General features: G+C 69.2%; 52 protein-coding genes (1 of these 52 running past the window's edge). 25 read left to right on the top strand and 27 right to left on the bottom strand.

Translation table 11 applies throughout. The features are described 5' to 3' along the window. The 5 genes from H6726_13780 to H6726_13760 all read right to left on the bottom strand — a co-directional run. Positions 1 to 199: the 5' end (the start) of a hypothetical protein gene (locus H6726_13780; protein ID MCB9658715.1), read on the bottom strand. It extends 998 nt beyond the left edge of the window; only the first 199 of its 1,197 coding nucleotides appear in the window; its start codon is at positions 197 to 199; its stop codon lies off the left edge, out of view. Positions 200 to 395: 196 nt separating this feature from the next. Next, positions 396 to 1,268, bottom strand: coding sequence for a peptide chain release factor N(5)-glutamine methyltransferase (prmC, locus tag H6726_13775; protein MCB9658714.1), 873 nt, complete (start codon positions 1,266 to 1,268; stop codon positions 396 to 398). 1 nt (position 1,269) lies between these two features. Next, on the bottom strand, positions 1,270 to 2,160 hold the full coding sequence (locus tag H6726_13770) for a hypothetical protein (GenBank protein ID MCB9658713.1): 891 nt from the start codon (positions 2,158 to 2,160) through the stop codon (positions 1,270 to 1,272). 79 nt (positions 2,161 to 2,239) lie between these two features. Continuing rightward, positions 2,240 to 3,586, bottom strand: coding sequence for a protein kinase (locus H6726_13765; GenBank protein MCB9658712.1), 1,347 nt, complete (start codon positions 3,584 to 3,586; stop codon positions 2,240 to 2,242). Beyond that, positions 3,583 to 4,773: an FHA domain-containing protein gene (locus H6726_13760; protein MCB9658711.1), complete on the bottom strand. Its 1,191-nt coding sequence runs from the start codon at positions 4,771 to 4,773 to the stop codon at positions 3,583 to 3,585. The genes H6726_13765 and H6726_13760 overlap by 4 nt, the downstream gene beginning before the upstream one ends. A 169-nt stretch (positions 4,774 to 4,942) precedes the next feature. Between H6726_13760 and H6726_13755 the strand changes: the two genes are divergently transcribed. From H6726_13755 to pilB, 4 genes are all read left to right on the top strand, one after another. Then, on the top strand, positions 4,943 to 5,776 hold the full coding sequence (locus tag H6726_13755; protein MCB9658710.1) for an AraC family transcriptional regulator: 834 nt from the start codon (positions 4,943 to 4,945) through the stop codon (positions 5,774 to 5,776). Positions 5,777 to 5,890: 114 nt separating this feature from the next. Next, positions 5,891 to 6,913 carry a DUF1566 domain-containing protein gene (locus H6726_13750; protein ID MCB9658709.1) on the top strand — a complete coding sequence of 341 codons (1,023 nt, stop codon included), beginning with the start codon at positions 5,891 to 5,893 and terminating at the stop codon, positions 6,911 to 6,913. A gap of 33 nt (positions 6,914 to 6,946) precedes the next feature. Next, positions 6,947 to 7,396 (top strand): DUF1566 domain-containing protein, encoded by a 450-nt coding sequence (locus H6726_13745; GenBank protein ID MCB9658708.1) that lies wholly within the window; start codon positions 6,947 to 6,949, stop codon positions 7,394 to 7,396. A gap of 178 nt (positions 7,397 to 7,574) precedes the next feature. Further along, positions 7,575 to 9,278 (top strand): type IV-A pilus assembly ATPase PilB, encoded by a 1,704-nt coding sequence (gene pilB / locus H6726_13740; GenBank protein MCB9658707.1) that lies wholly within the window; start codon positions 7,575 to 7,577, stop codon positions 9,276 to 9,278. Between the two features lie 65 nt (positions 9,279 to 9,343). Here pilB and H6726_13735 read toward each other — a convergent pair whose 3' ends face one another. The 3 genes from H6726_13735 to H6726_13725 are packed head-to-tail and all read right to left on the bottom strand — an operon-like array spanning position 9,344 to position 11,756. Then, the gene (locus H6726_13735) at positions 9,344 to 9,694 is read right to left on the bottom strand and encodes a hypothetical protein (protein ID MCB9658706.1); all 351 of its coding nucleotides are present in this window, start codon (positions 9,692 to 9,694) and stop codon (positions 9,344 to 9,346) included. Beyond that, positions 9,685 to 10,710: a phosphotransferase family protein gene (locus H6726_13730; protein ID MCB9658705.1), complete on the bottom strand. Its 1,026-nt coding sequence runs from the start codon at positions 10,708 to 10,710 to the stop codon at positions 9,685 to 9,687. Before H6726_13730 ends, H6726_13735 begins: the two co-directional genes overlap by 10 nt. Continuing rightward, positions 10,710 to 11,756, bottom strand: a complete 1,047-nt coding sequence (locus H6726_13725; protein MCB9658704.1) for a hypothetical protein — start codon at positions 11,754 to 11,756, stop codon at positions 10,710 to 10,712. Before H6726_13725 ends, H6726_13730 begins: the two co-directional genes overlap by 1 nt. Before the next feature lie 140 nt (positions 11,757 to 11,896). Between H6726_13725 and H6726_13720 the strand changes: the two genes are divergently transcribed. Next, complete coding sequence (locus H6726_13720; protein ID MCB9658703.1) at positions 11,897 to 13,459, top strand: long-chain-fatty-acid--CoA ligase; 1,563 nt, start codon at positions 11,897 to 11,899, stop codon at positions 13,457 to 13,459. A 159-nt stretch (positions 13,460 to 13,618) separates the two neighbouring features. Here H6726_13720 and H6726_13715 read toward each other — a convergent pair whose 3' ends face one another. Beyond that, positions 13,619 to 16,423, bottom strand: coding sequence for a bifunctional aconitate hydratase 2/2-methylisocitrate dehydratase (locus H6726_13715; protein MCB9658702.1), 2,805 nt, complete (start codon positions 16,421 to 16,423; stop codon positions 13,619 to 13,621). 89 nt (positions 16,424 to 16,512) lie between these two features. Here H6726_13715 and H6726_13710 point away from each other — a divergent pair, with 89 nt between their 5' ends. After that, the gene (locus tag H6726_13710; GenBank protein MCB9658701.1) at positions 16,513 to 17,385 is read left to right on the top strand and encodes a LysR family transcriptional regulator; all 873 of its coding nucleotides are present in this window, start codon (positions 16,513 to 16,515) and stop codon (positions 17,383 to 17,385) included. Between the two features lie 163 nt (positions 17,386 to 17,548). On the opposite strand, the gene H6726_13705 is transcribed toward H6726_13710, so the two are convergent. Further along, a complete protein-coding gene (locus H6726_13705) occupies positions 17,549 to 18,184 on the bottom strand; it encodes a glutathione S-transferase family protein (GenBank protein MCB9658700.1) in 636 nt (211 codons plus the stop codon). Positions 18,185 to 18,219: 35 nt separating this feature from the next. On the opposite strand from H6726_13705, the gene H6726_13700 reads away from it, so the two are divergent. Then, entirely contained in the window at positions 18,220 to 19,266 is a 1,047-nt protein-coding gene (locus tag H6726_13700; protein ID MCB9658699.1) for a helix-turn-helix domain-containing protein, read from the top strand. A 27-nt stretch (positions 19,267 to 19,293) separates the two neighbouring features. Here H6726_13700 and H6726_13695 read toward each other — a convergent pair whose 3' ends face one another. From H6726_13695 to H6726_13675, 5 genes are all read right to left on the bottom strand, one after another. Next, the gene (locus H6726_13695) at positions 19,294 to 20,394 is read right to left on the bottom strand and encodes a hypothetical protein (protein MCB9658698.1); all 1,101 of its coding nucleotides are present in this window, start codon (positions 20,392 to 20,394) and stop codon (positions 19,294 to 19,296) included. Between the two features lie 302 nt (positions 20,395 to 20,696). Then, complete coding sequence (locus H6726_13690; GenBank protein MCB9658697.1) at positions 20,697 to 21,752, bottom strand: hypothetical protein; 1,056 nt, start codon at positions 21,750 to 21,752, stop codon at positions 20,697 to 20,699. Positions 21,753 to 22,035: 283 nt separating this feature from the next. Beyond that, positions 22,036 to 23,124, bottom strand: a complete 1,089-nt coding sequence (locus H6726_13685) for a hypothetical protein (protein MCB9658696.1) — start codon at positions 23,122 to 23,124, stop codon at positions 22,036 to 22,038. A 1-nt stretch (position 23,125) separates the two neighbouring features. After that, positions 23,126 to 24,052 (bottom strand): hypothetical protein, encoded by a 927-nt coding sequence (locus tag H6726_13680; GenBank protein MCB9658695.1) that lies wholly within the window; start codon positions 24,050 to 24,052, stop codon positions 23,126 to 23,128. 92 nt (positions 24,053 to 24,144) lie between these two features. After that, a complete protein-coding gene (locus H6726_13675; protein ID MCB9658694.1) occupies positions 24,145 to 25,068 on the bottom strand; it encodes a DUF3829 domain-containing protein in 924 nt (307 codons plus the stop codon). A gap of 808 nt (positions 25,069 to 25,876) precedes the next feature. On the opposite strand from H6726_13675, the gene H6726_13670 reads away from it, so the two are divergent. After that, positions 25,877 to 26,524, top strand: a complete 648-nt coding sequence (locus H6726_13670) for a hypothetical protein (GenBank protein ID MCB9658693.1) — start codon at positions 25,877 to 25,879, stop codon at positions 26,522 to 26,524. Positions 26,525 to 26,530: 6 nt separating this feature from the next. On the opposite strand, the gene H6726_13665 is transcribed toward H6726_13670, so the two are convergent. Continuing rightward, positions 26,531 to 27,322 (bottom strand): ferritin-like domain-containing protein, encoded by a 792-nt coding sequence (locus tag H6726_13665; GenBank protein ID MCB9658692.1) that lies wholly within the window; start codon positions 27,320 to 27,322, stop codon positions 26,531 to 26,533. After that, positions 27,313 to 27,774 (bottom strand): hypothetical protein, encoded by a 462-nt coding sequence (locus tag H6726_13660; GenBank protein ID MCB9658691.1) that lies wholly within the window; start codon positions 27,772 to 27,774, stop codon positions 27,313 to 27,315. The genes H6726_13665 and H6726_13660 overlap by 10 nt, the downstream gene beginning before the upstream one ends. 208 nt (positions 27,775 to 27,982) lie before the next feature. Between H6726_13660 and H6726_13655 the strand changes: the two genes are divergently transcribed. From H6726_13655 to H6726_13645, 3 genes are all read left to right on the top strand, one after another. Continuing rightward, the gene (locus H6726_13655; protein MCB9658690.1) at positions 27,983 to 28,852 is read left to right on the top strand and encodes a fructosamine kinase family protein; all 870 of its coding nucleotides are present in this window, start codon (positions 27,983 to 27,985) and stop codon (positions 28,850 to 28,852) included. A gap of 258 nt (positions 28,853 to 29,110) precedes the next feature. Then, a complete protein-coding gene (locus tag H6726_13650) occupies positions 29,111 to 29,584 on the top strand; it encodes a hypothetical protein (protein MCB9658689.1) in 474 nt (157 codons plus the stop codon). Positions 29,585 to 29,729: 145 nt separating this feature from the next. After that, a complete protein-coding gene (locus H6726_13645) occupies positions 29,730 to 30,848 on the top strand; it encodes a UDP-N-acetylglucosamine--N-acetylmuramyl-(pentapeptide) pyrophosphoryl-undecaprenol N-acetylglucosamine transferase (GenBank protein ID MCB9658688.1) in 1,119 nt (372 codons plus the stop codon). Positions 30,849 to 30,875: 27 nt separating this feature from the next. Here H6726_13645 and H6726_13640 read toward each other — a convergent pair whose 3' ends face one another. After that, positions 30,876 to 31,289 (bottom strand): hypothetical protein, encoded by a 414-nt coding sequence (locus tag H6726_13640; protein MCB9658687.1) that lies wholly within the window; start codon positions 31,287 to 31,289, stop codon positions 30,876 to 30,878. 439 nt (positions 31,290 to 31,728) lie between these two features. Then, the gene (locus H6726_13635) at positions 31,729 to 32,256 is read right to left on the bottom strand and encodes an adenylate kinase (GenBank protein MCB9658686.1); all 528 of its coding nucleotides are present in this window, start codon (positions 32,254 to 32,256) and stop codon (positions 31,729 to 31,731) included. 77 nt (positions 32,257 to 32,333) lie between these two features. Between H6726_13635 and H6726_13630 the strand changes: the two genes are divergently transcribed. Further along, complete coding sequence (locus H6726_13630; GenBank protein MCB9658685.1) at positions 32,334 to 33,017, top strand: GNAT family N-acetyltransferase; 684 nt, start codon at positions 32,334 to 32,336, stop codon at positions 33,015 to 33,017. Between the two features lie 122 nt (positions 33,018 to 33,139). On the opposite strand, the gene H6726_13625 is transcribed toward H6726_13630, so the two are convergent. Together H6726_13625 and H6726_13620 are read right to left on the bottom strand one after the other, a co-directional pair. Beyond that, complete coding sequence (locus tag H6726_13625) at positions 33,140 to 35,746, bottom strand: hypothetical protein (protein MCB9658684.1); 2,607 nt, start codon at positions 35,744 to 35,746, stop codon at positions 33,140 to 33,142. 255 nt (positions 35,747 to 36,001) lie between these two features. Continuing rightward, positions 36,002 to 36,223, bottom strand: a complete 222-nt coding sequence (locus tag H6726_13620) for a DUF3095 family protein (GenBank protein MCB9658683.1) — start codon at positions 36,221 to 36,223, stop codon at positions 36,002 to 36,004. A 179-nt stretch (positions 36,224 to 36,402) separates the two neighbouring features. On the opposite strand from H6726_13620, the gene H6726_13615 reads away from it, so the two are divergent. From H6726_13615 to H6726_13595, 5 genes are all read left to right on the top strand, one after another. Then, positions 36,403 to 36,627: a hypothetical protein gene (locus H6726_13615; GenBank protein MCB9658682.1), complete on the top strand. Its 225-nt coding sequence runs from the start codon at positions 36,403 to 36,405 to the stop codon at positions 36,625 to 36,627. Positions 36,628 to 36,913: 286 nt separating this feature from the next. Continuing rightward, positions 36,914 to 37,498, top strand: coding sequence for a hypothetical protein (locus H6726_13610; GenBank protein ID MCB9658681.1), 585 nt, complete (start codon positions 36,914 to 36,916; stop codon positions 37,496 to 37,498). A gap of 226 nt (positions 37,499 to 37,724) precedes the next feature. After that, positions 37,725 to 39,743 (top strand): putative metal-binding motif-containing protein, encoded by a 2,019-nt coding sequence (locus tag H6726_13605; GenBank protein MCB9658680.1) that lies wholly within the window; start codon positions 37,725 to 37,727, stop codon positions 39,741 to 39,743. A gap of 99 nt (positions 39,744 to 39,842) precedes the next feature. Beyond that, positions 39,843 to 40,454 carry a class I SAM-dependent methyltransferase gene (locus H6726_13600; protein ID MCB9658679.1) on the top strand — a complete coding sequence of 204 codons (612 nt, stop codon included), beginning with the start codon at positions 39,843 to 39,845 and terminating at the stop codon, positions 40,452 to 40,454. Positions 40,455 to 40,585: 131 nt separating this feature from the next. Next, a complete protein-coding gene (locus tag H6726_13595; GenBank protein MCB9658678.1) occupies positions 40,586 to 42,847 on the top strand; it encodes a hypothetical protein in 2,262 nt (753 codons plus the stop codon). 79 nt (positions 42,848 to 42,926) lie between these two features. On the opposite strand, the gene H6726_13590 is transcribed toward H6726_13595, so the two are convergent. Next, positions 42,927 to 44,876, bottom strand: coding sequence for a hypothetical protein (locus H6726_13590; protein MCB9658677.1), 1,950 nt, complete (start codon positions 44,874 to 44,876; stop codon positions 42,927 to 42,929). A 452-nt stretch (positions 44,877 to 45,328) separates the two neighbouring features. On the opposite strand from H6726_13590, the gene H6726_13585 reads away from it, so the two are divergent. Next, positions 45,329 to 46,720, top strand: coding sequence for a hypothetical protein (locus H6726_13585; protein ID MCB9658676.1), 1,392 nt, complete (start codon positions 45,329 to 45,331; stop codon positions 46,718 to 46,720). After that, the gene (locus H6726_13580) at positions 46,693 to 47,052 is read left to right on the top strand and encodes a hypothetical protein (protein ID MCB9658675.1); all 360 of its coding nucleotides are present in this window, start codon (positions 46,693 to 46,695) and stop codon (positions 47,050 to 47,052) included. Before H6726_13585 ends, H6726_13580 begins: the two co-directional genes overlap by 28 nt. A 48-nt stretch (positions 47,053 to 47,100) precedes the next feature. Here H6726_13580 and H6726_13575 read toward each other — a convergent pair whose 3' ends face one another. Then, positions 47,101 to 48,258, bottom strand: a complete 1,158-nt coding sequence (locus H6726_13575) for a hypothetical protein (GenBank protein ID MCB9658674.1) — start codon at positions 48,256 to 48,258, stop codon at positions 47,101 to 47,103. A gap of 138 nt (positions 48,259 to 48,396) precedes the next feature. Between H6726_13575 and H6726_13570 the strand changes: the two genes are divergently transcribed. From H6726_13570 to H6726_13555, 4 genes are all read left to right on the top strand, one after another. After that, positions 48,397 to 48,888 carry a histidine phosphatase family protein gene (locus H6726_13570; protein MCB9658673.1) on the top strand — a complete coding sequence of 164 codons (492 nt, stop codon included), beginning with the start codon at positions 48,397 to 48,399 and terminating at the stop codon, positions 48,886 to 48,888. A gap of 76 nt (positions 48,889 to 48,964) precedes the next feature. Beyond that, on the top strand, positions 48,965 to 49,327 hold the full coding sequence (locus H6726_13565; protein ID MCB9658672.1) for a DUF503 family protein: 363 nt from the start codon (positions 48,965 to 48,967) through the stop codon (positions 49,325 to 49,327). A 240-nt stretch (positions 49,328 to 49,567) separates the two neighbouring features. Further along, entirely contained in the window at positions 49,568 to 50,905 is a 1,338-nt protein-coding gene (locus H6726_13560; GenBank protein ID MCB9658671.1) for a hypothetical protein, read from the top strand. 113 nt (positions 50,906 to 51,018) lie between these two features. Then, complete coding sequence (locus H6726_13555; GenBank protein ID MCB9658670.1) at positions 51,019 to 51,891, top strand: hypothetical protein; 873 nt, start codon at positions 51,019 to 51,021, stop codon at positions 51,889 to 51,891. A 78-nt stretch (positions 51,892 to 51,969) separates the two neighbouring features. On the opposite strand, the gene H6726_13550 is transcribed toward H6726_13555, so the two are convergent. From H6726_13550 to H6726_13535, 4 genes are all read right to left on the bottom strand, one after another. Beyond that, the gene (locus tag H6726_13550) at positions 51,970 to 52,401 is read right to left on the bottom strand and encodes a hypothetical protein (GenBank protein ID MCB9658669.1); all 432 of its coding nucleotides are present in this window, start codon (positions 52,399 to 52,401) and stop codon (positions 51,970 to 51,972) included. Positions 52,402 to 52,457: 56 nt separating this feature from the next. Next, positions 52,458 to 54,065, bottom strand: coding sequence for a hypothetical protein (locus tag H6726_13545; protein MCB9658668.1), 1,608 nt, complete (start codon positions 54,063 to 54,065; stop codon positions 52,458 to 52,460). Between the two features lie 379 nt (positions 54,066 to 54,444). Further along, positions 54,445 to 54,981 (bottom strand): hypothetical protein, encoded by a 537-nt coding sequence (locus H6726_13540; GenBank protein MCB9658667.1) that lies wholly within the window; start codon positions 54,979 to 54,981, stop codon positions 54,445 to 54,447. Between the two features lie 24 nt (positions 54,982 to 55,005). Then, positions 55,006 to 55,869, bottom strand: a complete 864-nt coding sequence (locus H6726_13535; GenBank protein MCB9658666.1) for an FRG domain-containing protein — start codon at positions 55,867 to 55,869, stop codon at positions 55,006 to 55,008. Positions 55,870 to 56,252: 383 nt separating this feature from the next. Between H6726_13535 and H6726_13530 the strand changes: the two genes are divergently transcribed. Further along, positions 56,253 to 56,777 (top strand): hypothetical protein, encoded by a 525-nt coding sequence (locus H6726_13530; GenBank protein MCB9658665.1) that lies wholly within the window; start codon positions 56,253 to 56,255, stop codon positions 56,775 to 56,777. A gap of 89 nt (positions 56,778 to 56,866) precedes the next feature. After that, positions 56,867 to 57,515, top strand: a 649-nt coding sequence (locus tag H6726_13525; GenBank protein MCB9658664.1) for an IS630 family transposase, incomplete at its 3' end; no start/stop codon positions are given.

Genomic DNA, 57,515 nt, shown 5'->3' with positions numbered 1-57,515 from the left:
TGCCCCGCGCCGCGCGGCCCTGGGCGCTGAGCTCGCCGCGGGGACGATGCGCGACCGCGCTGTCCCCGGTGGTGTCGGTCGCAGAGGCAGCCTGAGCAGCGTCAGCCCCCTGCGCGGCGCTGCTGCGGTCTTCGCCGCCGGACGCACGCGCAGCTGCCGCCCACGCGCACAGCAACGCGCACAGCAACGCGCACAGCACGGGCAGGCGCGCGACACGAGTCTTGGCTCGTGCAGCGTGCTCCGATGCCCGGGGCCGACCGAGACGGCCCGGCGACACCGACGAAGAGCCTTCGGATGTGCGCGACGGAAGGGTCATGACGAGGCCCGACGTACGGGACTCTAGGATGGTGGGCCCCGCTGGCCGCGTGAATCAACTTTGCTGCCAGTGGCAGCCGTCACGCTGCGGCGCGACGCCCCTCGATGACGCGTGGAATCCGCCCGAGGTCGCGGTGCGTGACCACCCCGACGAAGCCCGCCTCGCGCAGCAGCGCCATCCCGTCCTCTGCCTGACCCACGCCGATCTCGATCAGCAGCGCGCCTTCTGGCTGCAGACGCTCGCGTGCCCCCTGCGCCAGCCGGCGGACGAGATCGAGTCCATCGCGCCCTCCGTCCAGGGCCAGGCGCGGCTCGAACCGGAGCACGTCGGGCATCAGCGCGTCCACGTCGGCCGACGGGATGTACGGCGGGTTCGAGACGATGAGCCGGAAGCCCCCGTCCGGCACGGGCACCGACGCGAACAGGTCGGAGCGCACGAGGTTCACCCTCTCGGTCACAGCCAGCTGCTCCGCGTTGTCCCGGGTCACCTCGAGGGCGCTCGGGGAGATGTCGGCGAGCGTGACCTGCAGCGCGGGGCGCTCGGCAGCGAGGGTCAGACCGAGGCAGCCGCTGCCCGCGCCCACGTCCAGCACGTGGGTGGCTGCGTCGGCAGGCAGCAGCGCGAGCGCCCGCTCGATCAGCGTCTCCGAGTCGGGCCGGGGGATGAGCACGTCGGGGCGGACGCGGAACATCCGCCCGTAGAACGCGCGCTCCCCCAGGATGTACGCCACCGGCTCGCGTCGGCGGCGACGCTCTACGAGCTCACGCACCAGCTTGCGCTCTTCCGCGTCCAGCGGCCGCTCGAAGTCCAGGTACAGCCGCACGCGGTCGACGCCTAGCGCGTGCGCGACCAGCAGCTCGGCGTCCAGCCGCGGGCTGTCGAGGCCCCGCTTGCGGAAGTCCTCGGTGCACCACGTCAGCAGCTGCTGGATGGTCCAGGTGTCCGCGGACAAGCTAGCGCATCCTGACGCGCTGCTTGGGCACCATGCCCGCGCGCTGCAGGGTCGCGATGGCCAGCTGCTTCATCTCGGGGTGACCCTTGGTGGCCATGGCCATCACGATGTTGGGCTCGACCAGCACGAGGCGCTCCATGGCCTCTGCGGCGAGGCCGCGCTTCTTCAGCCCGAAGAAGGTGTAGACCTGCGCGCGTAGCAACAGCGGCCGCACCTCGGCCAGCTCGGGATCGGCTTCGTTCAGACCCTCGAGCGCCGTGCGGGCGTCGTCCGGGCGCCCGTTTCGCGCGAAGCTCTCGGCCCGCACGGCGGCGTAGAGCGCCTTCTGCTTGGCCTGCTGCTGGGCCTCGGGCTTGATGTCGCGGGCCAGGTCCAGCGCGTTCTTGGGCTTGCCGGTGAGCAGGTACATCAGCGCCAGCTGCGCGCGGATGTCGTTGCGCAGGATGGCGGGCGACTTCTCGATGTCGATCGACTCGAGCTTCGCGATGGCCGCCGCGGGGTCGTCCTGCGCCAACAGCTGCGCCTGAGCGAGGACGTTCATGGCGTCCTTGCCCTCGGGCGACTGCGCAGCCAGGGCGGCCAGCGCGCTGGCGCGACCCTCGGCGTCCGTGGCGCCCTTCATGATGTCCACGATGGCCGACGAGCGGCGTGTCATGTTCCAGATGTAGAGCCCGAACCCCACGGCAGCGGCCGTCAGCACGCTCACGATGCCGATGCCGACGTACCCCACCATGGGCATGGCCATGAAGGCCAGCAGCCAGAGCACGGCGAAGCCCACCAGGATCATGCCGATCACCCGCCAGTTGGCGCGCGGGGTCTCGACCTGTCGGAGCGCCTCGTTCGGATCGACGCGCTCGCTGCCTGCTTCTAGCTTCTTGCCCTTTTTTGCCACGCGCAGGAACTACCCCGAGCCCGCCCTCCGGGCAAGCTGGCCCCGCGCGAAGCGACGTGTGCCCCCCAACTGACCCAACTCACCCCCGGGGCAAGGCGTCCTCGAGTCCGGCCATCACCTGCGCCAGTGACGGTCGCGCCGCAGGGCTCTCGCGCAGCGTGGCCGCGAGGAGGGACGCGAGCGGCTTGGGCACGCTCCCTTGCGCGGGCGCGAGCAGCTCCGCCGCGGCCCGCCCCCACGCGAACACGTCCGCCGCAGGCTGCGCGGGCGCAGCCGCGAGCTGCTCGGGCGGCATGTACTGCCGAGTGCCCTCCGCGGCCGCCCCGCTGGGCGCAGCGCCGATGGGCAGCGCGATTCCGAAGTCGGTGAGGACGACGCGCCCGTCGTCCCGCAGGAGCAGGTTGCTGGGCTTCACGTCGCGGTGCACGAACCCCGCGGCGTGCACCGCAGCGAGCCCCACCGCCGCGCTGTGCAGCAGCGCGAGCGCGCGCGGCAGGTCGTAGCCGCCGCGGTCGATCAGCGTGCGGACCGAGCCCGAGGGGAGGTACTCGAGCGCGACGGCGAACAGCTGGGCGTCGAGGTCCAAGACGCGACAGACGAGCGGGTGCTCGATGCGTGCGGGGGTGCGCACCTCCACCAGGAGGCGCTCCCACTCGGCGCGCCCCTGCCGGTGATAGACCTTGAGCGCGACGCGACGGTCGAGGCGCGTGTCACGCGCGAGGAACACCGTGCCGGCGCCGCCCCGCCCGAGCTCCTGCTCGATACGGTAGCGCCCCTGCGAGAGAGCTCCCTCCGCCGCGAGCGTGGCCCCTCCCGTAGCCGCCGCCCGCTCGCGCTCGACGAGGCGCTCCAGCTTGGATGACGCGCGGGCGTGACCCACGTCACGGGCGAGGATGGCCTCGTAGAGCTGCCGCGCCTCCGCGTTCCGACCACGACGCTCGTGGATCTCGGCGGTGAGCTGCGCTGCCAGCGCGTCGAACGACGCGTCCGACACGAGGGGCGCGAGGACGTCCAGCGCCTCGGCGTCCTGTGCGCGCGCGCAGTAGACCTCCGCCATGGCGAGGCGCAGCCGGGGCGCCTGGACGCCGTGGAGCAGCAGCGCCGCGGCGAGGCTGAGCGCGCTGCCTGCGCGCCCCTCCGCCTCGAGCCGCTCGAGCGCGGTGACGGCGGCCCCCTCGTCGAACGAAGCCGGATGGTTGTTCATGCCCCGCAGGACGTCCTCGGGCCCGGCCGGGACGACCGCCCCCGCCCGTCCAGGGCGCGTGCCCGCGCCGCTGGACGCAGGTTGCGCCGCGGCGTGATGGGCAGCGTACCCGCCGCCGGCCTCGACTTCCGCCTGTGGACCGGACGGCTCCGCGCCCGCAGGCGGTTCATCCCCGACGCCTTCGCCACGCAGCGCTTGGCGCACACGCTGCCAGAAGCTCACGACACCACCTCGACGGGCACGCCGTCGATGGAGAGCCGATCGCCGACGAGCAGGTCGACGGGCGCCACGCAGCGCTGTCCGTCCAGCAGAACTTGGCCCCCCGGTGCGCCGCGCAGCACGGGATAGCCCTCCTCGAAGGTCACGCTCGCCGCCACGCCAGGGAGTTCGAGGGCGCCCACCCCTGCGAGGGCCGCAGTCCCAGCGTCCAGCCCAGACAGCACGCGCACGACGACGTGCGCTGCCCCTGGCTCGACGCGCACCCGTACGTCGTCGCCCAGCCCTGCGTCGCTCGGGCCCGAGAGCGAGAGGGGCGCGCCCAGCGGGACGCCGCTGACCAACGTGCCGTTGCGACTGCCGAGGTCCTCCAGCACCACGCCGCGCGCGTCGAGGCTGAGGCGGCAGTGCGCGCGGGACACGCCCGTGCCCCGCACCGTCACGTCCCCTTCGCGACCGATGGTCACGGGGAGCGCGCCGAGCAGGCTCACCGCCGTGTTCGCGACACGCAGCGCGCAGCGCGTGGGGGCGGTACGTCGCGCTTCCAGGCGCCGGACCAGGTCCCGGACCTCCGCGTCCGCGGCGGTGTCCGCGACGTCGCCCTGCCCTGTCCGCGCGGCCGCCACGCCGCGCTGGAGCGCGCGCATGGCCTCGCGTCGTTGTCCGACGACCATCGCCACTTCGTAGTCGCGCACCGCCGCGCGCCGCTCCCGCTCGGCCTGCCCCTCGCGCGCCGCGGTCTCCAGCAGCGCCTCCAGCCGCTCGATCTCGCCCGCCGCCTCGAGGCACCGGATGGCGTCGTCGCGGTAGCCCAGCAGCTCGAACGCGGTCGCGGCGTAGGCCGGGCGCTGGGCCTCCTCCAGGTGGGCGGCCGCCTGCTCCAGGCGCTGGCGGTCCTCGGCCGTGTGGACGCCACGCCGCTGCGCGTCTTCGAGGCGCGCCATCCCCATGTGTCCCGCGATCTCGCGCGCTCGCTCGGTGCCAGCCGGGAACCACCGCAGCGCGTCACGATACGCCGCGACGCGCGCCTCCACCTCCTGCTGGCGCGCCGCATGGAACAGCCACGCCTCCCCGGCCTCCTCGTCCGCCCCTGCCTCGGCGTAGAGCTCGGCCGCCTCCCGGTACTCGCCTCGCCCTTCCGCCCGGCGGGCGCGGCGGTAGGTCGCATCGAAGACCCTTCGCAAGAAGCTCATGGGAGCGAATCCTAGCAGAACTGCCCCGCGCGCCTGCGCCCGCCGGAGGAAACGCTCTCGACCGGCATCCTTGCGATTCGGGGCCGCGTTCTCGACACTCCCTCCGCCGTACCGGGCGTGCGCTCGCGCGTGTGACCTCCTCTGGGCGCGGGCGGCGCGGTTCTCGACGATGCAGAGCTCACAACGACCCCCTCCCCATTCGGTCGCCGCCTACGCGGATCGTATCTTCGTCCAAGCCGTCGACGTGCCGCGGGAAGCTCCTCCCATCCCCGCGTGGACCAACGGCTTCCTCATGCTTCAGGCTGGTGACGTCTTCGACATGCAGCTCGAAGGCGGCGAGCGGCTCCCAGGCTACCGCCTGATGGCGGTTGGTCCGATGACGCGGCCGACCTATTTCGCGGACGCCCCGGTGCGCGTGCGCGGCGTGGCCGTTCGGCTGCGCCCGGGCGCACTGCCCCGGCTCCTCGGCGGTGCGACGCTCGTCGACGCGACGCGCGATCTCTCGGAGCACTTGGTTGGCGACGACCGGAAGGCCCCCGAGGTGGGAGAGCAGGAGGAGGAGGAGGAGGAGGAGGAGGAGGAGGAGGCGCTCGTCCTGCGCGCGACCGCAGTGCTCGAAGCGCTGATCGCGCGCGGACCCCTGACGCCCAGAGGGACCGAGCTATTCGGGAGGGCGATGACGTTGATCGAGGAGGGGCCTCGGGACCTCGTCGTCTCCGCGCTCGCTGCGGCGCTCAGCGTCTCGACCGTGGCGCTCCGAAACGCCTTCCACGCGAACGTCGGGCTCCCTCCGAAGCGGTTCCTTCGCGTGCGTCGCATGGAGCAGGTGCTCGAGTCCTTCTTCGACACCCCCGACCTCGAGTATCTGTCGCGGATCCACGGGTTCGCGGATCAGTCGCACTTCATCCGAGAGTTCCGCGCGTTGTGCGGCGCGACCCCGACCGCGTTCCTGGAGCGCGTCGCGACGGAAGCGGTGCGTGAGGTGCACAACAACCTCGCCTGAGCCCCCGGGAGGCGTGACCGTCCTTTCGATTCGTTCAATACCGGCGCGGTGCGGCCCTCCTAGCCTCCGGGTGTGCACAGTCGTCCCCCCTCGCCACTCGTACTCCCCGACAGGGTGCTCGTCACCGCTGCCGCCAGTTGCTTCGCCCTCGCCGCGCTCCTCGGCGGCTGCGGGTCAGACCCTGGTCCCGGGATTGGAGTCGACCAAGGCCCCGACTCGACGATGGACCAGGGCCCGAGCTTCGAGCTGGGGACGTCGTGCGCCGTCGACAACGGGGGGTGCGACCCGCTCGTGGCGTGCTCCATGGGCGGAGGCACCGTCGACTGCGGCCCCTGTCCGGAGGGGTACTCCGGCTCCGGCGTCACCGGCTGCGTAGACGTCGACGAGTGCGCGAGCGACAACGGCGGGTGCGGGAGCGCCGCCTTCTACGCGTGCACCAACCGCGTCGGTGCGGCGCCCACGTGCGCCGACATCGACGAGTGCACGGACGGCACGGCGGGCTGTGATCTCCACGCGACGTGCGTCAACCAGGTAGGGGCGGCCGCGGAGTGCATCTGTGAGGCAGGCTATGTGGGGGATGGCATGACCTGCGCGCTCGACCCCTGCGACGGCGCGACCGTCTGCGCGGGGACGTGGCCGGCCACGAGCACGCCGTACTCGTTCGAATGCGTGCCGCGGGTGCCGACCTACGTGTGCCAGGGTCAGCTCCCTACGTGGGACGTGACGGATGACGCGCTCACGAGGAGCGGACGCTTCGAGGTGCGCAGCGGCAGCGATGGCGTGCTGGGGACGGCCGACGACACCGTGCTCGACCTGGTCACGAGCCTCGAGTGGGAGCGTCTGCCCCCCTCGGGCACCTACACACAGGCCGAGGCCGTGGTTCGATGCCAGGGGCTGTCCATCGCGGGAGGAGGCTTCCGGCTCCCCGAGAAGAGCGAGCTCGAGTCGCTCGTGGACCCGACCAGGGCGAATCCCGCGATCGACACGAGCGCCTTCCCGCAGCCCATCGGCACCAGCTACTGGAGCCGCACCCCCTACGTCCCGGGCTTCGACCAGGGCTTCAGCCTCACCTCGTTCAACGGCCGCACCGAGATCGCGGCCGATACTTCCGCCAAGAGCGCGCGCTGTGTGCGCTGAGGAAGCACGGACCCCATGAACACGAGACCCCAAATGCCTCGCTTGCTCCTCGCCGTCGCCTTCGTCGGGCTGGCGACCGTCGCGCTCTTCGGAACGCGCGCGGCCGCGCTCGCCCCCGATGGCCGATATGTCGTCGACACGGACACCACCACCGACACGGTCACCGCGTTGACGTGGCAGCAGACTCCACCAGAGGCGAGCTACGATCAGGCGGCCGCGAACGCGTACTGCGACGGACTCGCGCTCGGCGGCCACGAAGATTGGCGACTCCCGTCTCTCCACGAGCTGCTCTCGATCGTCGACCCCACCCGCGGCGGCCCGACGATCGACTCGCGAGGCTTTCCCTCTACGCCGAGCGCCTACTACTGGACCCGTACGCCCTACGCGCCGGTCTCGGGGCTCGGCTGGACGGTCTCGTTCTCGGCCGGCACCTCGTTTCCACAGAACGAATCGGTCGCCGCACGCGTCCGCTGCGTTCGCTGAGCCTGCTCCGAACGCCAGCGATCTGGGCGTATCCCCGAAACGCCAAGCCAGCGACGCGCGAGGCCAGCGACCCCTCCACGGAGATTGCTCCGTCTAGCTGACCGTTTAGGGTATTCTTCTCCAGTCCTGCCGTCATTGGGTGGCGGCGCCTTCCCCCCGGATTCGGAGTCAGTGGTCCATGAGCAATCGCCTCGGAGAGCTTCTCGTACGTGAAAAGCGCATCAGCCTCGAGCAGCTGCGCACAGCACAGGAGACTCAGCGGCGGGACAAGGTCAGCCTGGGCTACGCGCTCGCTCGGCAGGGCGTCATCTCGGACGACGAGATCACCGAGTTCCTCAGCGCGCAATACCGGGTGCAGTCCATCGACCTCAGCAACTACGAGATCGACCCGGACGTGATGAAGCTCATCTCCCACGACGTGTGCATGCGCCACAAGGTCGTGCCGGTGTCGCGCGCCGGGTCGGCGCTGATCGTGGCCATGGTGGACCCGTCCAACCTGCACGCCATCGACGACATCAAGTTCCTCACGGGCTACAACGTCGAGCCCGTCGTGGCGTCCGAAGCCGCCATCCTCGCGAAGCTCGAGCAAGGCAACGCCCCGCCCGAGATCTCCTACGACGACATCATGGACGGGTTCGATGAAGACGACATCGACTTCACCGGCACCGAAGAAGACGTCAACATCATGGACCTCGAGCGGGCGTCGGGGGACGCGCCGGTCGTGCGCCTGTGCAACGCCATCCTGCTCAACGCCATCAAGAAGGGCGCGTCCGACATCCACATCGAGCCCTACGAGAAGAGCCTGCGGGTGCGCTACCGCATCGACGGCGTGCTCAGCGAGGAGATGCGTCCGCCGCTGAAGATGAAGAACGCCATCTCGTCGCGTATCAAGATCATGTCCTCGCTGGACATCGCCGAGCGCCGGCTGCCGCAGGACGGCCGCATCAAGCTGAAGATGGGCAAGGGGCGCGAGATGGACTTCCGCGTGTCCGTCCTCCCGACGCTCTTCGGCGAGAAGATCGTCATGCGACTCTTGGACAAGTCCAACCTTCAGCTGGACATGACCAAGCTGGGCTTCGACGAGGGGCCCCTGTCGGACTTCAAGGAGAACATCCACCGTCCATACGGCATGGTGCTGGTCACGGGGCCGACGGGTTCCGGAAAGACCACCACGCTGTACTCCGCGCTCTCCGAGCTGAACACGATCGACACGAACATCAGCACCGCCGAGGATCCCGTCGAGTTCAACCTGGCCGGCATCAACCAGGTCAACATGCACGACGACATCGGCCTGAACTTCGCCGCGGCGCTGCGCAGCTTCCTGCGCCAGGATCCGGACATCATCATGGTCGGTGAGATTCGTGACTTCGAGACGGCCGAGATCGCCATCAAGGCCGCTCTCACGGGCCACATGGTGCTCTCCACGCTGCACACCAACGACGCGCCCAGCACCGTCACCCGCTTGCTCAACATGGGCGTCGAGCCCTTCCTCGTCACCGCCTCGGTCAACCTGGTGGTGGCGCAGCGCCTCGCGCGCCGCATCTGCGCGGACTGCAAGCAGCCCACGACGTACACCGAGCAGGCCATGCTGGACGTCGGCTTCAAGAAGGACGAGCTGAGCAACCTCAAGCTCATGAAGGGCACCGGCTGCGCGACGTGCGGCGACTCTGGCTACAAGGGCCGCGTGGCGCTCTACGAGGTCATGCCCTTCCGCGACCAGCTCAAGGAGCTGGTGTTGCAGGGCTGCTCCACGGCCGAGCTGAAGCAAGAGATGATCCGTATCGGCATCACGTCGCTGCGCATGGCCGGCCTCGCCAAGGTGCGTGGGGGCATGACCACCATCGAAGAGGTGCTGCGCACCACGGCCTCCGACTCGAACTGAGCGGAACACGGCGGGCTCGGGCGCCTGAGTCTTGGTGGTCCTAGCCCGTCCGACGGTCGTTTGGATCAGGACCCCTGGGGGTCGTCGATGGCCAGCTTGGCCGCGGTGATCGCCTCGAGCGCGTCCAGCAGCGCGGGGTCCCGCGGCTCGAGTTCACCGCGCGCGATGGCGTCCACGAGCGCCGTGTTGAGCGCACCCGCGTCGCCGCGCTGGCCCACGAGCGCCCCCAGCAGCGCCGCCTCCTCGCGCTCGAACGCGGGCCCCTCACGCAGCTCCCGACGCGCGATGGCGAGCGCGCGCAGCGCCACGCGGAGGTAGAAGCGCTCCGCCCCGTCCAGCTTCGGGAGCAGCTGGTCGCGCAGGTGCTCTTCCACGGCCTCGAGGAGCTCCTCGGCGCTGGGTCGATTCAGCGGCATGTCACCTCCTCGCGGTCTCCGCGCAGCAGGTGCAGCACGTCGCGCTCCACCTCGGCCACGCGCCGACCGATGACCGCGCGCTCCACCGAGCGCGCCGCGCCGCGCAGGTGCGCGTAGGCCTGGTACTGACAGATGATCGCCCACTTGAGGTTGCCGAACAGCTCCCAGTAGCGCAGCGCCGTGGGGTCCACCGCGCGGCCGCTCGCGCGCTCGTAGGCGGCCAGCAGCGCGCCGCGGTCTCCCACGCCTCCGACTGCGCCCGCACCGCCGAAGCGCCACGCTGCGACGCACAGCCACCCGAGGTCCTCGACGGGGTCGCCCAGATGTGTGAGCTCCCAGTCGAGCACCCCGACGAGGCCAGCGGGGCCGACCACGAGGTTGCCGACGCGAAAGTCTCCGTGGACCAAGCAAGGCCCTTCGGACGTCTCGGGACGGTCGTCGCGGAGCACACGGAACGCCGCCTCGAGCACGGGCGCGCGCTCCCCGAAGCTGCGGTGGAGCCGCATCAGCTCGTCCAGCTGCGTCTCTGCGCCACGCACCGGCAGGCTCGGCAGGTCCCCGGGGGACACGTCGTGGATACACGCGAGCGCCTGCGCGCACTGCCCCACGAGCGCCGCGCGCGCTGCGCCGAACGCGGGATCACGGACGATGCGCGGCCCGAGGGTCTCGCCCTCGAGGCAGCCCATGAGATACCCGTCGCCCAGCACCGAGTGCGCCTCGAACGCCGCCACCACCTCCGCCACGGGGCCTCCGGCGGCGAACACCGCAGCTTGAGTAGCAGCCTCGAGCGCGGGCCCGACGCGTCCCCCGAAGGGGTCGCCCGGGGCAGCACGCCGCAGGATCAAGGCGCGCTCGGTCCCACTCGCGCCCACGCGCACCCTCACGCGGTGGGTGGTCGCCGAGGCGCCTGCGGTCAGCCGCTTGACCTCGACCACCTCGGTGTCGGGCCCAAGCGCGTCGCGGCAGAGCATGGCCACCGCCGCACCCAGCGCTTCCTGTTGGACTTCGCCAACCATCAGCGCGGATACCCAGCGGGCTCCTCGCCGTTCATCTGGTCCAGGTACTCCGCCATGCCGTAGCCCACGTGCCCGTCGCACACGTAGCGGGTCATGGCCTCGGTGATGCGCGTCTCGAGCCACACGCCGTCGTCCTGCTTCCGACGGTTGCGGAGCGGAATGCACGCGAGCGCGCGGCCCTCCACCACGTAGTCGCGTCCGCTCGCGGTGCGCAGCTGCACCCGCTGCCCGAGCGCCTGCCGACCGTCGCCGTAGTCACTCTCGACCGAGCCGGAGACGACGTGGTCGTAGCGCTTCTCGCCGTCGGCACCCCGCGTGAGCACCATGCCCCACACCCGGGGCGCCCCCGTACGCAGCGTGACGACGCTCACGTTGAGCGCGAAGTCCTCGGTGAAGCTCATCGGGAGCCAGCGGTACCAGAGCAGGTTCTGCCAGTAGCGCGGGCCCCACGAGTGGTCGCGCAGCCCGAGGCCGTCCACCGTGAAGCGTTCGGTCCCGACCACGAAGTGCCCGCGCCCGCGCACGTGCTGCTCGTAGTGGCCGCGCGCGAACGCGTCCTCGGGCGCCTCTTGCACGGGTTGTCGGTCGGCGTCCACCTGCTCCCCGCCGAACATGGGGGAGACCCCTTCGAGATCCAGCTGAACCTCGGCAGCGACCACGGGATTCTCGCGGAACGCGCGCTTCGGGTCGCGCATGGCTTGTGGGTCGCCCAGCACGCACAGGGAGCCGCGGTAGGTCACGCGCATCCGCGCGAACGGCTCGAGCACCTCGAAGCGCATGCCCGCGCGGTCGAGCGCCGCGTTGTCCGAGATGGGCGGGCGCTGGTGCATGAAGCCCACACGCCCATCCGGCAGGTACACGCAGCAGGACATCTCGGCGTGCCCCTCGTTGGGCCGGTTGCCCACGCGAAACCACCCCCCGAGCTGCTGCGCGTGGTCGAACACGTTCACGTACATACTCTCGTTGAAGTTCACGGCCTCCTCGACGGGGTGCATGCCCTCGTCGGCGGGCTCCAGGCGGAGGCGCGTGCTGTCGCTCATGTCCATGGTGCTGCTCGTGGGTTGGCGTCGGACCCGGCCGAGCGCGCACGTCCACCACGTGTGGACAGCGGCGCCGACCTCGCGTATTAGACACCGGGTGAATAAGCGCCGCAACCCCAACCTGCGCGGCCCCGAGGAGCACACGAATGACGCACGACGCCCCCATCATCCCGAAGGCCGAGCGACGCAACCACTGGATGAACCACGTGGCAGGCCACGCGAGCATGCGCCCGGAGCAGGTCGCCTTCCGCTACCGCGACGTGCCTACCACGTGGAAGCAGACCCACGAGCGCTCGCGGGCGTTCGCGGCGGGGCTCGGGCGGCGGGGCGTGGGCTTCGGTGACCGGGTGCTGATGCTGGTGCTCAACCGCACGGAGGTGATCGAAGCCGTGCTGGGGATCAACACGTTGGGCGCCATGGCGGTGCCCGTGAACATCCGCCTCGCGCCGCCTGAGATTGCGTACATCGTCGACGACGCGGACGGTGACGTGCTCATCGTGGACGAGCCGCTGATCCCGCTCGTGGGCGCGGTGAAGCAGCTGACCACGCGCATCAAGCGGGTGATCGTGCTCGGCAAGGCGCCCGACGGTATGGAGGCGTTCGACGACGTGGTGGCCGAGGGGAGCGCTGGGTTCGAGGCCCCCGACGTGCCCGAGGACACCCCTGCCCTGATCATGTACACGTCCGGCACCACGGGCCGCCCCAAGGGGGCCATGCTGGACCACGGGAACATGGTGGCGCAGTCCATCACGTGCATCCGCGCCATGAACGTGTTCCGCGAAGACGACGTGGCGTTCATGACCGCGCCCCTGTTCCACATCGCGGGCTGGGGCTCGCTGGCGCCGAACCTCATGCTGGGGATTCGCACAGTGATTCACCCGCTGGGCGGGTTCGACCCCGGTGCGCTCTTGGACGCCTACGAGAAGGAGGGCGCGACGACCGCGTTCAACGTGCCCGAGCAGTGGAAGGCGCTGTGCGCGCATCCGGACGCCACGAGCAAGGGGCGCAAGCTGCGCATCATCAGCTGGGGTGCCGCGCCCGCGTCGCTCACGCTCCTGCAGAAGATGGGCGAGACCTTCCCCAACGCGCTGAACGTGGCGGTCTTCGGGCAGACCGAGATGTCCCCCATCACCTGCGTGCTGCGCGGGGACGACTCCGCCCGCAAGATCGGTTCGGTGGGGCTACCGGTGCCCACCATCCAGTACCGCGTGGTGGACGACGCCATGAACGACGTGTCGCGCGGCGAGGTGGGCGAGATCATCTACCGCGGTCCGACGCTGATGCAGGGCTACTGGCGCAAGCCCGCGGAGACCGCCGACGCGTTCGAGGGCGGCTGGTTCCACTCCGGCGACCTCGTGCGTCAGGACGACGAGGGTTACGTGTGGGTGGTCGACCGCAAGAAGGACATGATCATCTCGGGCGGCGAGAACATCTACTGCGCCGAGGTGGAGAACGCGCTCGCGACCCACCCGGACATCCTCGACGCCGCCGTGTACGGGCGCGCGGACGCCAAGTGGGGCGAGATCCCAGTGGCCGCCGTGGTGCTGCGTCCTGGGGCGTCGTTGGACGTCGAGACGCTGCAGACGTACCTGAACGCGCACCTCGCGCGCTTCAAGCAGCCCAAGGCGCTGGTGGTGTTGAGCGAGCTGCCGCGCAACGCGGGCGGCAAGGTGGTCAAGGGCACCCTGCGCAAGAACGACCCGGCCTGACGCACCGGAGGCCCCGCGCGCTCGGGCTGAGGCGAACGGTAGAGACCTCGGTCGCCCCCGCGAAAGCGGGGGTGGTCGGTACCCGGCACACGACGCACGAGGGCCCGCCTCAAAGAAGCGGGCCCTCTCCAGCAGGTCAGCGCCGGGAGCGTTGCGCGCTCAGCTCCGGCGCAGCATGACGAGGTCGTCGCCCTTGGCGGTCATGGACTCGGTCGGCGGTGCGAAGTCCGTCAGGGTGATGCCCGACACGGCGGCCTTGTACTCGTCGATGGTCGGGGTGCGGCCGAGGATGGTCGACAGCACCACGACGGGCGTGGACGCCAGCAGAGACTCGCCCTTCTTCTCGGGGGAGTCGGCCACCACGCGGCCCTGGAACAGGCGCGTCGACGTCGCCATCACGGTGTCACCCTTCTCGGCCTTCTCCTGGTTGCCCATGCACAGATTGCAGCCGGGGCGCTCCAGGTACATCGTGTTGTCGTACTTGGTGCGGGCGGTGTTCTTGGGCGCGGAGTCGTCGAACTCGAAGCCGGCGAACTCCTGCAGCACTTCCCAGTCGCCTTCGGCCTTGAGCTCGTCGACGATGTTGTAGGTGGGCGGCGCGACCACCAGCGGAGCCTTGAACGCGACGGTACCGTTCTGAGCCTTCAGGTTCTTCAGCATGTGCGCGAGGATCTTCATGTCGCCCTTGTGCACCATGCAGGAGCCCACGAAGCCGAGGTCGACCTTCTTCTCGCCCTTGTAGTAGGTCAGGTCGCGGATGGTGTCGTGGGTGTAGCGCTTGGACACGTCCTCGTTGTTCACGTCGGGGTCGGCAATCATGGGCTCGTCGATCTGGTCGAGATCGATCACCACCTCGGCGAAGTACTTGGCGTTCGCGTCCGGTGCCAGAGCGGGCTTCTCGCCGGAGCGGATCTCGGCGATGCGCTTGTTGGCGCGGTCGACGAGGCCCTGAAGGACCTTGTTCGCGTTGTCCATGCCCTTGTCGATCATGATCTGGATGCGGCCCTTGGCGATCTCCAGCGACTCGATCAGCGTCTCGTCGTTGGAGATGCAGATGGAGGCCTTGGCCTTCATCTCGGCGGTCCAGTCGGTGAAGGTGAAAGCCTGGTCGGAGGCCAGCGTGCCGATGTGCACCTCGATGACGCGGCCCTGGAAGACGTTGTCCCCCCCGAACTGGCTCAGCATCTGCGCCTGCGTGGCGTGCACCACGTCGCGGAAGTCCATGTAGGGCTTCATGGCGCCCTTGAAGGTCACCTTGACCGACTGCGGGATCGGCATGGACGCCTCGCCCGTGGCCAGCGCCAGCGCGACCGTACCGGAGTCGGCACCGAACGCGACGCCCTTGGACATCCGGGTGTGTGAGTCACCGCCGATGATGATGGCCCAGTCATCCACGGTCAGGTCGTTGAGGACCTTGTGAATGACGTCGGTCATGGCGTGGTACTGGCCCTTCGGGTCACGCGCGGTGATCAGACCGAAGTCGTTCATGAACTTCATCAGCCGCGGGATGTTCGCCTGGGCCTTCTTGTCCCACACCGACGCGGTGTGACAGCCGGACTGGTACGCGCCGTCGACGACCGGCGAGATGACCGTGGCCGCCATCATCTCCAGCTCCTGAGACGTCATCAGGCCGGTGGTGTCCTGCGAACCCACGATGTTCACCTTCACGCGGACGTCGGAGCCGGCGTGCAGGACCTTGCCGGGCGTGGCGCCCACGGCGTTGCGGTTGAAGATCTTCTCGACCGCGGTCAGGCCCTGCCCCTCGTTGGAGACCTCCTTCGACGGGGCGAACACGGGCGTCGGCGCGACGCCGAGCGCCTGCGCGGCGAAGGTCTGCAGCTTCTTGCCGAAGACGATGGCGTAGGAGCCGCCGGCGCGCATGAACTCCATCTTCTGCGGCGTGAACGCGCGCGAGACGTCCATGACCTCCTTGTCGCCCTGATAGAGCTTCTTGGTCTTCGTGTTGATGGTGAAGACGGTGCCCGTGTCTACGGAGTACGCCTGCTCGAGCACGGGGTCGCCGTTCTCGTCGCGCACCAGGTTGCCGTCCGCGTCGGTCCGCTTGACCCAGTTCTTCAGGTCGAGGCCGATGCCGCCAGTGACGTCCACCGTGGTCAGGAAGATGGGCGAGATGCCGTTGGTGCCTGCCACGACCGGCGCGATGTTGATGAACGGCACGTACTCGCTGGCCTGCTTGCCGACCCACAGGGCCACGTTGTTGACGCCAGACATGCGCGACGAGCCCACGCCCATGGTGCCTTTCTCCGCGACCAGCATCACGCGCTTGTCCGGGTGCTGCGCCTGCAGGGCGACGAGCTCCTGCTGCGCCTTCTCGTCGATCATGCACTTGCCGTGCAGCTCACGGTCGGAGCGGGAGTGGGCCTCGCTCCCGGGCGACAGCAGGTCCGTCGAGATGTCGCCCACGCCAGCGACGTAGCTCACCACGTCGATGGTCTCGGGAAGCTCCGGGAGCTTGGTGAAGAATTCGGCCTTGGCGTAGCTCTCGACGACTCTGCGGGCGATGGGGTTGCCGGCATCGAGCGCCTGCTTGAGGCGGTCGGTGTCGGCCTCGTACAGGAAGACCTGGGTCTCGAGCACCGCGCCTGCGTCCTCCGCGATCTGCGCGTCGTCGCCGAGCGCTAGATCCAGGAGGACCTTGATGGAGGGGCCGCCCTTCATGTGACCGAGCTGCTCGAGCGCAGCGGCCTTGCTGATCTCCGGGACACTCACGTGGCCGCGGACGATCTCCTCGAGGAAGGCCGCTTTCACACCGGCTGCGCTGGTAGTGCCCGGAAGCGTGTTGTAGACGAAGAAGCGCAGGGCGTCTTCGCGGTGGGGGCTGGCCGGGTCCTTGATCAGCGCGATGACCTCGCCGAGGAGCCCCGCGTCGTCGATCGGCTTCGCGTGGAGGCCCTGCTTCTTCCGGTCTTCGATTTCCCCCAGATAACTCTCGTATGCGCTCATGTTCAACTCCTGATGCTCAGGATAGCGCCAAACGATTCATGCGATAATTTGTTTCTTTGCATGGATTGCATCGGTATCTTGCATGGGTCATGGACCTGACGTGGATGCGGACGCTCGTGGCGGTGGCGGAGACCGGAGCGATCGGTGAGGCGGCGCGGGTCGTGGGGCTCTCGCAGCCCGCCCTGAGCCGACGGGTGCAGCAACTCGAGGAGGAGTTCGGTGCCGAGCTCATCGAACGCAGCGGGCGCGGCATCGCGCTCACCGACGTAGGGCGGCTGGTGGTGGCCGAGGGCCGCACCCTCATCGGACGCTATGACCGGCTCAAGGAGGAGGTGCAGCGGCGGGTGCGCCTGGAGGCGGGAGTCGTGCGCGTAGGCGGGGGCGCGACCGCGGTGAGCTACGTTCTTCCCAAGACCATAGGCGTGTTCCGTAGCGCCCACCCCGACGTGCGCATTGACGTCTGGGAGGCGGGCTCACGCGACGTGGAGGACGCGGTGCGACGGGAGTCGCTCGAGCTCGGGCTGGTGACCCTGGGCTCGGGCTCGCCTCGTCACGCAGACCTGGTCGTGCGCCCGGTCTGCACGGACCGCATTGTGCTCGTCGCCGGACAGGGGCATCCACTGGCCGACAAGCGCCGCGTCACGGCGGCGCAGCTCGAAGACCAGAGCCTGGTCGGCTTCGAGGCCGGCACCGCCATCCGTGACCTGGTGGACACCGCCCTGCGCCAGGCCGGCGTCAGCATGAAGGTCATGATGGAGCTGCGGAGCATCGGCGCCATCCTGAAGATGGTCGAGATCACCGGCAGCCTGGCGTTCATCTCCGAGCTGGGCGCGCCCAGTGGCCGCGCGATCAAGGTGCAAGGCCTCAACGTCACCCGCCGCCTGGCCCTGGTCTCCAAGAAGGGGCGCCCCCTCAGCCCCGCCGCACAGGCCTTCGCGCAGGCCATCATCGCCGAGCGCTAGCAGCCCGCGTCCGAGCCATCCCTTCCTCGCTGACAGCCCGAGGCCCAGTGGCCGGCCGTTCGCGTTCGAGCAGCGCCTCACGCCGGACAGGGAGTGCGCCGCGAGGTGCCGAACGACCCTCCCGCTGACCCTGCGGGCGGTGGCCGGACGCGCGCCGCCCTTTTCAGGAAGCTGCGTCGTCCTTTGTCCGCTCGTACGCCTCACGCTCGGCGGCCAGGGTCTGCACGACGCTGGGGCGTTCGTTCAGCGCACCCCAGAAGCGCGCGAGGGCGGGGTACGCGCTGCGCCGGACGCCCAGCTGTGGCACCAGCACCAACGCCCAGAACAGGTACGTGTCGGCCACCGTGAGCCCCTGCCCCGTCAGGAAGGGCGTGCGGGCCAGCGTCGCATCGAGGTGTGCCAGGACGCGCGGCAGGTGGCGCGCGACGACGTCTGCCTTCGAGACCTGCGGCGCGGCGAAGTCGAAGTGGGTGGCCAGCACCTGCTTGTGCAGCTCCGTACCGATGTACGAGAGCCACGCGAGGCGCGCGAGCTGCGCGTCGAGGTCCGGCGCGTCGGCCCACGTCCCCACGCGCTCGATGTAGTGCAGCACGGCAGCGTTCTCGCTGATGACGCGGCCGTCGCTCGTGACCAGCACGGCCACCTTGCCCTTGGGCTCGACCGCGGCGAGCGCGCGACGCCCCTCGGAGTTCGGGTCGCGCGAGACCCAGGTGATGTCGAAGGGGATGCCACCCTCGCGCAGCGCGAGGTGGGCCGCGAGGGAGCAAGCGAATGGGATGGCGTAGAGCTGGACGGTCATGGCGCTCAGCCTGGGCCCTCGCTAGCATGTCGTAAATGACGCGCACCCCACACTTTCTGCCAAAGCGCGACCAGCTCCACCGCGTGCAGTTCGTGGCGCTCGAGCAGGCCCAAGCGCTCGACATCGTGGGCCCCATGGAGGCGTTCGACACCGCCAACCGCGTGCGCATCGACGCGGGCAAGCCGCCCTTCTACGCGCTCGAGCTGGTGGCGCGCAGCGCGCGGGTGAAGAGCGCGTCCGGCCTGACCCTTTGCGCCACGCCCCTGCGCCGCGCTCGGCCGGCCGACACGCTGGTCATCGGCGGCAGCCTGCCGATGGCCGACACGCCCACGCCGCAGCCGACGCTCGACCTGCTCACCCCCCTCGCCCAGCAGGCCCGGCGCACCGTCTCCGTGTGCAGCGGCGCGTTCGTACTGGGCGAGCTGGGCCTGCTGCGCGGCCGCCGCTGCACCTGCCACTGGCTCTACACCGACGCGTTGCGCGCGCGCTTCCCGGACGCGGAGGTGGTCCCCGACGCCATCTACACCAGCGATGACACGGTGTTCACGTCGGCCGGGGTCACGGCAGGCATCGACCTGGCGCTGCACCTGATCGGGCTCGACCTGGGGCCTCGCGTGGCGCTCGCGGTGGCGCGCTTGATGGTGGTCTTCCTGCACCGCCCTGGGGGCCAGTCCCAGTTCAGCGCGTCGTTGCGTCTGCCCGTCGCCGGCACCGAGGAGCGCATCCGCAAGCTCCTGGCCAGCATTGTCTCGACCCCGGGCGCATCTCACCCGGTGGACGCCATGGCCCGCCGGGTGGGCATGAGCCCGCGTCACTTCGCACGCGTGTTCCACGAGCAGACGGGTCAGACCCCGGCGGCCTTCGTGGCCGAGGTGCGCCTCGACGCCGCGCGTGCCGCGCTCGAGCAGACGGACGAGACCACGGCCAACATCGCGCACGCGTGCGGGTTCGGCGCGGACGAGTCCCTCCGGCGCGCCTTCCACCGGGCCCTCGGCGTAGCGCCCTCCGACTACCGACAGCGCTTCCGCGCCTCGCGCGCGCACGCTCCGTCACGGTCAGCGCAACCGCGTCGCGTCACGTGAGGCGGTTCCTCGTGTGGACGACACCTGCTAGCGGCGCAGCGTCATTCGCACGTCGTGCCAGTTGCGTTCTGGCGTGTGTCGATTGCCGTACAGCTGGCCATCGACGTCGATGATCTTTCCACCGGAGCCCGGCCAGGCGGCGACGACTTCCAAGCGCTCACCCGTCCACCGCAGCAACACCGTGTCCGCCCTGTTGTGCTGGGTCAGGGTCACATAGCCCGTGCGTGACGACTGGATGAAGGGCGCGTCGGAGCCCGCGTGCAGCTCGGCACGCTGAACGAGCGCGTCGCTCTCCTCGTTCATGGCGTAGACGCGGAGCCAACCTTTCGCGAGCTGGACCAGCACGGAGTCTTCGCTCAGCGCGTAGGGCGCCCCCAATGAACCGTCGACGGCTTCCTGTGTGACGTCGAGCGCCGGCAGGGTGACGCGCGCAAGCGTGCCCTCTTTGGACGACGCGGCTTCCGTTCGAAAGACGGCGTTGCCCGCCACGTCGAAGCCGATGTGCGCGCCCTTCCCCAGCCCCTTGCTCTTCTTCTGACCAGCAACCAGCGCGCGGATGCCCTTCTTGTGCACCGACACGGGGCAACCACCGAGCTCGACGAAGGCGACGTGACCGCCGCCCTTCAGCGCGTCGGCGACCGACGGTTCGGGCACGATGGTGCACGGCAGAGGCGGGGCCTTTCCACCGAGGGGTTCCGTCCCGACGCCCACCGCCTCGCGGTCTTCGTCGTTGCTCTTCGTGCCGCAGGCAAGCCGGCCGATCCAGACGGCCAGCGGCCCCTGCGCCTGCGCCGACTGAACCTCGGGGTCGAGGACGTAGACGCACTCCGGCTGGTCGTCGTTCCACAGCACCACTGCGGTCAGCGCGCCGGCGTCGTTGCCGATCATCGCGGCGTGGGCGTACCGCTCACTCGCTTCCTTGGCACCCGCGACCTCGAGCTGCTTGCGAGCGTCGCCTTCGCTGCCGACCGCGACTTCCCAGCCACCGACGCGGAACCATCCCGCGTCGCACGCGCACCGCGCAACGGCGAGGAGATCGGACGACGCGCCCTTGCCCGCCAACCACGCGCCGCCCTCGGGCTTGCCGTAGCGGTCGATGAACGGAGTGAGCACAGGGGAATGGTTCATGCGGTGACTCTAGGACAGGCCTCGCCGCCTCGCCAAGCCCTAGCCAGCGGGGCGTTCCGATGCCGGATGCATCGCAGCGGCCGCGTGCAGGAGGTCACGGCGTGCGGGCTCGATGACCTCGCCTAGCGCGCGCCTTCGGGGCTCTGTTCGGGCGAGGATCGACCGTTGGCCATGCACGCTGACCCAGTCGGGGGCCTGGTCCTCGCCCACCGGTCGCCGCAGCGCATCGTCCTCCCGAGACGGTTCCTGGGCGTGTGTGATCGCCCTGCGAAATGCGGCATCCCCCCGCGGGTGCGCCTTTGCTACGGCGAACGGGGGCTGTCCGTGACGTGGACCAGGCGTCCGTCGGCGAGCAGCGCGTGTTCTGCGCCCAGCACTCGAACGTCTCGAAGGGTGTACGAGTCGTCGGCGTGGGCGAGCGTCATGCAGTCCCAGGTCTCCCCGCGGCGCCCTCGGCACGCGCAACCCTCGGCGTGGCAGCTGAGCTCGCGGCGCCAGTTGGGGAGAACGTAGACCTCGTTGGCGGTGGTCGCGGCAAACGCTCCGCGCCGCAGCTGCTCCAGGCGCGTGACGCCTTCGAGTCGAAGCGGCGTCGAGGCCGTGCACGGCATACCAAAGGCACCCTCTCGTGGGGAGACGGGCTCCGCGTAGAGGTCCGCCCAGCGCCGAGTGCACCCCGAGCACTCGATCGTGCCCCGCGTGGTCAGCGCGCACAGCACGCGTTCGCTGGATCCGTCTTCCACCAGCGCGAGGTCGACCGCGTCGACCGTAGGGGACTCGAGGGCTTGGGCACTGGTCAGCGCACGACAGCGGACTCGGCCACCCACCACCGCACAGACGGTGCCATAGCCCGCGCCCAACGCCGTCGCGCCAGCGAACTCGGGAAGCTCGACGAACGCCGCGCGCGGGCCCTGCTCGGGATCCTCTGCGATGAGGACCGCAGTATCCGTCCGTATCACGATGTGGTGGGTGGTGAAGTGCACGTCCCGCACCCGCGACGGCGTCTCGACGCGCTCACCCACGGCTCCGACACCACAGAAGAGCCCGCCGTCGTCCGTGACACTGCAGAAGCGACCATAACGGGTCTGGAGGTTGACGAGACGGGGCGCCGGGACGCTGGTGGCGGTGGTCGGCCACGACGCCTCGGGTGCTTCCTCCGGCGCGATGGTGACCTGCCCGTCACGCGTGGTGTGTTCGCTGGTAGGTTCAGCTTCATCCGGCTGCGCACGCCGCCGCGACTGCTCTCGGGTTTCCACGCTGCCGCTCGCGCCGCCGCAGCCCAGCCACAGCGCAGCTGCGACGACCGCGAACCAACGCAGGGGCTTCAACAGGACCAGGGGGGCTGAGCGTGGGGACATGAAAGCGTTTCCTTCGCGAGCAGTGGGCATGCTCATGTGCGCGCCGATGGCATGGCTCGCATCGGCGGCAAGGCCCTGCATGAGGGCGGCCCTCGCGGCGTCGACGTCGTTTGGACCGAACACTTCGCCGCTGGTGAATCGCACAGCGCCAAGATACACCGTCGCCACGCCAGCTCGGACCCGCCGCGCACCAATGCCTCGTGGCGTCCGAGGATGCGCGGTGTCGCTTCGACGTGGGAATCACGACGCCGCATGGAGCTGCGTTGCGGTTCGAGGCGGACTGCTAGCGCACGGGCGCCTCTCCGGAACGGAACACGGTCTGAACGGAGCCGAGCGGCAGGCCCCGAGCGCGCGCGACCGCGAGATCGAGACGCGCGTGCGATACGCTCCACCGCACGGCGTGCACGTCGGGCACGGGTGGTAGGTGCAGCGTGACCACACGGGGCCGGCCCGGCATCAGGCGCGTGTCATCGATCTCCGTGGTGACCAGCGCGTCCCCGACGTGACTCGTACCGAAATGACGTCGCAGCTCGGAGGACATGCTCTCCGCGCCGAGCTCGGCCCGAACGATGAGCCGCCGGAAGATGTCGCCCGTGGGCAGCGCGTGCCCCACGTCCCGCGTCCGGAGCGTGACGCGCACAGCCACTCCGTCGTGCTCGCGGGTGGCGCGCACGTCGACGCGGACGGATCGGGCGAGCAGCTCGGCGGACGCCCCGGGCATGCGGTGGTCGACGTGGCCATCGGCGCGCCGAGGCATGTGGCAGCTCACACATGCGAGCCCTTGACGACCTGCGCGTGAGCCTCGCCACTCCGTGAACGTCGCCTGCTGGAGGACCGTCGGGTCGTAGCCCATGCTCCTATCGCGTGGGGGCGGGAAGCCGAACTCGTGACACCGCGCGCAGGCGGCAGCCGAGCCGAGCTCCGCGCTGCGCTGGACCGGGTGTGGAGCGTCGTCTCCGCGCGCGGTCGTTCGGCCCGGTACGCTCCCAGTTGGCCTTCCCCACGTCGTTCCGAGGATGTGTCCCGCGGCATCGACGTGGCACGCGACGCATGCCACGCCTTCGCGCGTGTCGACCTCGCCCGGAGCGACGAGGTTCGTGGCCAGGGGCGCGTGGCAGGCCACGCAGTCCTCGACGGGGTGGGGCCGATACTCGGCGAGGAAGATGGGGTCGCGAAACGACTGGGCGTGCAGCGACTCCTGCCACTCGCGCGTCACCTCGGCGTGGCAGCCCGCACATGCTCGGGGCTCCACCAGCGTGGTACTGGGTGCGGCTGGTACGGAGGTCTGGGAGCGGGCCGCGGTCGACGAGAGCGCGCCCGACCCCAGGATAGCCGCGCACACCGCAGCGCCCAGCGCGGCAGCGCGTGACACGTCAATCCCCAAAGGCGTCACGCGCCGCGTCGTAGCGGAACGTGGTGAGCTGCACCTCGCCCGAGCATTCGTAGCCCTCTACGTCGTCCGCCGACCGGGGCGTGAACCAGCCGTCGTCGGTGAACGGGCACGTGTACATCTCCTCGTAGGCGAACGTCTCCACCACCACGTCGGGGCGTCGGTCGCCGTTCGTGTCGCGCATGCTCCAGCGCGCCGCCACGCTGCCGGTCGCGGTCTCTTCTTCGGTCGGGCCCCAGGCCCCGAGCGCCGTACGGAGCTGCTCCCTCCCGGTGGTGTCGTAGATGACGACGTCCCGCATGCGACGCTCGAACTCCGTGCGGTTGCGAAACCCCAGCTCTTCCTGCGAGCGCACGATGTCCACCACGAGCTCTGGCTGCCTGTCTCCGTCCACGTCACGGATCGCCACGTCGAGCACGCGGTGGGTCAAACACCCGCGCCCCACATGGTCGTCGAACACGACGGTGATGGCGCCGCCGGTGCCCGCGGTCCGGCCGGCCGGCGTGGGCGCGACGGTCACGAAGGCCGCCTTGGTAGTGGTGCAGCGCGCATCCACCTGCTCGCGGCAGGTCCGGCGGCCCTCGGCGCGCGAAGGCGCCGCCGATACGCAGGCGTCGAAGGGAGAGTACTCGTAGACGAGGAAGACGCGCTCCCCACCGTCGGGCTGCGTCAGGTGCGCCGCACGCAGCACGGTGGGCATGGCGCGATGAGTCGTCCGGAGCTGGCTGACGATGCGCCGCCCCATCTTGGTGGGCACGCCCTCCATGAGCGCTTGGGGCTCGGGCGCAGGCGACGCGGCTGGGCTCCGTGTCGGCGCGGGCGTCGGTTGCGCCACGCCCCACGAGACGACCGAGACGAGGCTGCACGTAGCAGCGCAGAGGACGAGCGCGAAGCGTGCCAGAGCGGGCAATTGGACCTCCTAGGACTCCTGATGCAATCCACCGTGGACTACCACGTTTCTCGTGGTCTTGACGTGAAAGCGAGACGGTCGACGCGACCCAGTCAGTGCACGCGCTCGCTGTAGCGCACGCCGTTCGACGACTGGATGGCTGCGCGGAAGGCGCGCTCGAAGTCGCCGCCGCTGCGCTCGCGGTCGTTTGGGCGGGCGTTGGGGTTCCGCAGCAGCGCGACCCACTGACGCGTGACGGTGACCAGCGTGTCGATGCGACGCAGGAACGTCAGGTAGCCGCCTTGGCGGAGGTCGCCGTAGACGTCGCGCGGCGCGGCCTCCGCGCGCGGCTGGATCTCGCCGAGCCCCGCCGCCATGGCGTCCGCCGCCTGCGCGAGTGCGTCCACGTCGAGGGCTTGAGCGCTGAGCAGGTCGCGCATGACCTCGACCTGCTCCATCAGGCTGACTTGGTAGAAGCGGAAGTTCCGCCCATGACGGCGCTCGGTCTCGGTCAATTCGCGCGCCCGGCGCGCGCGGCTCTCGGTGTCGATGAAGGTCAGCAGCTCCGCGTCGGCCGCGAAGTACGCCTCGAAGGCAGCCATCAATCGGCGGTGGTCGGCGTTCCCCTGCGCGCACTGGTCCGTGGTGTAGACGCGCCGACGGTAGTAGTCGTAGAGAGCGTTCCAGGTGGGCACCTGAATGGCTGCCGCGTCCAACATGGCCGTGACCAATCGGTCTTGCGGCAACCGCGGCGCGCGGCGCAAGCGGCGCCGGTACCCGTCGATCGTCCCCGTGCTGTCGGCCGTCGAGTACATGTCTCGGCCCGGCTGGCTGTCGGCGCTGCACGGCGCGTCGGGCGGCAGGCCCTGCAGCGTCGGCGCGTAGTTGTCGTAGTTGGCCCGCATGCGCGTGGTGAACATGTTGTGGACTTCGATGTAGAGGTCCAGCTTGTCGCTGCGCGCGTCGGCCAGCGCGGTGGTTGCCGAAAGAAGCGAGAGCAGCGCCGTCAACGCGACGAGCGAGGTAGAGCGAGTCATGGTCACGTCCCGATGAACACCCACTAGCGGGCCGCGTGAGCGTAGCAGACCGCGGCGTGACGCAACTCGGATTCGCGAAGCGACCTGTCCACGGCGAGGCTCGCTAGAGTCGCCTACGCACGCATGCGGCAAGGGACGTTCCACGTGTTCGCCGTGGTCATGGTGATGGGCTGCAGGGATCCCTCTGTGCCGCCCCCTCCTGTCTACGATCCGTGCGAGACATCGAGCGATTGTCCCCCCGAGGAACCTGTGTGCGGAGCCATCCTCTTCGACGGCACGGATCTGCGGCGCATGTGCACCACGCACTGCACCAGTCGGACCAGTGCCACTCGTTCTCCGGGCAGAACAGCTATCTCGGGATATGCGTGCCTGTCGATGAAGACGGCATCGTCGTCAGCTCGTTTGACGATGCCATCTGTCTTCGCGACTGCGATGCACAGAGGTATTGTTTCGCCGGCCACGAGTGTCTCGAGAGCGAGTACCTGGGGCACTCGTTCTGCACGCCCGAACTGTGACTGCGTCGCGTCCTTCCCGGACGATCTCACGCGCGGCGGCGGCCCCTCGGCGACACGCATCACTACGTCGCCAAGGTCGTCGCCGGCGCGCGACACGGGACCCGGTGCACGGCGCCTCGGCGCGCCGTCTGATTCACGCCGGCCCGGCCGTCATGCGCATGATCCGCGAGCGCACGCGTCGACGTCGCGGGCCGTCATCGCTGGCGTCCGCCCCCCGCCGGGCGCAGTTCCAGTCGGGGGGTCTAGGCGGCGAGGCGCGCCGTGTGAGAGCGTATCCAGCGGGTGGACGCGTGATGGACGAGTTCGAGCAGCAGTACCTGGGCGTGAACGACGTGGTGCACAGCGAGAAGGTGACCTTCCGTGGAGCCTTCTTCATCGTGGGCGCGCTATCTCTCGCGAGCGCGGCCCTCTCGGTGGCTGGCTTCGTGGCCGCGGCTGGAGGCGACCTGCAAGCGCTGGCCGGGGGAGCCTTCTTCGCGGTGGTGGCCGGGACGCTCGGCTTCGCGAGCGTGGTCGGCAGCGTGCTGCGAACCATCGTCACCAAGAGCGAGGTGGTGTGCCACGCTGGGGTGCGTCACGAGGTGCGCATCCCGCTCGCGGGGGTCACCCAGGTCACGCTCACCAAGTACGACCCGGCGGCACGACAACGCGTGATCCAAGAGGGCAAGCGCGCCTTCGCGGCGATTCATCCCAGCAAGCCCATCCTGTGCGTGGAGTGGGTGGACGCGGGCGGCAAGGAACACGTGGCCTACGTGGCGTCGGAGGCCCCCGAGAACCTTTTGGGCATCATCCGCGCCGGGGCTCGCCGGGCGAACGCCCTGGCTGTCGGGACGCGAGTGCGCGTGGAAGATGCGGCGATGGGGCCAGCGGAGGTCGACGCGGACGCGCAGCTCGAGGTGAGCGCGCAGGCGGCAGCTTCCCACGAGTCCGAGCCGCGTTGAGCATGCCTAGCGAGTGGCGCGATCCGATGAAGGGTGCGACGCGGGGGCTGCCCGCAGGAGGTCACGGCACGCAGGCTCGATGACCTCGACGAGCGCGCGCCTGCGGGCCTGGGCACGGGCGAGGCTCGATCGCTGGCCATGCACTCGAAGCCAGTCCGCATTCTGGTCCTCATCCGCGAGTTGCTGCAGTGCGTCGTCCTCCTGCGACGGGTCCTGCGCGCGTGTGACCGCCCTGTGAAATGCAGCGTCCACGATGCCGCGGGCGGCAGACCCACCGGCCGTCAGGCCCCAACGCGCGAAGCGATAGGCGAGCGCTGCGTGCTCGGCTTCGTCTCGAGCGATCACGCCCAGCACGTGCTGCAACGTTGGCTGAGTCACGCAGCCGAGGGCAGCTTGGGCCTCGTAGGCCGCCAGCGTCTCGCCCACGCAACCTTCCTCGATGGCCAGGGCCAGCACGGTGGGGAACGTCATGTCGGCGAACGCGCTCGCGTCGACGACGAGTGGCCCTGGCCCCAGCGCGCGGCCAGCGTAAGCCGACGCCACGGCGAAGCAGAGGCGCGCGTGTCGGAGCTCGTCGAGCGCTGCACGGTGCGCAGCATCGATCAGGTCCGGAGGTGACCCCACAGCCAGGAGCTGGAGCGAGAAGCGGTCGAACGACGCGATGGACGCATGCTCGAACTGCGCTGCGCGGGCCCACAGACGGCTCACGACCGTGCGCTTCGCCGGCTCGAGCAGGCAAGCGAACTCACGCAAGCCTGCCCAGTCGAGGGACGCGTCGGCGTCCTGGCTCAGCCCCACATCGACCAATCGCAGCGCGCGACGACGGATGCCACGACGTTCGCGCCTTCGACGTTCAGTGGACGCCCTTCACACACGATGGCACCGACGAGGTAGCAGCAGTTTCCCTCGGGGGCGTCTGCGTCGGCCTCGTTCGGCCCGAACGGGCCATCGAGGTGACCGTAGCCCTCGGCGTTCGTGCATCCGCACTCGCCGGATCCCGGCGGCACGTAGATGTGCTGTCGTAGCCCCGGGTCGTTCCCGGGCAGGCAGACCGACGCGCTGTAGCACTGCACCGCCACGCAGCATTGGCCGTAGTAGCCGTTGTCGTACGTGGGCCCGCTGCATGCGAGCGCGTCGAGCGGATACGCGTTCGCGTCGATCGGCGCGTCCCCGTCAGCACACCCCACCGCCGTCACCGAGATGGCTGCGCCGATCCCGATGGCCCTCCTAAGCCTCTCCAGCAAGTCCATGAAACCACTCTAGCCAGACCGCCGGCGGTTGTCGAATCCCACCTGGACGTCTCGCGCAATCGCGCCTACCACGCCCCCGAGCGTTTCCCGGGCGCATGTGCCTCCACGGAGAACATCGATGCGCGCGAGCTGGCGCGATCCAGCACGTGTTGTTCCGCGACACCGTCGCTTGCCGACCGTCGAACCACGCGATAGGCCGTCCGTGCGCATGCCGAAATCAGCTCTCCCTGTGACGCCGCTGCACGCCGCGCTCACACGCGCGCTCGGGCCCATCAGGGCGCTCGCGTCCGTCTCGGGCGGTGACATCAACGAAGCCTTCGCCGTGACGCTCTCGGATGGTTCGCGTGTCTTCGTGAAGACGCGCGCGGACGCGCCGCCGGACACGTTCGCCGTGGAAGCGCGCAGCCTCGACTTCCTGCGCGAGGCGAGCGTGCTGCGCATCCCGCGAGTCCTCGCGGCCTGTGAAGACCCGCCGTTTCTAGCGCTCGAGTGGATACGGAGCGCGCCGCGCTCGCCCCGCTTCGACACCCTCCTCGGAGAGGGCCTCGCGGCGCTGCACGCGCACGGCGCGCCTGCCTTCGGTCATCACGAGGACACGTATCTCGGCCCGTACTTGCTGCCCAATGCGGCGCGACCGGACTGGGCCACGTTCTACGCCGAGCAACGCCTCGCGCCGGCCCTCGAACGCGCGAGCCCCAGGCTCGGCGGGGTACGCGACAAGGTGGAACAGGTGATTGCGTCCACGTCCGGGCTCGTCAGCGTGGCGGAACCCCCCGCGCGCCTGCACGGCGACCTCTGGAGCGGCAACGTCATGAGCGACGAGCACGGCGCGCCCGTGCTGATCGATCCCGCCGTGTACGGAGGACATCGTGAGATGGACCTCGCCATGCTCGCGCTCTTCGGCTCACCGTCCGCGCGCTTCTTCGCTGCGTACGACGCGGTGTATCCGAGGTCGCCAGGGCACGAAGCACGCGTCGCGTTGCACCAGCTCTTGCCGCTGCTCGTGCACGTGGGCCTCTTCGGTGGTGGCTACGTGCGCGCCGTCGAGGAGGCCGCGGACCGCGCGCTCGGTAGGTGAACCTGCCCTCGTCGTCCGCGCGGCTCCACCGGCGGCGAGACGGCCGACTGCAGCGCCGTCATGTGCGGCGACGGAACCCACGACATCGCCTTCGCCCTCGCTATGGGCACCCCTCGCGTGGCAACCTGCGGGAGTCAACGAGCAGATCGTGAGCGCCGACCAGCGGCGTATTGCGCGGACGACGAAGCAGCTGGACTCTCCGTCACATCCGTGAGGGTCTTTGTGTCACCGACGATCCACCTACGGATAGGTACGAAGATGAAACGCAATCGAGGTTCTGCGATGGTCAAATCGCTTGGTGTCGTCGTGGTAGTCGCCGCAGCGGCAGGTTTTGCCTGGATGAAGTACTCGGAGTCGAAGCAGCGAGAGCGTGTCAGCGCAACGATCATCGCGGCAAGAGGCACGACCACAGCGCTGCAGGCGTGGTTCGAAGACCAGGGAAGCTTCAATGACGTCGACCTCGAGTCGAGCACCGGCGGGACCTTGAAGCATGCGGCCACCGGCATGCGCGTGGGCGCCAACCTTCCTGCTCTTGCTGATCTCACGTGGACGGTCACGTCCGGCGGCAATGCGATTACCATCGCCTGGGCCTACGCCGATGGTTGCACGGGCACTGACTGCGACGGAAAGTTCTGCGTGGTGTGCGACGCAGCCAGCGCTTCGTGCGCCACTGGCATTGACGCGGCCAACGATAGACTCGGGCTCGACAGCAATGCGTCTGCGTGCCCGTAGAACGAGGACTGCGTTGGGCGGAAGCCAGGTCGCGTTCGCACCAGCGCATCGGATGTACACGCGCGCGGCGTTCGTCGAATGCTCCCCGGACGCCTGCTCCCGCCGCACTGGCTATCGTCGTCCGCCTCCGTGATTCCGGATCTCCATGCCGCGTTCCACTGCTTCTTCACTGCCCGCGATCGCCTGTGCCGCCGGCGGCACAGGCGGCCACCTGTTCCCGGCCGAAGCGCTGGCGCGCGAGCTGCAGCGGCGCGGCCATTCGGTCGTGCTCTACACCGAGCGCCGCGGCGCGGCCTACACGCAGGCGTTGGCCGGTCTGGAGCACGTCGTGCTGCCGGCACGCAGCCTCGAAGGCGGCCTGCGCGGCAAGGCCGCGGCGGGCCTGACCATCCTGCGCGCGACCTGGCAGGCGCGCGCCGACATGCGCCGCCGCGCGGTGCGCCTGCTGGTCGGCTTCGGCGGCTATCCGAGCTTCGCGCCTGCGCTTGCCGCGAAGAGCCTCGCGCTGCCGGTGCTGCTGCACGAACAGGGCGCGCGGCTGAGCCTGGCCAATCGCGCGTTGCTGCGCTTCGCTGATGGTGTGGCTACCTCGTTCCCGGAGACCGCCGGTCTGGACGGTTTCGACCCGGCGCGGATCGTCGACACAGGCAATCCGGTGCGCGCGGCGATCCTGGAGGCGCGTGCCGCCTACCCGCCGCTTGGCGCCGACGCGCCACTGCGCCTGCTGGTCGTCGGCGGCAGCCAGAGCGCGAGGGTGTTCGGCGAGGTCGTGCCGCAGGCCCTGCTGCAGCTGCCCGAGTCGATCCGCCATCGCCTGCACGTCTGGCTGCAGGTCAAGGGCGACGCCGCCGACGCGACCGCGACCTCGCTGCAGGCGGCAGGCATCGCCGCGACCGTGCGTCCGTTCTTCGACGACATGGGCACGCGCCTACGCGACGCGCATCTGGTGATCACGCGCGCGGGGGCGACCACCGCGGCCGACCTGCTGACCGTCGGTCGGCCGGCGCTCTTCGTGCCGATCCCGCACGGTGGTTCGCGCGACGAGCAGCGCCGCAACGCCGAGGCGCTGGCCGCGGCCGGCGTGGGCTGGTGCGTGCCGGAGGCGGCGTTCACGGCACCGCAGCTGGCCACGTTGCTGGCCGAGGTCTTCTCATCACCGGCCACGCTGCCGCACGCCGCCCGCGCGGCCGCGGCGCTCGGCCGGCCGCAAGCCGCAGCGACGCTCGCCGACCGCGTCGTCGACACGCTGCAGCGGCGCTCCTGAACAACACCATGTGGCGCTAGCGCAGCTTCAAATCCGAGTACGCCCCTCCGGTCGCAGCCAGCCGCCCAGGCCGGCCTGCCCCGTGAACAAGGTCGCGGCGGCGAGCGTGGGCGCCGTGACGGGCGAGCCCAGACCCACCTCGAGCGACACGAAGGGGTTGAAGCGCGCAAAGTCGATGTGGAGAAAGCTCACCCGCGCGCTGGCGCGGATGGTCAGGCGTGGGAGCGTCAGGGGCCGTGCGCCGTAGTGCGTCGGGTACGAGGCCGCTGGCGCGGGCTCTGCTTCGGGCGCGGCGGGCACGCCCGAGAGACCGCCGAACGCGCTCGCCGTGGGCGTCGCCTGCGCCAGGGTGGTCCCCGGTAGCGCGCTCGCCGCTCCGACCATCCACCCCATCATCCAACCCAGCGCACGCCGCGGCCTCTGCTCCAGCTCGTAGCTCATGCCTCGCCTCCTCGCTCTTGCGGTCCGACCCACGCACGGACGTGCGGCCGCGCGCAACCGTCCCGGTTGGATGGAGGCACCCGTGGCGTCCGCTACGCGGGCGATGCCCGGGGGGTCGAGTGGCTGCGCTCTCCGCGCGGCCGCTGGCCCGTGCCCCTGTGCGATGCCGCGCGCCACGCACTACCTTCTGTCGCGTAGAGCGTCCCGCCTCTGATCCTGCTGATCCGGTTCGTCCCGGGAAACCAGCGTAGCGCCGCGCGCGCCGTGTCCTCCTTGGTGTGACCTTGGCGCTGTTGGGGAGCGCTGGTGAGCTGCGTCCGGCGGGACATCCCGGTCGAGGAGCTCGTGCCGGTCTACGCGCCCCGCACCCTCGCGCTTCGTCGAGCTCGAGGGCATGCGCGTGCACCTGACGCTCGCGCACCCCGAGCGCGCGCGCCCCTCAGCGGCTCACCGCGGCCAGGGCCTCGGCCAGCGACCGCACGCGCGAGAACCGCACCCGCGACCAGTGCGGATCCATCGAGGCGGCGCGGAAGTCGGCGCGGTCTGGGGCGTAGCGCGACCAGCTCCACAGCAGCACGTTCTCGCGCGCGTCGAGCCGCGCGAGGTCCCAGAAACGCTCGCGGTTGCCGTTCCATAGCGTGGTCCCCAGCGCGCGCCGACCGAGCGAGCGCACAAGCAGCTGCGCCATCACGCGCCAGCGCGGGACATCCAGGAACAGCACCAGCTCCGCGCGGTCCCACAGCACCTCCCGCGCTGCGTGGTAGTTCCCGTCCGCAACCCACGCATCACCCTGCGCCACGCGCTGCACGGCGGCACGAAAGGCGGCGGGCTCGGCCGGGGTCCAGTCTGGGCCGTGGTACAGCCCGTCCAGCTCGACGTGGGGCACGCCGAGCGCCCGTGACAGTCCTCGGGCGAGGTGCGTCTTGCCCGAGCCGCTGGTTCCCATGATGTGTATGCGTTGGGTCATGCTCCGCCGGGCGCGCTCTCTGGACGCATGCGCCCGCCGTCCTTGCCGCCCGCTGCAGCGTGCCACATGTGTTCGACATGGTGACACGTGGCCCCCTCCTCCAACGTCCCCCATCGCGCATTCGGATTCGACACGGTGACCGCTCCCTCGAGCTGCGGCCCCCCTGCCCGGCAGACGCCCCAGCGCTCGTCGAGGCCGTCGAAGCCAGCTTGCCCGAGCTGAAGGTCTTCATGCCGTTCGCCCACGTGCCACAGACCGTGGACCAGCAGTACGAGCGCTTGGTGGGCGTGCAGCGCGACTACTGGGCCAACGGGGACAAGGTGTTCCTCATGTGGGAGGGCGAGCTGTTGGTGGCTTGCTTCGGGCTGCACCGGCGCACGCTGAACACCGCTGGCTACGAGGTGGGCTTCTGGGTACGCAGCAGCGCCGCCGCACAGGGCCTCGGGACGGTCGGTACGCGCACGCTGGTGCAGCTGTGCTTCGACCACCTCGGATGCGACCGCGTCCAGCTGCTCCACAGCGCGGCCAACCAAGGGAGCCGGGTGATTGCGCAGCGCAGCGGCTTTCAGGTGGAGGGTCAGCTGCGCCGCTTCACCACGGAGCCCACTGCCGCGATGCTCGCTGACGGGGCGAGCGCGGAGCCGGTCACCGTGATCACCAGCCTCGTTCGAGACGACGTCGCGCAGCTGGGTTGGTACGAATCCCACCGTGCGCTCGTCGACGTGTACGACTGGCGCGGGGTGCGGATCACTCCGGCGTGACAGTTGGATCCGTTGGACATGGTGCTGCGCGGGGGTCGCTGGCCCACGTCTACGTGCACCGTGAAGCTGGGCGGGCGTGTGCGCAGCGCCAACGACGCGCCCGTGTTCCGGTGCCGCCGGCCTCAGGGCGGCGGCAGCTGGAACACGACGGCCGACAACCGCCCACCGACCGAGGCCGAGTACGCGATCCACACGGACCCACCGGTCAAGTCGTAGGGTGCTGCCGCAATGGCCGGAAAGTAGTCGCCGCGCATCGTCATGCGGAGCGTGTCGAGCTCCGCGCCCGGGGTGACCCCCACACTGACGAACATGGGATCGGGGCGGGAGTCGTTGTCGGTGTACACCACGATGTACCCGCCCGCCCCTCGCGGCCCGTACGCCGCGACCTGCATGTTGTTGACGCCCAGCGAAGGGTCCGTGTCCAGCGGATACCGCGCGCCAAGTGCGCCACCTGCCTCGCGCGGCACCGTCATGCTGTAGAGGTCGCCGACGGTGTTCTCGCGCGAGATGTACACCAAGAGATAGCTGTCTCCCTCCGGGTGGACGTTGGTCAGACGACCGATGGAAGCGTCGGTGGGGACGATCACGAACTCGTTCGCCAAGGGCGCGCTCCCTGAGTAGCGCCTCCCCCAAAGCACACGGTTGTTGCTGGGGCCGCCTGGATCCGACCACAGGTAGGTGACCATCCACGAGTCTCCGTGCGCCGCCACCGAGGCATTGGAGCGCCGCCCGTCGGTCCCGCTGGACACCGAGAACACAGGAGAGAGCGCCGCACCCGTGTTCGAGAAGCGACGACCCCAGATGTCGGGCGAGACGGTGCCGCCCTCCCACACCACCACGAAGCTGTCGTCGAGCGCCGCCATCGATGGGAAGCGTTGAGACCCGACCATGGCGCCGTGCACGGCCTGCTCTGCGTAGACCGTCCCGTTCACAGCAATTCGCCGCATGCGCAGATAGAACCCGACTTCCGTCCCAATCGTTCGCTGGGCGGACCAAGCCACCACGAACCCGCCCGTGCTGAGCCCCACCGCGGTGGGCGACATGTCGAAGCTGGTGTTGGTGTTGGTGTCGATTAGCAGCGGCGCCGCGAGGTCCAAGAAGTTCCCGTAGCGGTCCATGCGCGAGGCGCGCAGCTCTTGCCGCGCCGCGCCGATCTCGATGTGGTGCTGGACCCACACCAGCAAGCCATTCCCCAGACCGTCCACGACCAACATCCTGCCCGTACCCGAGAAGCGAACGTCGTATTCCTCGGGTGCGGTGGGCACCCGAGCCGCGAACTCCACGGGGACACAGGCGTCCGAGCACGCGTCACCGTTGCTCAGGTTGCGGTCATCACACCCTTCGCGGGGCCACGAGGCGTCCGCGCCCGTCTCACGGATACCGTCACCGCAGCCGCGCACCACGCACTCGGTGGCCGAGCAAACCTGTGTGGTCACGTCCCCGCAGGGGGTTCCGTCCGCGAACGCGCGCTCCATGCACGTGTCGCTCGGCAAGTCGCAGTACCCTTCGAAGCACGGCCCCGAGGCGCCGCACGTCTGGCCATGGCACACGCAGTCGTTGGTGGCGTCGGCATCACAGGTGCCACAGTTGTCCACTGCGGCGATGCCGCCCCATGCGCCTGCGCAATCCTGAACGCAGTCGTTGTTGGGGTTCGCGTCGCACACGCCGCACATGTCGAGAGTGCGCGAGCCACCCCACTGGCCGCTGCAGTCCTGCACGCAGTCGTTGGTGGGGTCGGGGTCGCAGGTGCCGCACATGTCCTGCCGGTCGGGCCCGCCCCATACGCCTGAGCAGTCGATGGCGCAGTCGTTGCTGGGATCAGCGTCGCACATCCCGCACTGGTCCACATACGCGGACCCGCCGGGCACCATGAGGCAGTCGCAGTCGTTGCTGGGGCTCGCGTCACAGACGCCGCAGTCATCCACGGTGGCGGTGCCGCCCCACGTGCCCGCGCAGTCCTGCACGCAGTCGTTACCAGACACGGCGTCGCACGTGCCGCACATGTCCACCACGTTGCTCCCGCCTGGCACACCTGCGCAGTCGCAGTCGTTGGCCGCATTGTCGTCACAGGTACCGCAGTCGTCCGGAACGCTGTTCCCACCGGGGACCCCGGCGCAGTCGCGCACGCAGTCGTTGCTGGGATCCGCATCGCACACTCCGCAGAGGTCGCGCGTGAAGGCGGGATCATCGCACGTACACGTGCCGCCCACGCAGGAAGCGTCGGCGCCGCACGCGATGCCGCACTCACCGCAGTGGTTGTCGTCACGGCGCGTGTCCACGCACGCGCCCAGACACTCCTCGCGGCCGGCGGGGCACCCGACGGAGCAACCCGGTTGAGACGCGCAGGTGCCCACGGTCAGCGTGTCACAGCGGGTGGCGTTCCCCTGACATGGGGTGTCCGCAAAGATGAACTCGCTGGTGGTACGCCAATAGCAGGCCTGGAAGCGCCTGCAGTCGGCCTCGTTGGTGTAGTCGCAGCCGCGGCTCGTCGTGTGGCAGCGGTCCCCATCCCAGTAGCAGCCGCTCTCGCACTGGTATGAATAGAACGCCGCAACGCAGGCGATGGGTCGGTAGGAGCAGTAGCCGTAGTCGCACCCGCGGATGCTCTCGCAGAACGTGGGCCTGCCATCGGCCTCCCGACAGCTGGTGGCGTCGCCCTGACACTCGCGCGCGACGGGAGCATACGGGGGCACCACCGTGCCGCCGTCGACGGGCCCGGCATCGAGCATCGGAAGCGGTCCAGCGTCACGTCCAGCATCCCCGCCGGAACCTGCGTCCGGTCCAAGCAGTGGGCCCGTTCCGTCGCCGCATCCGGCCACGACCATGAGTAGACCCTGGATGAAGGCCGCGCTGAGCGCGCCTGAGTGTCCCGTTCTTGCAAGCACGAACCGAGCGTAGCAGACGACCCGCGCGAGGTCTCGCAGGCCGTGGAGCCACTTCCCATGTCACGGGGACCTCGTCGAATCCAGACGGATGCCCCTGCTTCAACGACCCTCGAGCTGCGCCTCGAGCTGCTTCGCCGCCCGCGCGTATCCGCCGTTGGCGCCATCGACGAGGTGCACGTGGTCGCCGTCGTACCCGTCTATCACGCACGTCATCAACGCCGTCTCGGATGTCTCGATGCCGAAGCACGAGTGCCCCGCCGCGCGCTCCGCCGTGAGGCGCTCTCGCAGCCGGACGAGCGCCTCGGGGGACGCGTCGAGCACCACGCGCAGCGTGTCGTCCCGTCGCAGGGGCGGCGGCTCGTGCTCTTGCGCGAACGAGCGTTCAGTTCCGAACCGTTCCTGGAAACCCGGAGCGGTTCAGTCGTGTACGGCGCACCGAATTCCTGGAAGACTACGACTCGCACAGCCGTTCCCGGCTGCACCGCAGCGAGGGAGACGCGATGACCATCGACCAGTTCACGATCAAGCCGCTCGACATGTCGACGTGGAACGCGTTCGCGAGACTGGTCGAGGCGAACAACGGCATCTTCGGGGGCTGCTGGTGCGTCGGCATGCACCCCGAGGAACGGACCCATCTCGACGCGCCGGAGCCGCACCGCGAGCAGAAGCTGGACCGTGTCGGCAAGCATCGCTGGGTCGTAGTGCGCGACGTCGCCCCGGCTTGATCTCGACCCCGGTCGCTTTGGTCCGTCGGCTGGGAGTGCGGAGGACCGCGTGACGATCGCGCTGCGGGGGCTTCGCGCCGGGAGCCGTGCGGTAGCGTTGGAACGATCCGTGCAGGCCGTCCCGACCGGACGTACGGTGAGGAGCCAAGAGTGGCTTCTTCGGTGAGCTGCGTCCGAGCTCGCGCCACCCGGCGCACTGGAGTGATGGATGACCAAGCAGAATGCCCAATGGCCCACTCGGACCCACGCATCGTCGTGGGTCACATTGTTCACGATGCTGGGACTGATGTGGACAGCCGTTCCCGCTGCCGCACAGTCCGATGGGAGCAGCTCGGAGCAAGCGCCCGCTGCCTGGGACCCGCCGCAGACGGTCGAGACGTCGCCGACGTTCGCGGCGCCCGCGGCGGCCGACTACGGTCCGCGGTTCCGCTTCGGCGTGTCGGGGGGCGGCGGCGCGGAGTTCGTCGACGGCCTCAGCGCGTGGATGGTGGGCGTCGACTTCCGGATCGGCCTCCAGATCAACGAGATGATCGCGATCTACGCCCAGCCTCACCTCTCGTTCGGCAAGTTCGGCGGCACGGGTTCCGGACTCGCCGGGACGACCGGGACGTTCGCAGTCGCGGCCATGGTCGATCTCACGTTCAGCGACATGTTCGCGGTCGCGGGCGGCTTCGGCTATGGCGTGTTCAACAACCCTAGCGGTCCGATGCTCGCTCTGCGGGGCGCGTTCTACCCGCTCTCCAACCGCGACGAGGTGAGCGGGCGTCGCCGTGCGCTCTCGGTGGGCGTCGACCTTCGGACCGTCTTCCTCGGGTCCCCCTACGGCACGGGTGTCCACCTGCTCGCCACGGTGGGCTACGAGGCGTTCTGACGCAGCCCACAGCCTCCGGTACGCCGGGGGTGCTTGAGACCTCGGAGCGCGCGCTCCGGGGTCCCCGCTCCGCAGCGCCGCGTGGATGGCCGGCCAGCCGGCCCCGCATCGAAGTTCATGCGGCCCTTCCCAGGACATCGCAGCCCCCGGGGGTCGAGGGGCGCGTCAACTTCGTCCATGAACCAAGGGGTTGACTCTGGTTCGTGGCAAGGTTGACAGTGAACGCATGGGAACTGTGTCAGAGCGGGTGAAGTCCTGTGGTGCTGCGGGCTTCTGGGGGGTCATGCTCATCGCGTCGGGCTTCATCGTGGGGTGCGAAGGCGGACCCTCACTCGCTCCAGACACGGGGTGGGTGTGTGAGACCGCCAGCCAGTGCGAGGACGGCCTCTTCTGCAATGGCGTCGCGTCGTGTGATCCTTCCGACCCGGCGTCGGACGAGCACGGCTGCGTGGAAGGTTCAGCCTTGTGTCTAGCGTCCCAGGTCTGCGATGAGGCGCAGCGCCGTTGTCTGACGACCTGCGGGACGGTGCGAGACGCCGACGGGGATGGTCACGACGCCGTCGAGTGCGGCGGCAACGACTGCGATGACGCGGACCCAGACCGCTTCGTGGGCAACCCCGAGGTGTGTGACAGCGTGGGGCACGACGAGGACTGCGACCCCACCACGCTGGGGAACGACAACGACGGTGATGGCTACGTCGACAGCGTGTGCTGCAACCGGCAGACCAGTGGATTGCTCGCGTGTGGCTTGGACTGCGAGGACGAGAACGACGAGATCAAGCCTGGCGCGCCAGAGATCTGCAACTTCAGCGACGACGACTGCGACGGAACCGTGGATGAAGGGCTCCAGTCGATTGACTACTACCCGGACTGTGACGGAGACCTCTTTGGCTTCGGTGCCGGACGCTCGGCCTGCACGGTGCCTAGTGAACCTCCGGTCGTCTGCGCAGGACGGCCAGGGGCCGGCTGGTCGGAACGCGCGACCGACTGTGATGACAACGACCGGCTAGTAAACCCCAACCGCGCGGAGATCTGTGCGGGAGGAGTCGATGACGACTGCGACGGGTTTCTCCATCCGAATGAGGACGCCGATGGCGACGGTTGGATCAACACGTCGTGTGGCGGCACCGACTGCGACGACAGCGAAGCGAACACCTACCTCGGAGCCCCCGAGCTATGTGATGGCGAGGACAACGACTGTGACGGAAGCGCCGCGGGCGAAGACCTCGACGGCGATCAGGAGCTCTCCACGACCGCCACCTGTTCGGGCGGACCGCGCGCCGCGCTGCCTCGCACCGACTGCGATGACGCCGACCCCGCAACGGGGGACACTGCGGTCGAGCTATGTGATGGTCGCGACAACGACTGCGATGGCACTCCTGATCAGGTCCCCAGCGCCAGCCTGGCGTGCCCCACGGACGCCCACGCGTGTATCCGGGGGGAGTGCCTGCAGTGCGCGGACTGCGACCTGGTGGGCCCAGACAGCACCTATTGGTATGTGCTGTCCGAGCTGCGCACGGTGGACGATGACGGTGTGAACTTGGATGGCGGAGGTGGAGAAATCGGTTGTGGGGATGACTTCGACTCGCCCGATGGTACGCGCACAGGCATCGACAATCAGGTGGCCGTCATCTCGGACACCTTGGACGACCTTCTGTCCGGCGGCGTGGAGTCGGACCTGACCCCAGCCTTGACCGCGTCGGAGCTCATTTGGATGCTCGAGCTCGCCGGGGTCGATGGGTGCAATGACGCGGAGGTAACGCTCCGCATTTGGCTGGCTCGCGTGCCGGTTGGCGTGGGGGCTTTGAGGACGTCTGCGGGCCGCCTCGCGGGAGGCCAGACGGTGGACCTCGTGGGCGCGCTCCCGCTTGGTTCATTTCACGGCGCGCTCGATGGTGGGCGACTCATCGCCAACGGTGGGCACTTCCACCTCCAGGTCGATCCGGCTGAGCACGGTGAGCTCGCCGCTGTGCTCTTTGGTGCCCCACACATTCAAGCAGGAGTCTCGGCGTGTGCAGAGCGAAGCTCGTTGTCGGGGGTCCTTGGTGGAGCGGTAGAGGTCGAGGCGTGGATTCAGTTCGTGCTCGAGATGGTCGGCAACGGGTATCAGCTACTCGTTCGAAGTTTCGCGAACATGTTCATCGACTACGACCTCGCGCCCTACCGAAGCGGGTGCGAGGCCATCACGACAGGTTTCGCCCTGCACGGCGTCAGCGCGCAGGTTGGCGTGCAGTGGGCCGAGTAGCGCGCGTTGCCGTTCACGAGGCGGCGAACATGTGTGGCACGGTGAGCGACTGCACGACGACCACCAACGAGTCTGGAGCAACGCCTCTGAAGTGGCGCTATGGGTCTACGTCCACGCTCGCCCGAGACGAGCTGGCGGACGCGTAGCCGCACGCGGGACCACGACGTCAGTCAGAACATCGACGCGCTCTTGAGGCATCTCGAAGGCGAAGGGCCGCATCGGATCCTCGATGTGGGCTGCGGCCCCGGCCGCGACCTGCTGCGCTTCAAGCAGCTCGGCCACGAGCCCGTGGGCCTGGACGGGGCAGCGCGCTTCGTGGCGCTGGCGCGCCTCCACTCGGGCTGTGCGGTCCTGCACCAAGACTTCTCGAGCCTGGACTTGCCCGCCGAGTCGTTCGACGGCGTCTTCGCGAACGCCTCGCTCTTCCACGTCCGGCTCCGCGAGCTCCCGCGTGTGATGCGCGAGCTTTGGACCACCCTGCGGCCCGGGGGCGCGCTCTTCAGCTCGAACCCGCGCGGAGACAACGTCGAGCAGTGGAACGGCGAGCGCTACGGCGCCTACCTGGATCTCCCAACCTACCGCGGCGTGCTCGTCGAGGCCGGCTTCGTCGAGCTGGAGCACTACTACCGTCCCCCGGGACAGCCGCGTGAGCTCCAGCCGTGGCTCGCATCGGTCTGGCGCAAGCCCCGCGCTCACAGCCCCGCTCCATGACCCACGACGATGGCGGAACGCTTCGCCCCGCCCTTCGAACGAGAAATTCACCCGCCGATTGAATACTGGCCGAGCAGCCGGCGTCGGCGCCCGGGTCGAGGGCGAGGCCTTCGTCGGAAGGACGAGCCAACATGGTGGTCGGAAACTCTCGAGGCGCGCAGCGTCTATACGTCGCGGTCGCGATCCTGACGCTGACCCTCGGATGCGGTGGCCCCAGCGCCGGCGGCAGTGACGGTGGCGCCTCGGGCGACGGTGGCCCCTCGGACGCCGGGATGGATACGTCGACGCCGGGAGGGGACGCAGGCCCGGACGTGGGTCCACCCGTTTCGTGCCTGTCCACGCAATGCACCATCGACGGCGCGTGCGTGGATGACGGCGCGCTGGCCCCAGGAGGATGTGGCCGGTGCGACGTGGGTCGCGACCCGTCCGGCTACTCGCCCGCGGACGCGACCCTCGTGTGCCGCGCGGCGGTCGGCGCGTGCGACGTGGAAGAGCGCTGCGACGGTCTGAGCCTCGACTGCCCCGTCGACGCGTTCGCCGCCACCGACGCACCCTGCGGGGACCCGACCGCGACGGCCTGCGACGCCCCCGATGCGTGCGACGGCGCGGGGGCTTGCGTCCCGCGCTTCGTCGCCTCCGGCACTTCCTGCGGAGGGCCCGACGAGGTCGTGACCGAGTGCGATGGCGCCGACGTCTGCGACGGCGCCGGGAGCTGCACGTTGGGCCTCGTCACTGCCGGGGCGCCCTGCGGCGACGAGACCAACACCGCCTGCGACGCCGCGGACTCCTGCGACGGCGCCGGGAGCTGCTCACCCAACTACGCGCCAGCCGCGACCCCCTGCGGCGTGGACCCCGGCCCAGGCGCGTGCGTCCTTTCGACCTCCTGCGACGGCGCCGGCGCGTGCCCAGCCCCGTCGCCGGTGGCCGACGGAACGTCGTGCGGTGCGGGCGAGCTCCGCTGCTTCGACGCCACCTGCGGCCCTCGCGCATGGATCGGTTTGGGCCCCGTGCCCGCCCCTGCGAGCGGCGACGACATCCGGCCCCTGGCCCTCGTCACGCGTGGTCCGCTCTCGTTCCTCGCCGTGTGGGAGGTCAACGCGAGCGCCGCCGGTTTGGACTCGAGTACGTACGAGAGCGGGTCGGACACCTTCGGCGCGCCCGCCGCGATCCCCGGTGCCGGCTTCGGCGGGTCTTCCGCCACGTTCGGCGGGGTCGACTTCGACGCGACCGGCCGAGGCTCGATCGTCTATGTGCTCGGCAACGCGGTGTACGGCTCCGAGCACGCGGCGGGCAGCGGGTCGTGGGCTCCCCCGGCCACGGTCGGTTCACCGGCCACCGTCTCACCAAAGCCCGCGGTGGCGGTCGGCGACGACGGGTCCGCGCTCATGGTCTACGCCTACTCGACGGGGGATATGAACAACCGGCCGGCGCTCGTCGCCGCGTACCGCGACAGCAGCGGCGTCTATTCGCCGTTGCCGCTGACGACGGGCGCCTACTTCCGAGATCGCCCGCACGCCGTCGCGTGGCCGTCCGGCGACGTGGCCGCGATCTGGCTCCAGGAAGCCGTAAACGGTTCCGTCACGATGCGCGCGCGCGCGCGCCTCCCGGGGGCAATCACGCCCGGGTGGCAAGCGGAGTCCGTGGGGCCCGCCACGTCTCCCGAGTCCCTCCGCGCCATCGCCCTGGACGACGGGCGGCTCCTGGTGGTCTACGTCGAAGCGGGGCAGACGGGGGCCAACGCGATCGCCACGACGATCTGGGATCCGTCGGCCGGCTCCTGGACGACCCCTCAGTCTCTCGGCGACGCGACGGCGGAGGTCCCTTACGGCTCGCTCGCGCTCGCGTCCAACGGCGACGAGTCCGCGGTGCTCGCGTGGGTCGGGAGGCTCTATGCCCCGCCGCAGTACGGCTGGCAGCCGATTCGGGACGAGTATCGGATCCGGGCTCGTCGATTCGACGTCGCGACGGACACCTGGGGCGGCCCCATCACGGTCGTCGAGAACGAGAGCGCGTACACCACGAACGTCGGCCAGCTGAGCGCGATCGAGGGGCTCCAGGTCGCGATGAACACGTCGGGGGACACGCTCGTGGGGTGGGTGCACGAGAACAGCCTCTTGGACGGAGGCGCGCGCGACACGCAGCTCGAGGTGCGCCGCTTCGTCCCCGCGGAGGGGGCGTGGGCGGAGCCCCTCGACCCAGGGCCCGGGGACTCGGAGCTGCCTGGGAGCGGGTGGTGGGCGCCGGTGACGCTCGCGTCGCAGTCGGACACACCGCCCTTCCCGCTCCACACGCCCCGGATCGCGCTCGACGACGAGGGCTACGCCGCGGTGATCTGGGGTGTGGGCTACGGGCGCACCGGCACCGACGGCCTGGGGTCCGCCGTGTATCGGTGAGCGACGGCACTCAGCCGATGCACCGATCCTCGAGCGGAGCATCCTAGGTCCACGCCCCGTTTCGTAGGCCCACCGACGGCTACGGAGTCAGCACTTCCCAGCGCTGCCCAGGGACGTCTTGGCAGTCCGCCATGTAGGCCCCACCTGCGTGGAGCGCCAGGTTGGTCGGCACGTTGGCGTCGAGGCACTTGGTGCTGCCTTGCCACTCCGTTCGAAGCCGGAAGAAGTTGCCCTCGGGGACGAACTCCCAGGATTGTCCGCTCGCATCGCTGCACGCGGTGACGAACGACGCCCCCTCACTGGTGGCGCCAACGCTCTCGTTGCCTTCGAGGCAGTCGCCCGTGGATGCGGCGAGCAGGTGGAACCAACCGTTCCCGACGTCCTCTCGCCCCCAGACCGTCTGAGCGGAGGGCGTGCAATCCGCCATGTACGCGGCGCCGGAGTGGGAGCCATCCCCCGACGGGGCGTTCGCGTAGAGGCACATGGGCGTGCCCTGCACGTCGGCGCGGAGCTGGATGCGCTCGAACCCCGTCGTGACGCACGTGTCCGTGGCGAGATCGCAGCTCGACAACGCGTCGCAAGCGACCTCGGTGGGGCAGCGGCCCGCCTGAGCGTCCGCAAAGTCGATCCGCACGAGGTAGCCGCCCTCGCGCTCCGCCACGACATTCACGGACACCCCGGAGGCGAGATGCGTGAACGTGGGTGTCTCCAGGTTGAACGGCGCGTTGTATAGCTCACCGCAGCTCGCGACGATGGATCTCTCGCTCGCTTCCGCGCGCACCACGTAGAGCTCGGGGGCCCCCGACCCGACGTCGCCTTCGGTGTCGGCGGTGTACACGAGCACGCCCTCCTTGCACCCGCTCCGGACGCTGTCGGCGTCTACCGCCTCCGCGACCAGCCACTTCGTCGGTCCAATGCGGACCCTCACAGACCGGGGGCCGCGGTCTCCCGCGATCGGCCGGATCACCTGCTCCACGGAGTGGGCACGAGAGTCCACGCAGTCGACGTCCTCGGGCGGCATCCATCCCAGCAGCTGTCGTTGATAGCCGAGAAGTTGCGAAACCGGCTCGGATCCTTCGGAGCCACTCATGATGTCCCAGCGCCCAACGTACCGATTGGTGTAGTCCCCCGCGCTGTAGCCGGGTACGTCGTAGAGGTCGGGGAGACCGAGGAGATGTAGGAACTCGTGGGTCGCGATCTCGGCGCCATAGTGCGGCGGCGCTTGGTCGTACCAGATGTCGGGCCCTAGATTCACGATGAAGCGGGTCTCCGCGCCATCCGCGATGCGGGAGGCGAAGCCCCACGCGACCTTGCTTCTCGCCTCGGTGGGGGTGGCGACGAAGATGGCATCGTAGAGATCGAGGTCCACCTCCGCGGCCGCCACCTGCAGGGCATCGGACAACATCTGCGTGCGATTCGAGTTGGGATACGTCGAGGTCGGATTCGGCATGCGCAGCCAACGGTCGATCGGTCGCTGCAACGCGATGTCGAGCGTCCCGTTCGAGAGGGTCGTGACCGCGTCGGACATCCAGGGCTCGACCACGTCGAATACGTCTTGGACGGTGGCAGCGGCGATCGCGTCCGAGAAGTCGATTGCGATCAGCAGCGCCCGCGCCGAGCCTGTAGACGCGATGCTATTCGGATAGAGCGCTCTGAGCTCACAGGGGCTGGGTGCCGTGCAGACGATGTCCCAAACGAGCGGGGTGAGGGAGCCGTCGACCACGTTGATCTCACGCTCGGTGGTGCCGTTGACGGTGCAGTGACTGCGGAGGTCGGTGAGTCGGAGGGAGTGTGAGCCGGCCGCGAGCGAGACGGTGACGGTGGCATCCGTATGCCGTTGCCAGTCCGTCCCATCCGTGACCAAGACGAACCCGTCCGGGTCCGCGCCGGCGCCCGTGACCCGGAACTCGACCGCCACTCCCGTGGACGCGCCCGCGTCGCCACCGGGAGGGGTGGCGTCGCTCCCCCCGCAGGCAGTGATGGAGAGCGACGCGAGCAGCGCCAAGAGGGGGGATGTGGTGTGCTTCATCGTGTAGTCGAGGCTGGAATCCGTGCGAACAGCCCCCGCGACGCTCGTCTCCGACGGTGACGAGGACCACGCGAAAGCGGCGTCCTCGCCAGATGGTGAGAAACGATGCGTGAATCTATCTGGTCCTCGATGCGGTGGCGAGCCGAATGCCATAACAACCGGCCGCAGGACGGCCAGCACGGTGGCGTACGCATCATCTGGGGCGCGGGTCGCTAGCATCCCTCGAACGCCGCCGGTGACAGCTGACGCCTGCCGCCCCCTTTGGCGCACGGCGGCAACCACGGCATGGTATGGCCACGGTTCCCTCTCCCCCCTTGCGACCGGACGACGCTTTGTCACATCCCCCCTCCTCTTCCCGCCGATGGCTCTGGGCCACGTGCATGCTGTTCTCGTTGGCGCCTGGGTGCGGGTCGGGTCCAGGCTCGGTGGAAGACGCCGGAACGGACGCCCGCGTGCCAGACACTGGACCACGCGACGAAGGTGTCGCCGACCTGGGTGACCCGGACGAGGGCCCCCCGGCTCCGACCTGCAACGACCTCACCCAGAACGGCGACGAGACCGACATGGACTGCGGGGGCGAGTGCGGCGCCACGTGCGAGGTGGGTGAAGGCTGCGTGGACGACGACGACTGCGAGTCCGGCCGCTGCACGCTCGACCACTGCGAAGCCACGTACACCGTGGGTGGCACGGTCAGCGGGCTCGTGGGAACCGGGCTGGTGCTCCAGCTGGCGTCCGGCGAGCCGCTCAACGTTACTGAGGACGGGGAGTTCACGCTGCCTGGGCGCCTACCCGCGGGCGCGTCGTACGCGGTGGAGGTCGCCACGCGGCCGAGCGCGCCGGGCCAGGAGTGCACGCTGTCCTTCGAGGCTGGGCAGGTCGGGAGCGAGAACGTGACCAACGTGGCGGTCACCTGCATCACCGACACGTACGGCGTGGGCGGGACCGTCAGCGGCCTGCTCGGGGCCGACCTCACCCTGCAGAACAACGGCGCCGACGACCTTGTGGTGACAGGGGACGGCCCCTTCACCTTCGCCACCGAGGTCGCCGAAGGTGCCACGTACGAGGTGAGCGTGAGCGTCCAGCCCCACACCCCCACCCAGGCCTGTGTAGCGGCGAGCGCGAGCGGCTCGGTGGGCGCCGCGCCGGTGACGTCCATCGCGGTGACGTGCACCACCCGCTCCTTCACCGTGGGTGGCACCGTCTCGGGGCTCACCACCGACGGCCTGGTGCTGACCAACTCGGGCGGTGACTCGCTGAGCGTCCCCAGCGGTGCCACGTCGTTCGTGTTCGAGACGACGGTGTCCAGCGGTGGGAGCTACGACGTGGAGGTCGCCACCCAGCCCGCAAACTTGTTCTGCGAGGTGAGCGCAGGGAACGGCGACGTGACGAGCGGCCCCGTCACGAGTGTCAGCATCACGTGCGTGACGTGCGGGGACGACTGCTGGGGCGAGACGGGCTGCATGACCCCAGCAGGGCGCTGCGTGCGCTTCTCATGCCGTCCGGGGTCGTCGGGACCCTCGTTCTGCGACACGTGCCTGGGTTGGGCCGAGGTCTCGTACGACCAGTGGATGAACCAGGGCTACTGCGGCGACGTCATCGCCACCTACCGCGCTCACTACGGCCAGGCGACCGCGTGTGGCGGCGGGCCGAGCTGCTGCGGGTCGGCGGCGGCGTGCGCCGGCACTGACAACGCGTGGCACTTCTCCGACGGGACCGCCACCCGCTACGTTGGCCCCTGCCTGGGTTGCGCCGACAACACCAACTGCAGCAACTGGGACGAGGTCGCCGGCAACACCGCCTACACGCGCATCACCGCGTGCGAACGGGTGTTGTCGGGCCCCTGAGCCCGGCGTGCGTCGAAGTCGTCCGGATCAAGAACAAGTGCGAGTACGAGAAGGAGCTGACCGTTCTGCCGACGTGGCGGATCGGATGCTGCTACGCCGGGAAGGGTCACCGACGTCAGGGCGTCGCCACGGCAGGACTCGCTGGCGCGCTCGAGCTGGTCGCTGGAAGCGGCGGTGGCAGGGTCGAGGGGTATCCTGAACCGGCGGGCGACGTGCCCGCCGGATTCCTGTACCACGGCGCGTTGTCGACCTTCGAGGCCGCGGGCTTTCGCAAGGACCGCAAGATCGGCAAGCATCGCTGGGTCGTCGTGCGCGAAGTCGCCCCGGCTTGATCTCGACCCCCGCTCGCGATGGCCCGTCGGCTGGGACGGCCGGGGGCGTCAGTCGAGGCCCTGCCCGGTGAGCGTGGCCGCGATGCGCTCGCGCACGTCGTCTGCGGGCTCCTCGTCTCGCGCCAGCTCCAGCGCCGCGGCGGCGCCTGGCGGCCAAGCGCTCCGTGGCCACGCGGCGAGAGTGCGGACCGCCATGTTGCGGTTGCGGACGACCGGGCTCCGCAGCGCCGCGTGGATGGCGGGCCAGCCAGCCCCAGGGTGGCTCGCGAGGTCCGGGACAATCGCGTCGAGGCAGGCGTGCACCGCGAACGCGGAACCCAGCCCGAGCTCGTCCGCAGGGCCCGTGGCGATGGCGTCGAGGGGCGCGGCCCGGTCGTCCGAGTCCAGCGCACCCTCGACCGCGGCAGCCCACTGCGGATGCGCGAGGAGGGCTTCGACAGCCGTCGCGAGGCGCGTGCGCCGCTGGTCGGTCCAGCCGCGCGCCTCGAGCGAGTCCCACGGTCGGTCGTCCACAAGGAAGCCCCTGAGCTGCGCGAGCGCCACCAGCCACGTGAGCGAGAACGCCCCACCCGCCAAACGCGCCTCCACGTGGTCGAGGAAGCGCTCGGAGGCCAGCGCACCGTGCTCGTACTCGGCGAGATCAGGCGCGGGACCCCCCGTCACCAGGGCCGTGAGCAGGTCCGCCGCACCGTCCAGGAGCGCGTCGTCCAACGCGCCTGGTGCGTGCGCGAGGGCCTCGGCGAGCCCGCCCGTCGTCGCGCAGACGTGCGCGAGGTACTCGTCCATCACCGTGTTGCGGAACCCCTCGCGCAGCAGCCACGCCTTGATGGCGGGGTCGTCCGTGCCGGACAGCCGCTCGACCGACTGGATGCGCCCCCACCCGCGCGTGCGCTGCGCGAGCTCCCAGAGGGTCTGCTCGCCCAAGTCGGGCCGGTTCGCCATGGCGACGACCACGAAGAGCGCCAGCTCATCGTGAGCGCCCAGCGTCAGGAGGAGCTCGCGGTCGTCCGTCCCCTCGACCAGCCCGACCAGCAGCACCCCGAGCTTCACCATCTCCCGCTCGGTCGCGCGTGTCGCGAGGGAGCCGTCCAGCGCGCCCGGGGCCCAACGGATTTCACCGTCGGGCTCTGGGGTGTCCGGCAGCTCGTATCCGTCAGGCAGGCTCCCGTCCGGTGCTGCGGCGTCCCGCAAGGCGTCGTGGCGCACGCCAGGGCGCCTCGAGGTCGTCGAACCGTCGCCAGCGCCTCAGGAAGCTGTCGAAGAGTCCCATCGACAAAACGTAGCGCATCGCGGCGGTGCGGTGGCGCTAGCCTTTCGGTCTCCATCCGGAACAACGAGGCCACCGTGAATCGACGACTCATCATCATGCGGCATGCCAAGAGCGCCTGGCACACCGACGCCGCCACGGACCACGACCGCCCGCTGAACGAGCGCGGCCAGAGAGACGCCCCGCGCGTCGCTTCCGCGCTGGCCGAGCTCGGCTGGTCTCCCGAGCTCACCGTGAGCAGCGACTCCACGCGCACCCGCCAGACCTTCGAGCTCATGCGTCCAGCCTTCCGCGGCCCCGTGACCGTGCGGTTCACGCGCCGCCTCTATCACGCCAGCCTCGACGCCGTCCGAGACGAGCTGGCGGACGTGGGTGACGCGCTCCGCACCGTGATGGTCATCGGCCACAACCCCGGCTGGGAAGAGATGCTCGCCCGGCTGTGCGGCCAAGACCGACGCATGACCACGGCCAACGCAGCGCTGCTGACCATCGACGCCCCCAGCTGGAGCGACGCGCTCGACCGCTACGCGTGGACCCTCACGCGTTTGCTTCGCCCGAAGGAGCTCTGAAGACCGACCGCGTCCGAGCGGGTCCATCATGGTACAAGGAGGGCTACTCCAACAAGTCGCACCAGCGACACTTCGCATGGTCATCGGAACAGCACGCATCGTATTGGGGATTTGGGGCAACGACTCACTGAAGGGGAAGCGCAAGGTCGTGCGGCGGGTCATCGACCGCGTGCGCCATCGCTTCAACGTCGCGGTGGCCGAGGTCGCCGACATGGATGAGCACCGCCGCGCGGTGCTCGGGTTCGCCGTCGTCAGCAACTCGGAGCGCCACGCGACGTCCATGATCGACACCATCATCGCGCAGGTCCGGCTCTCCACCGACGCGCCGATCATGGAGCAGCGCATGGAGATCCTGCACCTCGGCAAGGGGGTCGAAGAGGACTGGGACCTCGATGCGGAAGAGGCGCTGCTCCGAGACGAAGAAGGGCCGCGGAGCTAACCAGGTCACCAGCGCCGCCTAACTAGAAACGACGCGGTCCGGGATCGAGGCATCCCCCCCGTCAGGCGCCGATGGAACTTCGGTCAGACCCCGCTGTCAGACTCGCGAGAACATGCGCGAGCGCCTCGAGAGCATCCTTCGTCTGAGCTTGTTGCACGCGAGCGTCGGTGCGCTTCTCTGGGTCTGGGTCGACTGCGTGAGCTACGACGCGTTCGTGGCCGTGCTGATCCGGTCTCTGCGATGAACGGGGACTACGTTCCCCCTCCGGCAGGGATCGACCTGGACGTGCCCGCGAGCGACATCGCGGTGTTCCTGGTCGCGGCGGGCGTCTGCTGCGCGGTCGCGCTCAGCGGGTCCGGGGGTCGCGTGGGGTCATCGGGTGGCGTTCGGCGGTCTGCGCTGGGGGCGCTGCTGTTGCTCCTGCTGGTGGGGGGAGCGAACCACTGGCTTCGCCGGCGCATGTACGCCGCCCTACTCCCGAGCGACGCGGGGTTGTGGTGGACAGGCTACGTCGAGCTCGCGACGGCCCACGGTCGGAGCGGTGCTCTCTGCGTCGGCGCTTGCGCCGTCACGGTGGTCTGGTGCCTCGCTCGGCTGTCGCCCTTCACGCTGCACCTCGGCCGCGGGCTGGGGGCGGTGCATGCCGTGCCGAACGCTCACGTCCTCGTGCTACATGCGGCGGTGCTGGTGGTCGCGCTCGGAACGCTGAGGTTCACCGCCGAAGTTGGCGGGCTGCCCGAGGTGTGGTCCGTCCCCTACCGCGACCTGCTCTACGCCCGACGGGTCGCGCACGAACGCCTGTACGACGCGAGGGGCTGCGCCGCGGCGCTGGTGCTCGTGAGCTGGATCATGGGCGTGAGCGCCGCGCTCAGGTCCCCGTCCGCACGCGAAGACGGTCCGCGCACCGTCTCGCGATGGGCAGCACGGCTGGCGCTGCTCGCCGTCGCGTCGTTCGCCTTCGGCACCACCCGAGACGTTGCCGCCGACGCCGCCAGCCTGGGTCCAGACACCATCCATCTGCAGGACATGGTCCCGCACCCAGGGCAAGGCGAGTCGTTCGCTGCGTGGGTCCACGCGCGGTGCCCCAACCCCTCCCTCGGTCGCGCGGACGGGCCGGTCGTCGAGTTCGTCCGCGGTTCCATGCGCATCGATGGAAGCCCAGTAGCGGACGCGTCAGCCCTGCGCCGCGAGCTGCAGTACTGGCGGGCCACTTGGTTCGTGCTGCATCCCGGAGACCCTCACCATCCGCTACCCCTCTACATCGCCGTCGCGGCGGACACACCGCCAACAGCCATCGCGACCGTGCTGGACGCAGCACGCGCCTTCGACGCCTGGCAGCTACGAGGGCGGTTCGAGCTTCACGAGCCCGTGTGGACCCGAACGCTGCCCCCGCTCGAGCAGGTCGTCGACTGCTACGTTCCGTTGTCGCGCGCCGCGCTCATGGCGGCGCGACCGAATGAACGCCTCGTCGACGTCGTGCGGGCTACGGACGGCCGCGACACAGCCCTGGCTGGAGAACCTCGGTCCCGAGCCCGGCCGTCCGCGTCGTCCCCGCGACCTGCAGCACGTCGTCGATGACCTCCGAAGCGGCTCGCCGAGTCACCGCGCTCTGAGGGCAGCTGTCGGTATTCGGCGCCGTGGAGCTCGCTCGTGGAGCTCGGCCGGACCTGCGGCGTGCTAGATTCGGCCCCATGAGGCCCTGGGTACGCGGATGGATGGTGTTCGTGGCCCTGGCCTCGCTGGCCGGCTGCGACGGGGTCCCGGCCTCGAACCCGGACGCGCGCGTGGAGCGTGAGGACTTGTTGCTGTATCCGGGGGCGTGCTTGGAGATGCGCGTCACGGGCGTGGTGCAGCTGGAGGATCTGCGTGTACGCAGCGACAGCACCGTCGTGAGCCAAGCGCTGCGCGAAGAGCGTGGCGGCGAGACCTCGCTGACCGTCTGCGGGCGCGCGGTGGGTAGCACCCGCGTGGACCTGCTGAACGGCGGCGCGGTGGTGGACTCCGTGTTCGTGGAGGTGCTGGAGGTGGGTCTCTACCTGGGCGCTGCGCAGAACAACTTCCCGGACGAGTTCCCGGTTGTTCCCGGGCAGGTGGGGCTGCTGGTGGGGCGCCGCGCGCTGCTCTACGTGGTGGTGGCCGCCAGCGATGGGCGCATGTTCGACGTGCCGTTCGAAGACACGTTCCAGCCGGTCTTCGCGCCACCCGTGGAGCTCCGGTCCGTCGTGGGCTTCCTCGTGGAGCCCATGTCTCCGGAGGCGGGCGTGTTCCCTGTCCGGCTGGTGGGTGAGAACGAAGAGCGCGCAACCGAGCTGGTGGTCGTTCTGCCGGAGGACATCGATCACATCGAGATCGCGGCCATCGAGGACCGCAACGGGAACGGGAGCTACTCGGTGACGGGTGTCACCGCCGACGGCCTGCACATCCTCGGGTTGGACGCCGAGCTGACGGCGGACGGCGTGCTGCTGGACAACACGCTCGGCCGCTGGCTCTTTCAGGGCCCCTCGCCGAGCGAGGTCGTGTCCGTGGTGGCCGAGTGGAACGGATTGAGCGCGTCGCTGCCATAGCGCGCGCAGTACGCCGCCGGCCAGCTGCGTCGAGACCGCAGAGGGAGGCACGGAGCGCGCCACGCTGGGCGGCCGCCACTACGTCATCAGGCTTCTGGCAACGTTCGCGAGGTACGTGACGGGAAGCTCCCCGCTTTGCGCCGTGTGAGGCAACGCGGACCAGTGTTCCGCCCGCTCACCTATTGCCGCTTGCTCGCGTTGTAGGTGCTGTACGATGCCGGCGTCTGTGCCGGCGAAACGTGAAATGTACTCGTAGAATCCGGTGTCGCGCCTGCCGTCGACAGCGCGCGCTGCGATTGCGTCGCGCGTCAGATTCAGCGTTAGAACTTTGGCGCCCACCGCAGCAAGCCGCTGGTCGATCTCGTCGAATGACTCTCGCCTCAGCACCCCTGGCCTCACTGATTGTGTCAGGTGAAGCGTGTCTATGGCGACGTCACGGCCACTCCCTGCAGCTGCTTCAATCACGCCCAGCACTCTCCTCAGGAAGGCGAGATTAATGTGGTCGGTCAACGTGCCGCTGTCCTCAAAAGGTACCAACTCCGCATAGGGTGTGATCCATGGCCCGGTCAGGCAGCCAGTTGAAGGGGCTGCGCGCTGGGGTCGGATTCGGATGGCGCTGGCGCTGGCTTGAGTGTGCGCGTCGCGAAGGCGCCGACGAGTAGCGAGGAGATGTCGTCGTGCCGCCAGAACTCATCCCAGCGACCGCAGAGGCGGAGCATGCGCAGGTTGAAGACGGCCTGGGAGGTCTCTGGCAAGCAGCGGATGCCCGCCACCTTGAGGCGCGTCTGGCTGCCGGTGCGGTGCAAGGACTCCATGGCGCCGGAGCCGATTTGGTAGCCGCGCGGGCGCCACTGCTCGTAGTCGATGCGGTCAGCGTTGTGGTCGATCGCGTTGACCAGCCTGTCGTGCTCCTCCTTGGCGCGCTCCGGAACGACGCCTTCGGCAAGGAGCTCGAGGAGTCGGTCGGCTGCGGGAGCGCGCCGACGTCGACGAGCATGGGGCGCATCGTCGGGAGGCATCGTCGGGTCGTCGATGGGTGCGGACGGGCGCTTGCGGTGACCTCGGCGGGGCTTGGGCGTCTTGGGCTTCTTGCCGCGGCTCTTGCCGAAGAGGGCGTCCAGCGCTCGCTGATAGAACCGCTTGTTGGAAGCCGTGCCCGCGAGGAAGCGAATCGTGGCGTACTTCGCGAGGGCCTCGAGCAGATGGTAGGCGTCGAGCAAGACGACGGCCTTGGGGAAGAGGGGGACGATGCGCTCCTTGATCCACGGCGCCCCGTCCGTCACCAGCACCACTTGCACGTTCAGCCCGTTCGCCATGCGGCCATCCGCTGTCACTCGGCCCGTGTCGCGGAGCCACTCGAACGTCTCCTGGACCTTCTCGCAGTCGCCCCACGTGTACTCGCCTCCGAGGTGAATCGTCGCGCCGTTGTGCCGGTCGATGCACCACACGCGAATGCCGTTGGCCATCTTCCACTGCGCGTCCCAGGTGTCGTCCACGTAGCTGCGCAGCGCGTGCGCGTCCGTCGACGCGTACAGCAGTGGCCGGCCCGTCTTCGGGTCGCGCGTCGCACGGGTCAGCAGCAGCTCCTCGATGTCGTTCGCCGTTCGGTAGGTCCACTCACGGCCTACAAGGCTGCCCACCGCCACCATGTGGCGCGCGATGGTTGTGTCCTCTCGATACGCCGCGCCGTGCGTGAAGAACGACAACGCGTCCTGCGCGTAGCGGAACGGGTGGTCGCTTCCGAGTCGGCTCTCCCACTCCAGCAGCAACTCCGACGAGCGACAGTGCTTGAACAAGGGCAGTACTACCGCCTTGGCGGGTGTGTGGGTCACCGTCGCCGCCGCGCTTCGGTCTCGGTACGCGAACCACGGAAACGTCACTGGACCCAGCGTCGTGCTCAACGTGCCGTGGTAGTCGCGGTCGAGCCGCAACGTGACCTGCTTCGCGTCGAGACCGCGCTCCTCGACGTCTCGCTCCGTCGCGCGAGCACACATGCGGCTCAGCCCCGCAGACATCAGCGAGCGTCCGAACTCGATAGAGGTCTTCCACACGTGCTCTTCGAGCGCGCGGGCCGTAGCGCCGTCGTCCACCGCGCGGAGCATCGTCACAAGAGCCTGCTGGACAGCGGCGGTGGCCTCCTCCTTGACCGCCTGATCTTCCGGAGCGTACAACATCGGCTGGTGGCGCCTTCTGAGGCGTGGTGCCTCGGTGGGGATACGAACGCCACCTCCTACCAACTCCCCCCGGTCACGTCGATCCCCTCAGACGGCCTCCGTGACCGGGTCATGAATCACGCCCCTCCGCATAGGTTTCCTTCTGCGATAGCGTGCGGACACCTTGGTCACCGCCCAGCGCCCGAAGCAATGTGGTTTTTCCCGCCCCACACACGCCTTCTATCAGCAACACTCCCAAAGTGCTCTCCCGTTTCGCCCACAACCGGGTGGACGCTTCCTGGCCAGTGTCCCCCTGCCGAGGGCTCATAGGAAACATGAAGCTCCTCCGGGAGGTGTCGGCGGAGCGCGTCAATGGGTTGAGCCAGGGGCCGCTTGAGTTCTATGTCTGCTTGGCGCCGAGGGGCAGCGCGCCCGGGAGTACGGACATCGACTTGGTGATGCGTGGTGGCGTGGGCGCCATGAAGTCGGCGTCGCCCGCCAGCAGCAGCTCGGTGAGCGGCATCGGCCCGGTGGGATCGACGGGGTTGATGGCGACCACAGCGGGCGGTCGTCGGACCTGCGGACGCCCCTTCACGAAGCGCTCGGGGTGAGCGTCGAACGCGGTGTCCATCGCGCGCTGACGGGTGTTGGCGATGGCCTCGATGCGACGGTAGAAGACGTCGGCCGGCGTGAAGCGGGCGAGGCCGCTGTGGCGGTGTGCGTCCGCGTACCAGGCAAAGAGCTCCGCGAACCAGAGTCGCCCGTGCGCGACGTCGCGGAAGCGGCCTGGGTAGTCGGTGGAGGGCTGTTTGGGACGACACGCGCCGACTGCAGTCCGCAGGGCGACGACGAGACGCGGCGCGCGCCATGTGTTCCTGGCGCTCGTCGTGCTCGCGCTGGCGGTGCGCCTCGCCGTGCCGGGCAGCCCGATGGACATCCGCGACCGACTCGGCTCAACCGTCTAGTCACTCACGGACGCCCGATACTTGATCAATCCGTGCGTGTCCGGAAACAGGCGTGCATGCGTGAGGCCGAATGAACGCTCAAGCGTCTGCCGAATTTGAGCTCGCGTACCCATCTCGACACGAACCGTGAACATGATATTTCCTGGGTGAGTCCCTGAGACGGATGTTAGACCACAAATGCGACGCAACTGGTCCTCGTTAACCGCGGTAATTGGAACCGAGGCGTAGGCTCGAACATTCGCTGGTACCGGACCGAAAAGAAAACACCCATGCTGACTCGCCATTCGCGGATCAATCGGGCTCGCATTCCAGAAAAGGGCCTGCCTGCCGTGTTCTCCCCAATCTTCGGACCAAGGCAACTCAGATTTGTAGTGCCACTCTGACGGGACCTCCCGTGAGGTGCGCGTCACTCCCGCACCAGTGTTGGACGTGTCCACTACAACGACCCGGCTATCCTTGAGGCCATCGTACTTTGGGTCCTGAACAGCAAACCAGAGGCCGACAAGCGCGTTGTGCGAGAAGTCGATGAGGCGTGTGGCGCCCTCGTGGTGCTGTATCACCGCAAGGACATCAAGATCAGATAACCGTCCTTGGGCGGATTGACCAATATGCCACGTGCGACGCGCGGTCCGCAGTAGCTTGGCCTCTTCGGTGCGCAACTCGATCTCGGTCCGGCGCACTCGGCCATCGTCGCTAATATCGCGGTACATCTTGCTATGAAGTGCATAGTTGGCGTTCCCAAGTCCACGCCAAATGAACTTCCACGGAACGTAGCTCGCCGGAGGGCCGTGATACGCTGTCTCTACAAAGCTGAAGAACTCCGCGAGAGATTCACTATCACCTCGCCCGTGCCGTCCCACGAATTCATTCGAAACATTGCCCGTCTCATTGGATCGCTCCCTCGCGTCGTGAGACGACCGCTACTACCTTTTGGGTTTAGGTGGAAGGGTTTACCGTTTCTTCAGGGGACGAACGGACGTGCCTCATCGATGGTTTCCGGATGAAACGTCGTCACGGACATCCGTCCCAACCAGGCCCCCAGACCTCGTTCATGTCGAGCCCTGCGGACATGGTGGTCTACGGCGGGTCGGCGGGCGGCGGGAAGAGCTACGCCACGCTCCTGAAGGCGGCGCAGTACACTCACGTCCCTGGCTAAGCCGGCTTCCGGCGCGAGGCCGTGGAGCTCATCGGCGGCGGCTCGTTCTGGGAGGAGTCAGAGGGGCCCTGCCCAATCCTCGGAGGCGTGCGGTCCTCGACGCCCGTGCTCAAGTGGCGGTTCGCGTGCGGGGGCGGCGGGTCCTCGCTCATCGATTTCCTGCATCTGCAGCTCGAGAAGCACAAGCTCGACCACCAGGGGAAGCAGTACGCCGCGATCTTCTTCGACGAGCTCACTCACTTCACGCGGGGGCAGTTCTGGTACCTGGTGTCCCGGCTCTACTCGACGTGCGGGGTGCGCCCCTTTCTACGCGCGACCTGCAACCCCGACCCGGACTCGTTCGTCCGGAAGCTGATCGACTGGTGGCCGCGCGGCTTGGTCATCCCGAGCGCTCCGGGGTCGTGCGGTGGTTCGACGAACGAGCCATTGCGCGACGCGTTCTTCCTCGAGGCGACGGCTTCCCCGACTGGTAGCAGACGACCACATCGACGTGGTCTCGAGCGCGATGCTCGAGCTGACCGAGCGGTTCAAGCACCTGCACGCGCGGGAGGCGTGGAAGAACGCAGTGGTCTAGCACCCGCGCTTCGCCGGGAACTAGTGCCGCCTGCCTGAAGTGCGATCCGGGTTTCGGATTAAAATAGATCACGGGGGCCGGGCGTTAGGTGGTCATGGCGAGAGGACCCAAGGCGACCCCATTGACCATGTCTCGCCGGATCCGACGCGAGCTGAAGCTCCTGACCCGTCGGCAGCGTGCTCCCTTCGTCGAGGTGCAACGGGCCCGCTTCGTGTTGTTGGCCCGCGACGGGGTGGGCACGTCCTCCATCGCGCGCAGGGTTGGCTGCGACGAGCGCACGGTCCGTAAATGGAAGGCCAGGTTCAGAAAGAACCCGCGGGTCGAAGTGCTGAGCGACCTTGCTCGCTCTGGACGTCCGATGAAGGTCACCATCGCGACACGGTGCGAACTCGTGCAGCTCGCTTGCGAACGCCCCGACGGAGTCACGGCTCCATTCAGGGAGCTCTGGACGTACAACTCCTTGGCCGATGCGCTGCATGCGCGGACGGGGTGCCGGCTGAGCGAAAGCGAGGTCGGGCGCATCCTGCGGTTCGAGTCGCTGCGCCCTCACCGTGTGAAGCAGTGGCTGAAGAGTCGAGACCCCGACTTCACCGCGAAGGCGACGTGTGTGTGCGACCTCTACCTCAACCCGCCGAAGGATGCGGTGGTCTTGTGCGTGGACGAGAAACCGATGCAGGTGCTCGAACGCTGCCACCCGAACCACGTCGGCGCCGACGGTCATCTCCGCCGCGAGTACGAGTACAAGCGTCACGGAACGCAGGTGCTGTTGGCAGCCT

It is taken from the genome of Sandaracinaceae bacterium, assembly GCA_020633055.1.
In the GTDB taxonomy this organism is placed as follows: Bacteria; Myxococcota_A; Polyangia; order Polyangiales; family Houyiibacteriaceae; genus JADJJE01.
Note: the sequence above shows the minus strand (reverse complement) of the source record. Positions and strands in the feature narration are given on the sequence as shown.

Bases quoted from the DNA above. Each gene is read 5' to 3' on its own strand.
- H6726_13760 (MCB9658711.1), bottom strand. From the start codon at position 4,773: ATGAGCTTCTTGCGAAGGGTCTTCGATGCGACCTACCGCCGCGCCCGC.
- H6726_13755 (MCB9658710.1), top strand. From the start codon at position 4,943: ATGCAGAGCTCACAACGACCCCCTCCCCATTCGGTCGCCGCCTACGCG.
- H6726_13745 (MCB9658708.1), top strand. From the start codon at position 6,947: ATGCCTCGCTTGCTCCTCGCCGTCGCCTTCGTCGGGCTGGCGACCGTC.
- pilB (MCB9658707.1), top strand. From the start codon at position 7,575: ATGAGCAATCGCCTCGGAGAGCTTCTCGTACGTGAAAAGCGCATCAGC.
- H6726_13735 (MCB9658706.1), bottom strand. From the start codon at position 9,694: ATGCCGCTGAATCGACCCAGCGCCGAGGAGCTCCTCGAGGCCGTGGAA.
- H6726_13730 (MCB9658705.1), bottom strand. From the start codon at position 10,710: ATGGTTGGCGAAGTCCAACAGGAAGCGCTGGGTGCGGCGGTGGCCATG.
- H6726_13725 (MCB9658704.1), bottom strand. From the start codon at position 11,756: ATGGACATGAGCGACAGCACGCGCCTCCGCCTGGAGCCCGCCGACGAG.
- H6726_13720 (MCB9658703.1), top strand. From the start codon at position 11,897: ATGACGCACGACGCCCCCATCATCCCGAAGGCCGAGCGACGCAACCAC.
- H6726_13715 (MCB9658702.1), bottom strand. From the start codon at position 16,423: ATGAGCGCATACGAGAGTTATCTGGGGGAAATCGAAGACCGGAAGAAG.
- H6726_13710 (MCB9658701.1), top strand. From the start codon at position 16,513: ATGGACCTGACGTGGATGCGGACGCTCGTGGCGGTGGCGGAGACCGGA.
- H6726_13705 (MCB9658700.1), bottom strand. From the start codon at position 18,184: ATGACCGTCCAGCTCTACGCCATCCCATTCGCTTGCTCCCTCGCGGCC.
- H6726_13700 (MCB9658699.1), top strand. From the start codon at position 18,220: ATGACGCGCACCCCACACTTTCTGCCAAAGCGCGACCAGCTCCACCGC.
- H6726_13695 (MCB9658698.1), bottom strand. From the start codon at position 20,394: ATGAACCATTCCCCTGTGCTCACTCCGTTCATCGACCGCTACGGCAAG.
- H6726_13690 (MCB9658697.1), bottom strand. From the start codon at position 21,752: ATGTCCCCACGCTCAGCCCCCCTGGTCCTGTTGAAGCCCCTGCGTTGG.
- H6726_13675 (MCB9658694.1), bottom strand. From the start codon at position 25,068: ATGACTCGCTCTACCTCGCTCGTCGCGTTGACGGCGCTGCTCTCGCTT.
- H6726_13670 (MCB9658693.1), top strand. From the start codon at position 25,877: ATGGACGAGTTCGAGCAGCAGTACCTGGGCGTGAACGACGTGGTGCAC.
- H6726_13660 (MCB9658691.1), bottom strand. From the start codon at position 27,774: ATGGACTTGCTGGAGAGGCTTAGGAGGGCCATCGGGATCGGCGCAGCC.
- H6726_13655 (MCB9658690.1), top strand. From the start codon at position 27,983: ATGCCGAAATCAGCTCTCCCTGTGACGCCGCTGCACGCCGCGCTCACA.
- H6726_13650 (MCB9658689.1), top strand. From the start codon at position 29,111: ATGAAACGCAATCGAGGTTCTGCGATGGTCAAATCGCTTGGTGTCGTC.
- H6726_13645 (MCB9658688.1), top strand. From the start codon at position 29,730: ATGCCGCGTTCCACTGCTTCTTCACTGCCCGCGATCGCCTGTGCCGCC.
- H6726_13640 (MCB9658687.1), bottom strand. From the start codon at position 31,289: ATGAGCTACGAGCTGGAGCAGAGGCCGCGGCGTGCGCTGGGTTGGATG.
- H6726_13635 (MCB9658686.1), bottom strand. From the start codon at position 32,256: ATGACCCAACGCATACACATCATGGGAACCAGCGGCTCGGGCAAGACG.
- H6726_13630 (MCB9658685.1), top strand. From the start codon at position 32,334: ATGGTGACACGTGGCCCCCTCCTCCAACGTCCCCCATCGCGCATTCGG.
- H6726_13625 (MCB9658684.1), bottom strand. From the start codon at position 35,746: ATGCTCGATGCCGGGCCCGTCGACGGCGGCACGGTGGTGCCCCCGTAT.
- H6726_13615 (MCB9658682.1), top strand. From the start codon at position 36,403: ATGACCATCGACCAGTTCACGATCAAGCCGCTCGACATGTCGACGTGG.
- H6726_13610 (MCB9658681.1), top strand. From the start codon at position 36,914: ATGTGGACAGCCGTTCCCGCTGCCGCACAGTCCGATGGGAGCAGCTCG.
- H6726_13605 (MCB9658680.1), top strand. From the start codon at position 37,725: ATGGGAACTGTGTCAGAGCGGGTGAAGTCCTGTGGTGCTGCGGGCTTC.
- H6726_13600 (MCB9658679.1), top strand. From the start codon at position 39,843: ATGGGTCTACGTCCACGCTCGCCCGAGACGAGCTGGCGGACGCGTAGC.
- H6726_13595 (MCB9658678.1), top strand. From the start codon at position 40,586: ATGGTGGTCGGAAACTCTCGAGGCGCGCAGCGTCTATACGTCGCGGTC.
- H6726_13590 (MCB9658677.1), bottom strand. From the start codon at position 44,876: ATGAAGCACACCACATCCCCCCTCTTGGCGCTGCTCGCGTCGCTCTCC.
- H6726_13565 (MCB9658672.1), top strand. From the start codon at position 48,965: ATGGTCATCGGAACAGCACGCATCGTATTGGGGATTTGGGGCAACGAC.
- H6726_13560 (MCB9658671.1), top strand. From the start codon at position 49,568: ATGAACGGGGACTACGTTCCCCCTCCGGCAGGGATCGACCTGGACGTG.
- H6726_13555 (MCB9658670.1), top strand. From the start codon at position 51,019: ATGAGGCCCTGGGTACGCGGATGGATGGTGTTCGTGGCCCTGGCCTCG.
- H6726_13545 (MCB9658668.1), bottom strand. From the start codon at position 54,065: ATGTTGTACGCTCCGGAAGATCAGGCGGTCAAGGAGGAGGCCACCGCC.
- H6726_13540 (MCB9658667.1), bottom strand. From the start codon at position 54,981: ATGTCCATCGGGCTGCCCGGCACGGCGAGGCGCACCGCCAGCGCGAGC.